The organism is Kitasatospora sp. NPDC057940 (assembly GCF_042887425.1).
GTDB lineage: Bacteria > Actinomycetota > Actinomycetes > Streptomycetales > Streptomycetaceae > Kitasatospora.
In genome coordinates, this window is sequence record NZ_JBHVPH010000034.1 from 1 (window position 1) to 57,212 (window position 57,212).

The 57,212-nt window shown below is 71.1% G+C and carries 54 protein-coding genes and 1 pseudogene (1 of these 55 running past the window's edge); 22 read left to right on the forward strand and 33 right to left on the reverse strand.

All coding sequences use genetic code 11. The features are described 5' to 3' along the window. Window positions 1–140 precede the first annotated feature (140 nt). From ACFVTF_RS33730 to ACFVTF_RS33785, 12 genes are all read right to left on the reverse strand, one after another. Window positions 141–1,070: a proline dehydrogenase family protein gene (locus ACFVTF_RS33730; protein ID WP_371519317.1), complete on the reverse strand. Its 930-nt coding sequence runs from the start codon at window positions 1,068–1,070 to the stop codon at window positions 141–143. 1,470 nt (window positions 1,071–2,540) lie between these two features. After that, entirely contained in the window at window positions 2,541–2,759 is a 219-nt protein-coding gene (locus ACFVTF_RS33735) for a hypothetical protein (protein ID WP_387817915.1), read from the reverse strand. A 37-nt stretch (window positions 2,760–2,796) separates the two neighbouring features. Beyond that, complete coding sequence (locus ACFVTF_RS33740) at window positions 2,797–3,840, reverse strand: UDP-N-acetylmuramate dehydrogenase (RefSeq protein WP_387817854.1); 1,044 nt, start codon at window positions 3,838–3,840, stop codon at window positions 2,797–2,799. 13 nt (window positions 3,841–3,853) lie between these two features. Next, window positions 3,854–4,888: a serine hydrolase domain-containing protein gene (locus tag ACFVTF_RS33745; RefSeq protein WP_387817855.1), complete on the reverse strand. Its 1,035-nt coding sequence runs from the start codon at window positions 4,886–4,888 to the stop codon at window positions 3,854–3,856. Then, window positions 4,885–6,189, reverse strand: a complete 1,305-nt coding sequence (locus tag ACFVTF_RS33750) for a UDP-N-acetylglucosamine 1-carboxyvinyltransferase (RefSeq protein ID WP_387817856.1) — start codon at window positions 6,187–6,189, stop codon at window positions 4,885–4,887. Before ACFVTF_RS33750 ends, ACFVTF_RS33745 begins: the two co-directional genes overlap by 4 nt. A gap of 2 nt (window positions 6,190–6,191) precedes the next feature. Then, window positions 6,192–6,932: a hypothetical protein gene (locus tag ACFVTF_RS33755; protein ID WP_387817857.1), complete on the reverse strand. Its 741-nt coding sequence runs from the start codon at window positions 6,930–6,932 to the stop codon at window positions 6,192–6,194. A gap of 64 nt (window positions 6,933–6,996) precedes the next feature. After that, window positions 6,997–7,203, reverse strand: coding sequence for a hypothetical protein (locus ACFVTF_RS33760; protein WP_387817858.1), 207 nt, complete (start codon window positions 7,201–7,203; stop codon window positions 6,997–6,999). 102 nt (window positions 7,204–7,305) lie between these two features. Beyond that, a complete protein-coding gene (locus tag ACFVTF_RS33765) occupies window positions 7,306–8,622 on the reverse strand; it encodes a helix-turn-helix domain-containing protein (RefSeq protein ID WP_387817859.1) in 1,317 nt (438 codons plus the stop codon). A 25-nt stretch (window positions 8,623–8,647) separates the two neighbouring features. After that, entirely contained in the window at window positions 8,648–9,094 is a 447-nt protein-coding gene (locus ACFVTF_RS33770; protein ID WP_387817860.1) for a hypothetical protein, read from the reverse strand. After that, window positions 9,087–9,581 carry a hypothetical protein gene (locus ACFVTF_RS33775; protein WP_387817861.1) on the reverse strand — a complete coding sequence of 165 codons (495 nt, stop codon included), beginning with the start codon at window positions 9,579–9,581 and terminating at the stop codon, window positions 9,087–9,089. The genes ACFVTF_RS33770 and ACFVTF_RS33775 overlap by 8 nt, the downstream gene beginning before the upstream one ends. Next, window positions 9,578–10,207 (reverse strand): hypothetical protein, encoded by a 630-nt coding sequence (locus ACFVTF_RS33780; protein ID WP_387817862.1) that lies wholly within the window; start codon window positions 10,205–10,207, stop codon window positions 9,578–9,580. The genes ACFVTF_RS33775 and ACFVTF_RS33780 overlap by 4 nt, the downstream gene beginning before the upstream one ends. Before the next feature lie 91 nt (window positions 10,208–10,298). Beyond that, window positions 10,299–11,483 carry a helix-turn-helix domain-containing protein gene (locus tag ACFVTF_RS33785; RefSeq protein ID WP_387817863.1) on the reverse strand — a complete coding sequence of 395 codons (1,185 nt, stop codon included), beginning with the start codon at window positions 11,481–11,483 and terminating at the stop codon, window positions 10,299–10,301. Window positions 11,484–11,598: 115 nt separating this feature from the next. Here ACFVTF_RS33785 and ACFVTF_RS33790 point away from each other — a divergent pair, with 115 nt between their 5' ends. Both ACFVTF_RS33790 and ACFVTF_RS33795 read left to right on the forward strand, forming a co-directional pair. Further along, window positions 11,599–12,147: a flavoprotein gene (locus ACFVTF_RS33790; protein WP_387817864.1), complete on the forward strand. Its 549-nt coding sequence runs from the start codon at window positions 11,599–11,601 to the stop codon at window positions 12,145–12,147. Window positions 12,148–12,259: 112 nt separating this feature from the next. Continuing rightward, window positions 12,260–12,451: a hypothetical protein gene (locus ACFVTF_RS33795; protein WP_387817865.1), complete on the forward strand. Its 192-nt coding sequence runs from the start codon at window positions 12,260–12,262 to the stop codon at window positions 12,449–12,451. 407 nt (window positions 12,452–12,858) lie between these two features. Here the strand turns inward: ACFVTF_RS33795 and ACFVTF_RS33800 are convergent, their stop codons facing one another. The 3 genes from ACFVTF_RS33800 to ACFVTF_RS33810 form a co-directional block, all read right to left on the reverse strand. Continuing rightward, window positions 12,859–14,142: an Ig-like domain repeat protein gene (locus tag ACFVTF_RS33800; RefSeq protein WP_387817866.1), complete on the reverse strand. Its 1,284-nt coding sequence runs from the start codon at window positions 14,140–14,142 to the stop codon at window positions 12,859–12,861. Window positions 14,143–14,588: 446 nt separating this feature from the next. After that, entirely contained in the window at window positions 14,589–14,729 is a 141-nt protein-coding gene (locus ACFVTF_RS33805; RefSeq protein ID WP_387817867.1) for a hypothetical protein, read from the reverse strand. A gap of 88 nt (window positions 14,730–14,817) precedes the next feature. Next, complete coding sequence (locus tag ACFVTF_RS33810; RefSeq protein ID WP_387817868.1) at window positions 14,818–16,008, reverse strand: alpha/beta hydrolase family protein; 1,191 nt, start codon at window positions 16,006–16,008, stop codon at window positions 14,818–14,820. Window positions 16,009–16,175: 167 nt separating this feature from the next. On the opposite strand from ACFVTF_RS33810, the gene ACFVTF_RS33815 reads away from it, so the two are divergent. Together ACFVTF_RS33815 and ACFVTF_RS33820 are read left to right on the forward strand one after the other, a co-directional pair. Further along, window positions 16,176–17,327 (forward strand): sensor histidine kinase, encoded by a 1,152-nt coding sequence (locus ACFVTF_RS33815; RefSeq protein WP_387817869.1) that lies wholly within the window; start codon window positions 16,176–16,178, stop codon window positions 17,325–17,327. Next, a complete protein-coding gene (locus ACFVTF_RS33820) occupies window positions 17,324–18,013 on the forward strand; it encodes a response regulator (RefSeq protein ID WP_387817870.1) in 690 nt (229 codons plus the stop codon). Before ACFVTF_RS33815 ends, ACFVTF_RS33820 begins: the two co-directional genes overlap by 4 nt. 344 nt (window positions 18,014–18,357) lie before the next feature. On the opposite strand, the gene ACFVTF_RS33825 is transcribed toward ACFVTF_RS33820, so the two are convergent. Then, a complete protein-coding gene (locus ACFVTF_RS33825) occupies window positions 18,358–18,630 on the reverse strand; it encodes a hypothetical protein (RefSeq protein ID WP_387817871.1) in 273 nt (90 codons plus the stop codon). Window positions 18,631–19,264: 634 nt separating this feature from the next. Between ACFVTF_RS33825 and nhaC the strand changes: the two genes are divergently transcribed. The 6 genes and pseudogenes from nhaC (at window position 19,265) to ACFVTF_RS33855 (ending at window position 25,788) form a co-directional block, all read left to right on the forward strand. Then, complete coding sequence (gene nhaC / locus ACFVTF_RS33830; protein ID WP_387817872.1) at window positions 19,265–20,779, forward strand: Na+/H+ antiporter NhaC; 1,515 nt, start codon at window positions 19,265–19,267, stop codon at window positions 20,777–20,779. A gap of 1 nt (window position 20,780) precedes the next feature. Further along, the gene (locus ACFVTF_RS33835) at window positions 20,781–22,238 is read left to right on the forward strand and encodes a basic amino acid/polyamine antiporter (protein ID WP_387817873.1); all 1,458 of its coding nucleotides are present in this window, start codon (window positions 20,781–20,783) and stop codon (window positions 22,236–22,238) included. Window positions 22,239–22,306: 68 nt separating this feature from the next. Continuing rightward, on the forward strand, window positions 22,307–23,569 hold the full coding sequence (locus ACFVTF_RS33840; protein WP_387817874.1) for an arginine deiminase: 1,263 nt from the start codon (window positions 22,307–22,309) through the stop codon (window positions 23,567–23,569). Between the two features lie 437 nt (window positions 23,570–24,006). After that, window positions 24,007–24,219 (forward strand): annotated as a pseudogene (locus ACFVTF_RS33845) (IS5/IS1182 family transposase); the annotation flags it as partial. Window positions 24,220–24,296: 77 nt separating this feature from the next. Continuing rightward, complete coding sequence (locus tag ACFVTF_RS33850; protein WP_387817875.1) at window positions 24,297–25,034, forward strand: transposase; 738 nt, start codon at window positions 24,297–24,299, stop codon at window positions 25,032–25,034. 124 nt (window positions 25,035–25,158) lie between these two features. Beyond that, on the forward strand, window positions 25,159–25,788 hold the full coding sequence (locus ACFVTF_RS33855; RefSeq protein WP_387817876.1) for a hypothetical protein: 630 nt from the start codon (window positions 25,159–25,161) through the stop codon (window positions 25,786–25,788). On the opposite strand, the gene ACFVTF_RS33860 is transcribed toward ACFVTF_RS33855, so the two are convergent. From ACFVTF_RS33860 to ACFVTF_RS33875, 4 genes are all read right to left on the reverse strand, one after another. Then, a complete protein-coding gene (locus tag ACFVTF_RS33860) occupies window positions 25,766–27,595 on the reverse strand; it encodes a prolyl oligopeptidase family serine peptidase (protein ID WP_387817877.1) in 1,830 nt (609 codons plus the stop codon). The genes ACFVTF_RS33855 and ACFVTF_RS33860 overlap by 23 nt on opposite strands. A gap of 142 nt (window positions 27,596–27,737) precedes the next feature. Continuing rightward, window positions 27,738–27,884, reverse strand: a complete 147-nt coding sequence (locus ACFVTF_RS33865; protein WP_387817878.1) for a hypothetical protein — start codon at window positions 27,882–27,884, stop codon at window positions 27,738–27,740. Between the two features lie 93 nt (window positions 27,885–27,977). Then, entirely contained in the window at window positions 27,978–28,154 is a 177-nt protein-coding gene (locus tag ACFVTF_RS33870) for a hypothetical protein (RefSeq protein ID WP_387817879.1), read from the reverse strand. 58 nt (window positions 28,155–28,212) lie between these two features. Further along, window positions 28,213–29,244, reverse strand: a complete 1,032-nt coding sequence (locus ACFVTF_RS33875) for a ferritin-like protein (protein ID WP_387817880.1) — start codon at window positions 29,242–29,244, stop codon at window positions 28,213–28,215. Between the two features lie 81 nt (window positions 29,245–29,325). Here ACFVTF_RS33875 and ACFVTF_RS33880 point away from each other — a divergent pair, with 81 nt between their 5' ends. Continuing rightward, entirely contained in the window at window positions 29,326–29,817 is a 492-nt protein-coding gene (locus tag ACFVTF_RS33880) for a hypothetical protein (RefSeq protein ID WP_387817881.1), read from the forward strand. Window positions 29,818–29,851: 34 nt separating this feature from the next. Here ACFVTF_RS33880 and ACFVTF_RS33885 read toward each other — a convergent pair whose 3' ends face one another. Next, a complete protein-coding gene (locus tag ACFVTF_RS33885; protein WP_387817916.1) occupies window positions 29,852–30,739 on the reverse strand; it encodes a serine hydrolase in 888 nt (295 codons plus the stop codon). A 101-nt stretch (window positions 30,740–30,840) separates the two neighbouring features. After that, window positions 30,841–31,788, reverse strand: coding sequence for a LysR family transcriptional regulator (locus ACFVTF_RS33890; RefSeq protein ID WP_387817882.1), 948 nt, complete (start codon window positions 31,786–31,788; stop codon window positions 30,841–30,843). Window positions 31,789–31,903: 115 nt separating this feature from the next. Between ACFVTF_RS33890 and bla the strand changes: the two genes are divergently transcribed. Together bla and ACFVTF_RS33900 are read left to right on the forward strand one after the other, a co-directional pair. After that, entirely contained in the window at window positions 31,904–32,839 is a 936-nt protein-coding gene (gene bla, locus ACFVTF_RS33895) for a class A beta-lactamase (RefSeq protein WP_387817883.1), read from the forward strand. A gap of 62 nt (window positions 32,840–32,901) precedes the next feature. Then, entirely contained in the window at window positions 32,902–34,008 is a 1,107-nt protein-coding gene (locus ACFVTF_RS33900) for an MBL fold metallo-hydrolase (protein WP_387817884.1), read from the forward strand. A gap of 9 nt (window positions 34,009–34,017) precedes the next feature. Here ACFVTF_RS33900 and ACFVTF_RS33905 read toward each other — a convergent pair whose 3' ends face one another. Beyond that, the gene (locus tag ACFVTF_RS33905; protein ID WP_387817885.1) at window positions 34,018–34,563 is read right to left on the reverse strand and encodes a MarR family winged helix-turn-helix transcriptional regulator; all 546 of its coding nucleotides are present in this window, start codon (window positions 34,561–34,563) and stop codon (window positions 34,018–34,020) included. A gap of 115 nt (window positions 34,564–34,678) precedes the next feature. On the opposite strand from ACFVTF_RS33905, the gene ACFVTF_RS33910 reads away from it, so the two are divergent. Then, a complete protein-coding gene (locus ACFVTF_RS33910; RefSeq protein WP_387817886.1) occupies window positions 34,679–36,187 on the forward strand; it encodes an MFS transporter in 1,509 nt (502 codons plus the stop codon). 39 nt (window positions 36,188–36,226) lie between these two features. Here the strand turns inward: ACFVTF_RS33910 and ACFVTF_RS33915 are convergent, their stop codons facing one another. After that, window positions 36,227–37,687: a DUF2079 domain-containing protein gene (locus ACFVTF_RS33915; protein WP_387817887.1), complete on the reverse strand. Its 1,461-nt coding sequence runs from the start codon at window positions 37,685–37,687 to the stop codon at window positions 36,227–36,229. Window positions 37,688–37,818: 131 nt separating this feature from the next. On the opposite strand from ACFVTF_RS33915, the gene ACFVTF_RS33920 reads away from it, so the two are divergent. The 3 genes from ACFVTF_RS33920 to ACFVTF_RS33930 all read left to right on the forward strand — a co-directional run bounded on the left by ACFVTF_RS33920 (window position 37,819) and on the right by ACFVTF_RS33930 (window position 40,948). After that, window positions 37,819–38,493, forward strand: a complete 675-nt coding sequence (locus tag ACFVTF_RS33920; protein ID WP_387817888.1) for a response regulator transcription factor — start codon at window positions 37,819–37,821, stop codon at window positions 38,491–38,493. Beyond that, on the forward strand, window positions 38,486–39,976 hold the full coding sequence (locus ACFVTF_RS33925) for an ATP-binding protein (protein ID WP_387817889.1): 1,491 nt from the start codon (window positions 38,486–38,488) through the stop codon (window positions 39,974–39,976). Before ACFVTF_RS33920 ends, ACFVTF_RS33925 begins: the two co-directional genes overlap by 8 nt. A gap of 180 nt (window positions 39,977–40,156) precedes the next feature. Then, entirely contained in the window at window positions 40,157–40,948 is a 792-nt protein-coding gene (locus ACFVTF_RS33930; protein ID WP_387817890.1) for a hypothetical protein, read from the forward strand. Between the two features lie 13 nt (window positions 40,949–40,961). Here ACFVTF_RS33930 and ACFVTF_RS33935 read toward each other — a convergent pair whose 3' ends face one another. Further along, window positions 40,962–43,838: a BTAD domain-containing putative transcriptional regulator gene (locus ACFVTF_RS33935; protein WP_387817891.1), complete on the reverse strand. Its 2,877-nt coding sequence runs from the start codon at window positions 43,836–43,838 to the stop codon at window positions 40,962–40,964. A gap of 226 nt (window positions 43,839–44,064) precedes the next feature. Between ACFVTF_RS33935 and ACFVTF_RS33940 the strand changes: the two genes are divergently transcribed. Both ACFVTF_RS33940 and ACFVTF_RS33945 read left to right on the forward strand, forming a co-directional pair. Beyond that, the gene (locus ACFVTF_RS33940) at window positions 44,065–44,637 is read left to right on the forward strand and encodes a hypothetical protein (RefSeq protein ID WP_387817892.1); all 573 of its coding nucleotides are present in this window, start codon (window positions 44,065–44,067) and stop codon (window positions 44,635–44,637) included. 470 nt (window positions 44,638–45,107) lie between these two features. Then, window positions 45,108–46,919, forward strand: a complete 1,812-nt coding sequence (locus ACFVTF_RS33945; protein ID WP_387817893.1) for a hypothetical protein — start codon at window positions 45,108–45,110, stop codon at window positions 46,917–46,919. 342 nt (window positions 46,920–47,261) lie between these two features. Here the strand turns inward: ACFVTF_RS33945 and ACFVTF_RS33950 are convergent, their stop codons facing one another. Both ACFVTF_RS33950 and ACFVTF_RS33955 read right to left on the reverse strand, forming a co-directional pair. Next, window positions 47,262–48,599, reverse strand: a complete 1,338-nt coding sequence (locus ACFVTF_RS33950) for an NHL repeat-containing protein (RefSeq protein WP_387817894.1) — start codon at window positions 48,597–48,599, stop codon at window positions 47,262–47,264. A gap of 412 nt (window positions 48,600–49,011) precedes the next feature. Then, window positions 49,012–49,845, reverse strand: a complete 834-nt coding sequence (locus tag ACFVTF_RS33955; RefSeq protein ID WP_387817895.1) for a helix-turn-helix transcriptional regulator — start codon at window positions 49,843–49,845, stop codon at window positions 49,012–49,014. Between the two features lie 117 nt (window positions 49,846–49,962). Here ACFVTF_RS33955 and ACFVTF_RS33960 point away from each other — a divergent pair, with 117 nt between their 5' ends. Then, window positions 49,963–51,027, forward strand: coding sequence for an aldo/keto reductase (locus ACFVTF_RS33960; protein WP_387817896.1), 1,065 nt, complete (start codon window positions 49,963–49,965; stop codon window positions 51,025–51,027). A 337-nt stretch (window positions 51,028–51,364) separates the two neighbouring features. On the opposite strand, the gene ACFVTF_RS33965 is transcribed toward ACFVTF_RS33960, so the two are convergent. After that, window positions 51,365–51,991, reverse strand: a complete 627-nt coding sequence (locus ACFVTF_RS33965; protein WP_387817897.1) for a CGNR zinc finger domain-containing protein — start codon at window positions 51,989–51,991, stop codon at window positions 51,365–51,367. Window positions 51,992–52,122: 131 nt separating this feature from the next. On the opposite strand from ACFVTF_RS33965, the gene ACFVTF_RS33970 reads away from it, so the two are divergent. Together ACFVTF_RS33970 and ACFVTF_RS33975 are read left to right on the forward strand one after the other, a co-directional pair. After that, window positions 52,123–52,860, forward strand: coding sequence for a metallophosphoesterase (locus ACFVTF_RS33970; protein WP_387817898.1), 738 nt, complete (start codon window positions 52,123–52,125; stop codon window positions 52,858–52,860). Window positions 52,861–52,883: 23 nt separating this feature from the next. Then, a complete protein-coding gene (locus ACFVTF_RS33975) occupies window positions 52,884–53,504 on the forward strand; it encodes a LysE family translocator (RefSeq protein WP_387817899.1) in 621 nt (206 codons plus the stop codon). A gap of 50 nt (window positions 53,505–53,554) precedes the next feature. Here the strand turns inward: ACFVTF_RS33975 and ACFVTF_RS33980 are convergent, their stop codons facing one another. The 5 genes from ACFVTF_RS33980 to ACFVTF_RS34000 all read right to left on the reverse strand — a co-directional run. Continuing rightward, window positions 53,555–54,268, reverse strand: coding sequence for a hypothetical protein (locus ACFVTF_RS33980; protein WP_387817900.1), 714 nt, complete (start codon window positions 54,266–54,268; stop codon window positions 53,555–53,557). 266 nt (window positions 54,269–54,534) lie between these two features. Continuing rightward, window positions 54,535–55,791, reverse strand: coding sequence for an MFS transporter (locus ACFVTF_RS33985; RefSeq protein ID WP_387817901.1), 1,257 nt, complete (start codon window positions 55,789–55,791; stop codon window positions 54,535–54,537). A gap of 91 nt (window positions 55,792–55,882) precedes the next feature. Beyond that, on the reverse strand, window positions 55,883–56,644 hold the full coding sequence (locus tag ACFVTF_RS33990; protein WP_387817903.1) for an SDR family NAD(P)-dependent oxidoreductase: 762 nt from the start codon (window positions 56,642–56,644) through the stop codon (window positions 55,883–55,885). A gap of 52 nt (window positions 56,645–56,696) precedes the next feature. Continuing rightward, entirely contained in the window at window positions 56,697–56,939 is a 243-nt protein-coding gene (locus ACFVTF_RS33995; protein WP_387817905.1) for an acyl carrier protein, read from the reverse strand. Between the two features lie 80 nt (window positions 56,940–57,019). Beyond that, on the reverse strand, window positions 57,020–57,212 hold the final stretch of the coding sequence (locus tag ACFVTF_RS34000) for an aminotransferase class I/II-fold pyridoxal phosphate-dependent enzyme (protein WP_387817906.1). 1,055 nt of this gene lie beyond the right edge of the window; only the last 193 of its 1,248 coding nucleotides appear in the window; its start codon lies off the right edge, out of view — the gene reads right to left on this strand; the stop codon is at window positions 57,020–57,022.

A 57,212-nucleotide genomic window follows, 5' to 3' on the forward strand; every position in this document is an offset into this window, starting at 1 on the left:
GCTCCCGCAACTCAGCAAGATCATCACGCCTAACGCCCACGGTCCTCGCAACTCCCACAGATCGCGGGTGTTGCGAGGACCGTTAGAACCCAAGCCCTTCCACCGGGGGTGCGGGCCGTCGTCGTGCGGGTGCGCGCGGGTCAGCCGCGGGTGGCCATGGCGCGCAGGAAGAAGGTGAGGTTGGCCGGGCGCTCGGCGAGGCGGCGCATGAAGTAGCCGTACCACTCCTGGCCGTAGGGCAGGTACACGCGCATGGTGTTGCCCTCGCCGGCGAGGCGCAGCTGCTCCTCGGGGCGGATGCCGAACAGCATCTGGTACTCGAAGGAGTCGCGCTTGCGGCCGTTCCACTGGGCGAGCTGGCCGGCGATCTTGATCATGTTGGGGTCGTGCGAGGCGATCATCGGGTAGCCCTCGCCGGCCATCAGGACCTTGAGCGCGCGGACGTACGCGAGGTCGACCTCGTGCTTGCCCTGGAAGGCGACCGACTCGGGCTCCTTGTAGGCGCCCTTGCACAGGCGCACACGCGAGCCGGGGCCGGAGAACTCGCGGCAGTCGGCCTCGGTGCGGCGCAGGTAGGCCTGGAGCACGACGCCCAGCCAGGGGAAGTCGGCCCGCAGCTCGCGCGCGATGGCGAGGGTGGAGTCGGTGGTGGTGTGGTCCTCCATGTCGAGGGTCACCGTGGTGCCGGCGTCGGCGGCGGCCTCGCAGATGCGGCGGGCGTTCTCCAGCGCGATCTTCTCGCCGTCCACCGGGAGGAACTGGCCGACGGCCGACAGCTTGACCGACACCTCGGCGCCGGCCGCGAGGCCGGTCTCCTTGAGCGCCGTGAGCAGGTGCTCGTAGGCCTCGGCGGTGCCGGCGGCCTGGGCGGCGTCCTGGGTGTCCTCGCCGAGGTGGTCCAGGGTGACCTTGCGGCCGGTGGCGATCAGGTCGTCGGTGGCGGTGACGGCGTCGTCGAGGACGTCACCGGCGACGAAGCGCTCGACTATCGCGTGGGTCGGCGGGAACTTCTCGACCACGGTGCGGACCTGCGGCGACCGGGAGGCCGCGAGAAGGGCGGAACGGAGCATCGTGACTCCTGGAGCTGGTGCTTCTAAGGGTGGCAGAAGGGGGCCGGGGCGGCGGGTGTGTGGCACCGCCGCCCCGGCGGGGGGCCCCCCCCCCCCGGGGGGCCCCACGGCCCCAGTGGCACCCACTCCGCACCCTGGTGGCTCCTGCGATGAGGTGCTCGCCGACGAGATGAAGGACGAGCTCCAGTATTGGTTGGCCCTGCCTCCACCCGGTCGGTTGGTCACCACGCCGTCTGGGGGCTGCAACTCCCTCACGGCTCTGCGGCACGTCGGCCTACATTTCCGATCCGAGGACCGCCCGGGACCATCACACCTGGGCCATCGCCCCGAGAAGCGGCACGCCCGCCTGACGGCGCGACAAACGAGCAAGATCGACTCGCTGTCACCCATACTCACCGTGCAAAGCCTCCTCCGCCGGGTCATTCCGCCCGTACGGCCGCCGGATCAAGTGAACATCCGCATACCAACCACGGCTTTGAGGTAATGGCCACCGCCACTGCTCGTGTCCGTTGCCCGCAGGTCCGGCCTGCCGCCTGAGCGTCGAAGACATCGACGGCCTCCGTCCGTCGCGACGTTCACTCGCGGGACCCTGTGGCGCACGGTCTGCCAGACGTGCGCCCGCTCCGAGGAGGTGCTGGATGTCAACACCGAGGAGCCGGACCTGGCCGGCCGTCATTGCCCGGTGAAGTCCAAGGGCGCCCAGCCCAAGGTCCGCCGTCGCGGTGCACCAGGTCGCCACTCTTAAAACGCATAAACTGAGTTGTAGCTGCGAATGTCGCTCCCCTGATCACGGCCTCTTTGAAGCTTGGAAACTCGATCTCGGCCTTGTTGCCGTCAGTGGAAATCGGAGAGTCGGCCATGAAAGGCTCCTTCGAATTCGGCCGTAGCCGCCAGACCTGCTGCCGGGCTGCTACGGAGCGGTTGCAGGCCATCAGGACTGCGCGCCAGGCCTGCATCGATCGTGACGGCTTCATGCGCGCTCGTAGACAGATCTACCCGGACGAGTGAAGCGACCGGCCGCCGCAGCCAATGCCCGCCAGCCACCTGTCAGGCCTTGTGAGGCCGGTGCAAGATGTGAGTCACCGTCACAGCCACGGCTCGGCCCAGGGCGCCGCTTCCCGCAGGGGTGAGCGCGGTGGCCGACCGGCTGTCGCTACCGGCGGCATGCCGCGCAGCGTGCTGCGGCGCCGGGAGGACGGCGAGTCCGTCGAGCAGGTCCGCTCCGACCTGATCGTCCCCACGCGCAAGCGCAAGGGTCAAAACCTCGGCTTGGTCGGTATCTACCGGGTGCTTGTCGAGCAGGGGACGCGCCAGACGTACCCCGAAGCCGCAGAAGTGTCGACCCACGCCGACTTCGCCGCGCTCCGGAACGGCTGGCCCTGGCCAATCTCGGCCAGGGCGAGGGCTTCGAGATCGTCTCACCGGCTGTGTGAGGCGGCCTCTGGTTGAGCTCGGATTGCCGGGCGGGCGCTACGCGGCCAACGTGAAGGCGGAGCCGGCGGAGATGAGCGAGATGCTGCTGAGGCCCGAGACCGGGTCGGTGAGCGCGGTGCGGTTGGTGGTGGTGCCGTCGCCGAGCTGGCCGCTGCTGTTCAGGCCCCAGGCCATGACCGTCCCGTCGGCCAGCCGGGCGAGGCTGTGCGAGGCGCCGGCTGACCGGGGTGATGAGGGCGAGCTCTGAGGTGCCAGTACCCTCTGGCGGCGACTGTCGAATGCGCTGGGCCTGTCATGGGCTGCGCGTACACAAGCCCATGTGCGTCGGCTCGGGGTGAAGCGTGATGCTGGTCGCGGTTTCTACCCGGGCGGCGAGGTCAGCAAGCGCCCGGGCGAATCCCGTGGCTGTCGCGTTGCCGTGAGCGGTGACTGTGAGGGTTCGGCGTTCCGAGCAGCGCACGCCTTCGGTGATCGTCTGGCCGGGGCGGCAGCCGACGAACTCCAGCAGCCATCCGGCGCTGGCGCGGAGTTGGCCGTCGCTGTCCCGGTGGACGGGGCAGCCGAGGCCTGACCAGTGTGTGGCCTGGGCGTTGGTGACTCGTGGGTTGAGGAAGACCGAACCGACCTGGCGGGCGTCCGGGCCGCTCGGGTCGAGGAGGAGGCCGCGACGGCGTCGGTTGGCGAGTACGGCTGCGGTGACCTCCGGCACGGTCGGTCGGGTGCCGACGGGGACGTCGAGTTCGTCGGCGAGCGGGCGGTAGGTGATCGGCGCCGCCGGGGCGTGGGTCAGGTGGAGGGTGGCGGTGAGGATGGTCCAGCGCCCGGGGTTCTCCTTGAAGCGGCTGTTGCGGTAGCGCAGGCGGCAGGCCTGGATCGGGAAGGACCGCAGGCAGCTCATGTTCCAGTCCCAGACCGAGACGCTGTGGAGCGTGTCGGAGATCTGCTGGCCGTAGGCGCCGGCGTTCTGGACCGGTGCGGCGCCGACGGTGCCGGGGATTCCGGCGAGGCATTCGATGCCGGCCAGTCGCTCGGCGGCGGCCCACTGGACGAGGTCGGTGAGCGGGTGGCCGGCCTGGACGGTGACGGACACCGTGGTGTCGTCGAGCTTCAGTGCGGTGATGCCGCGGGTGTTCATGACCATGACGGTGCCGGGGTGGCCGGCGTCCGCCGCGATCACGTTGCTGCCGTGCCCCAGGACGACAGGGTCGTTCTCCTCGCTGTGGCCGACCACGCGGGTGGCGTCGGGCCAGTGGGCGGGGTCGGAGACGGTCAGGACGGTCCCAGCTGGTCCGCCGAGCCGGAGGGTGGTCAGCGACGCGAGCGAGTCCTGGGGCACGGCGGTGGTCCTCTCAGTCGGCGGTCACGGCCTTGAGTGCGAGGTTGCGGAGCGGGGCGAGGCGGGTGCGGTTGTCCTGGTGGTGGTAGACGGCGTTGGTGCAGAGGGCGAGGTAGCGGCCGGTGCCGGGGGAGAGGTAGAGACTGGTGCCGGTGAAGCCGTGGTGGTAGGCGACCCGGGCGTCGTCGGCGAGGATCCAGGCCAGGCCGCGGTGGAGACCGGGTTCGATCTCGGCCTGGGGTTCCATGCTGGTGCGGAGCCAGGAGCCCAGTCCGCTTCCGTGGACGTGTGCGTCGAGCAGCCGGTCCGCGAAGGCCGCGAGGTCGGCCGGGGTGGTGAACACCCCGGCGTGGCCGGCGACGCCGCCGAGCAGGGCGGCGTTGTCGTCGTGCGGGATGCCCCACAGGCGCGGGCCGCCGGGGAGGCGTTGCTCAGTCGGGGCGACCTCGGAGGACCGGCTGACGGGCCCGTAGATGGTGCGGGTCATGCCGAGGGACTGCCAGAGGTCGACGGCAAGTTCATCCAGGCGGCGGCCGTGGACGTGGGCGAGCGCGAGGCCGAGGAGGATGAAGCCGCGGTTGATGTACCGGTGGCCGGCGCCGGGTTCGGCGATCAGCGGCTCGCCGCAGATCAGCGAGGCCAGGGGCTCGGTTCGGTTCCGGTACTGGTCGAGACGTGTGTCGGCCCGCAGGCCGGAGGTGTGCGCGAGGATCTGCCCGACCGTCACCTTCCCGCCGGGCGCCTGGTCCGGAAGGTCGGGAAGCAGGTCGCGTACCGGGGTGTCCGCGGAGATGCCGTCGGCCAGGCCGATCAGCGGCCAGGTGGACAGGACCTTGGTCAGCGACGCGGCGTCGTAGACCGTGTCCGGGCCGGGCCGCTCACTCCCGCACTCGGGCGCGACGATGCCGGAGGCGGCGAACTCGGGCTCGCTGTCGCGCGTGCCGTACGCGATGACGCCGCCGGGCAGGGCGCCGTCGTCGACCAACAGGTCGAGACACTGCTGCAGTTCGGTGACGGTGTCCGACGTCCACGGTCGGGTGCTGCTCACGGAAGCTCCTGGTTGATCGTCAGGTCGGCTCCCAGCGCGGACAGTTTGGCCAGCAGGTCGCCGTAGCCGCGCCGGAGGTGGTACATGCCCCGGATCGTAGAGGTTCCCTCGGCCGCCAGGGCGGCGAGCACGAGCGCGGTCACCGCCCGGATGTCCTCGCCCGCCACGTCAGCGGCGAGGAGCCTAGACGGGCCCTCGACAGTGATCACCGGGCCGTCGGCGTTGACGACGGCGCCGAACTGCCGCAGCGCCGCGAGGTGGCTGTCGCGTCGGCTGTAGATCCGCTCGTCGATCCGGGACGTTCCGGCGGCGCGGGTGAGGGCGGCGGTCAGCTGGGGCTGGACGTCGGTCGGGTAGCCCGGGTGCGGGCCGGTCGCCGCCTCCACCGCGCGCAGTCCCCTCGGCACGCTGACGGTCGTCCCGGCGTGCTCGGCGGTCAGGAGGATCCCGACGTCGGCGAAGACCGACACCAGGCCCGTCGGGAAGCCGCTGGGCGGAAAGGCGTCGAGGTGGACGTCCCCACCCGTGATCGCGGCGGCGAGTGCCAGGGTGGCGGCCTCCAAGCGGTCGAACGGAACCGGGAAGACGCCACCGGCGATGCGGTCGGTGCCGGTGACGTGCAGCGCTTCGGTGCCCTGCCACGTGATGCCGACGCCGGAGCGGGCGAGCAGTTCCGCGGTGACGGTGACCTCGGGCTCGATGTTCGGCCCGAGGATCGACGAGGTGCCGGGGGTGCGAGCGGCCAGCAGCATCGCGGTGACTGTCGCGCCCAGGCTCGGACCCCACTTCCTGGTGCTGACCGTGGTGATGAACGGCAACCGCTTCGAACTGGGGAAACGGGCACGTACGCGCCCCCGGTTCACTTCGACGTCGGCGCCGGCGGCCTCCATGGCGGCCAGGTGCAGGTCGATGTGGCGGGCGCAGAAGGCGTCACCGCCGGGCAACGGAAAGGTGACCTTGCCGCAGCGGGTCAGCAGGGCAGCGGCCATGACCGCGGTGGTGCGGATGCGACGGCCGAGGTCGTCCGGGATGACCGGGAAGTAGGAGTCGGCAGGCCGGGTCTCGAACTCGCCGTCGATGACGCTGGCGTGGGTGCCGGTGCGGTGGAGGATCTCCGCGCACACTCCGGTGTCGAGGATCGCGGGGGCGCCGGTGAGGGTGAGCGGCTGGTCGGCGAGGATCGCGGCCGCGTACAGGTGCAGGGCGATGTTCTTGCTGCCCTGAACGGTCGTGCTGCCGTGCAGGGGGCGGCCGCCGGTGATCCGCAGGGTGAGCCGGTCGGAGGTCGTGGTGGAGGTCATGGTCACCTTCCCTGGCTTCCGGCGGGGAAGAACCCGCCGATCTGGGTGCGGGGGTAGAGGGTGGTGTGGGCGCCGATGAGCGTGGCGGGCTGGAGCACGGTGCCGGCGGGGACGATCACGCCGTCGCCGATCACGGCGCCGAACTTGGTCTGGCCGGTGGGCACGCGGTGCCCGTCGAGGCGCGCGCAGACCTCGTCGGTGGCCGGTTCCGTGACCGGTCCACTGGTGACGCGCAGGCCGGTCGTGGACACGAACGCGCCGATGTTGACGCCGATGCCGAGGACGGAGTCGCCGACGAAGCTGGTGTGTTTCATGAAGACCCCGCCGGTCAGCAAGGAGCGGGTGATCTCGGCTCCCCAGCCGATCCGGCAGCCGGGGCCGATGACGGTGTGGTCCCGGACCCGGGCGCCGGCGTCGATCACGGCACCGGGGCAGACCAGCACCGGGCCGGTGACGACCGCCCCCTCGGCGATGACGGCCCCGGCGGCCACGGTCACCGTGCCTCGGACGACGGCACCGGGCTCGATGGTCCCGCTGGTCTCGGGCATCTCGATGTCCAACTGCCCGGTCAGCAGGTCGGCGATGGCCTTCTTGAGCCCGAAGACGGTCGGGCAGCGGCCGAACAGGTGCGCGACGACGGGGTCGGTGACCTGCTCGGTGTCGAAGTAGTACTCAGAGGTGGTGCGGTAGTCGATGCGGTCCAGTTCGGTGTTCAGCGGGGACGCGACGGACAGCCGGTGCATGGCCGGTTCTCCTCTCGGACGAGCGAGTGGAAGAAGGGGGTGGAGCCGATGAGAACGCCGACGCCTACGGGGCGGCGGTCAGGTCCGGGGCGGTGTCCGCGGCCACCGGACGGGCGTCGACCTGGTGCTGTACAGCGACGCCCAACAGGACGAGCACGGGCACGTGCAGGGTGGCCCAGGAGGCCGTCAGGAAGACACCGAACCGGTCGCGGTTCGACGGCGCGGCGTGCCGGGGGCCGGTGGAGAGCGGGGAGGTGCTGGGTGTCGGCATGGCGGGAGCCTCCGCAGCCTGGGACGGGTTGACTGTCCCAGTGAACTACCGGTTCGCTGCCGCGATCCGTAGTCGGACTACGGCCCGTAGTCCGACTACGGGTCAGATCAGCTGCACACCTGCCCGAGCGGCGAAGTCGCGCACTCCCGGAAGCTGGCGGTCGTACCGCAGCAGACCGACGGCGAGGTCACGGACGGCACCCCGGCGAACCTCCTGCGGGGCCGTCTCCTCGGCGGCGAGCAGGGCCCGGTAGCACTGCTCGTACTTGCCCCACTGGTCGAAGGCACGGGCCACGTCCGTGAAGAACCTGGCCTGCCGTTCGGCGGTCGGCAGCGCGGCCGGGTCGATCGTCCTGACGAGCTCGATCGCCCGGCCGGCGTCGCCGAGTTCGTAATGCACCGACAGCTCGTGGAGGGCGACACCCTGGACACCGTCCGCGCGGCCGGACGTCCGGCCGGCCGCAGTGGCGCTGTCGTTGGCCTCCCTGATGAGGGCGTGAGCGTACGACCGGTCGCCGGACTTGGCCGCGGTGTAGGCGGCGGTGGCGTACAGGTCACCGCGCGCGGCCAGGCGGGCGGCCTCGCCTACCGAGGCGTCGGTGAGCAGATCCTCGGCGGCGAGCACCACGATGTCGGTCGCCCGGGCCAGGCTGCCCTGGCGGCGCCAGGAACTGGAGACCATCCGCTGGGCCTCGGCGGTGATCAGCGGGTCGCCACCCAGCCGTGCGGCGGTCAGGGCTCGATCCGACGTCACCGCCACCAGGTTGTTGTCACCGACCTTGATGCTCAACCTGGCGGCGACGTTGTAGAAGCGGGCGACGTTCCGGGCTCGTTCCTCCGCCGTACCGGCCATGCCGGCGGCCACGATCCGGCCGGGCAGCGCCTGCGCGAGGACGTCGTACCGGGCCGACCTGAACTCCTGGCGGGAGGAGGTGAGCGAAGCGTCGACGGACCCCAGGGTCGGCTCGATGGGAGGAGCCGGGATCCTGCCCGGCCCGTACACCAGCAGGTCCTCCAGGCCGGACAGCGGTGAGGGCGCCTCGGCACGGGCGACTTGCAGGCCGGCGACCGGGGCGGCGAGGGCGGCCACCGCCAGGGTCAGGAACGGGCGGCGACGCACATCGTCCTCCTCGGCACCGGAAGTCGTCGCCAGCGTAGCCGAGCTGACACGCCGGCGCGGTGATCTCGGCCGCTTCGCGGCCGGTTGTGGCAGCGCCAGGAGCTGGTCGATCCCGACGCCCAGGGCCGAGGCCATCCGTCGTAAGAGTTGCAGGTCGTGGACCTGCTGGACATCCCGCTCGACCTGCGACATCCAGTCCTCGCTGCGGTCGAGCTCCGCCGCCAGGCGGAGCTGTGTCCAGCCGAGCACCGAACGACGCAGCGAGACGAACCTGCCGAACGTGGCGTCGCCGTCGGTCACTGTTCCCCCTGGCCCTGTCCCGTGATCACGGTTCACCTGCCGGCGCGGAGACACCGGCCTGGCCGTCCACGGTCTCCGGCTCCGCCCAGACCAGCGGGTGGCCTCCGGCATACCGGTCGAAGACGTTCTTGCCCTGGTGCAGCACTAGCAGGAGGCGGCAGATCGGCGCCATGGCGACGATGTCGAGCACGCCGAGGCGCAGCGGCCGTGCGACCAGGTTGCCGCCGAGTCGCAGGGCGTCGCGGACGAGGACCCGCATCGGGGTCCGGGGCGCCGAGTGCCGGTACTTCTCCTCGGTCGCGGCGAGCAGGAGCGCGAGATGGGCGGTCAGCTCCTCGTACAACGCGTAGAGGAGGTCCAATTGGGGTCCGGTGAGTTCCTCGCCGGCCAGGGCTCGTTCCGAGAGGGCGTCCGCCTGGCTCACCGCGCGCAGAACTCCGGCCACGTCGATGTCGAGCAGGGGCTCAGCCACAGGTGGCTCCCCGGCGTCGGCCGGCCAGGATGAGGTGGGCGACGAGGTCGGGCTGGCACAGCAGGGCGGGGGAGTCCATCTGGACGGACCAGAAGGCGCGGGTGCCGTCCTCGCGGGTCAGGCCTGGCCGCGGCACGGCGACGGCCTGTCCCCGGCCCAGGCAGGGCACGTCCGAGAGGTTCCAGTGCCGCGCCGTGCCGGCCGGGACCAGCGCGAAGTAGGCGTCGTACGAGTCGTAGCAGAACACCGGGCCGCCCAGCACGCGGCTGAGGTAGCGGTCCACCTGCCAACGTTGGTCGGTACGAGCAGCCGCGTGGACCTCGGCGGCCGGAACGGGCACCACGGCGAACAGCACGCCGGCGGGCAGCAGCGCCAGACCGTCTTTCTTCCAGTCGTTGAAGGCGAGGCGGGGCACCGGGGCCGCGCAGGCGAGCCAGTGCGCGACTGCGCGCTGCCGCTCGGTCGCGGTGGTGAGGTGCGGGATCACTCGACCCCCTCCTTCGACGTCGGCCCGCTTTCCAGGTGGGTCGCGCAGAAAACCGGGTCGAAGTCGCGCTCGGCGCCGGCCTCGTCCACGACGCTGCTCCTACCCGCCGGACGCGGCGGCGCTTCGGTGCTGTTGCACCTGAGGCACGCCTTGCCCTCCACCTGGGCCTCACCGGCCAGCACCTGGAACTGCCGACCGCTGCTCACGCGGACGGTGACCCAACGGGATGCGACCGCGCGCCTGAGGGCGGAGGCGAGCAGCACCGGGCCGACGAGCCGGTCCGGATGGCCGGGATCCGGCGGTACGAGCCAGTGGGGACCGGGCGGTCCGATGACCAGGACACCCGGAACCGCGACGTAGCCGCCGAAGCTGAGCAGACGATCCCCGGGCAAGTCGGCCTCGATGCCGCTTCGCGGGGGCACCAGGAAGTAGATCCGGGGCTCACGGCGGCTGTCCCAGATCACCGGCCCGGGGCGGCGCACGGTGACGCCTTCGAGGATCGAGAGGGCTTCCAGACCGAGCTTCTGGCCGACGGCGACCGCGTCCCAGCACGTGCCGTCCTCGACGGCGACGACCGTGTCGCCGGGAGGGGCCCACGTACTGGCGGGTCCGAACGAGCGGGGCATGCGGTAACTCCTGTCATGTCGGTGAATCCGTCACGAACAAGGTCGAGCCGCTGGAAGTCGAGAACTCACACAACCGTGTGTTAGTCCACGGTCACATTCCGATCCACGAGGCATAGTTCGCCATCGACTCGGGGAGCCGACGCTGTGCCCGGAGCAGACCGGCCACCGTTTCGCGGACGGTGGAGCTGTGCCGGGACTGCTGCGGGGCGAGGCGGCGGGCGTCGAGGAGACGGCGGAAGGCGGCGTCGCCCTTGCCGGTCCAGAGCAGAGCCCGGGCGATCTCTGCGTGATGGTGCGCGGCACGGCTGGCGGGCCAGGAGTCGGGGATCTCGATGGCCCGCGCGACTATCAGGGCCTCGTGGTAGAGCATCTGGTCGATCAGGCAACTCACCCGGTGGGCAGCGACGTTGGTCGGACCGAAGGCCAGCCAGAGGAGCTCCGGGACCTCACCGGTTCGCACCGAGATGGACTCGGCCTCGGCGAGGTTGCCGGTGATCGCCTCGGCGTCCCCGTTCCGGGCGGCGAGGACCGCGATGCCGAGGTGCACCTGACCGGTCACGGCTTCCCGCTCGATACCCGGATCGGCCTGTGCGGCCGTCTGCCGGGCGAGTTCCGCGATGCGGATGCCGGTCCGGTACTGGCCGGCTCGTAGGTAGGCCAGTGCCCGGTTGTACTGCCTGATCGCTCCGGTCACGGCGTCGGAGGCCCGCTCGGCCGCCCAGCCCATGCGATCGAGGGAGATCGACGCGAGGTCCTGGAACCCGAGCTTGCTGGCGAGGTCGTAGCCGGAGCGGTACTGCATGGCGAGGGCCTGCCAGGCGCGCCGGTCACCGGTGCTGTGTGCCGCGGTCGTGGTCTCGGTGATCAAGCCGGGCAGTTCTGCGGCCGCGCTCCGCAGGTCCGACGCGCGGATCAGGCGGCACACTCGGTCGGTGTGCGCGACGAGGTCCTCGATCGGGCGCGGGGCGACGTCCGGGTCCGCGCCCAGGTCGAAGACGTCCAGCGACTCGCGGATGGGCTGGATCAGCCCGTCGAGCTGGTCGCGCCGCAACTCCTCGATGTACGGGCGTCCTTCGAGATCGGCGACGGGCACGGACAGCGCTCGGGCGATGGACGCGACGACTGCCGGGCTGGCCTGTCGCTTGCCCTGCTCGATCTGAGCCATGTGGGATGCCGAGATCGCCGCTTTCAGGGCGAGTTCGGTCTGGGTCATGTGCCGGAGCTTGCGGGTCTGCTTGATCCGTTTGCCGATGGTGTCGGGCGCGAAGTCGGTCATGGTGCGTCCCTTGGGAGTCGGGCCCGGTGATCCGACGGTAGCGCCAAGTAGCCGTAGACCTCAGGCAATTCGGCCGGGTTGCCGAAGCCTGTTCCCGCAGGGTTCGATGACCTTCATGTCCGCCACGCACCCGGTCCTGTACCTCTTCGGCTCCGCCGCCCCGCCCGTCCTGGACGTCGCGCACGTCGTGCGCCAGGCGCAGGACAGGGGGTGGGACGTGGCACTCGGGCTCACGCCGACAGCGGCGAGCTGGCTCCAGGCCGAACTGCCCGAGCTGGAGCGCCTGACCGGTTACCCGGTGAAGTCCGCCTACCGTCGGCCAGGCGACCCGGACGTGCTTCCGCCCGCCGACGCCGTCCTCTTCGCTCCCGGAACGATGAACAGCATCAACAGCCTCGCGCTCGGCATCACGACCTCCTGGGTCATCGGGTACGCGGCTGAGGCGATCGGCAAGGGCATCCCGCTGACGGTGATGCCGTGCACGAACACGGCGCTCACTGGGCATCCCCAGTTCTCGCGCAGCGTCACGACGTTGCGCGACGCCGGGGTCCGGGTGCTGCTCGGGGAAGGGGGCTTCGTCCCGAACATCCCGGGGCAGGGGAGGCCGGAAGCCTACCCGTGGGAGGCCGCGCTCGTGGCGGCCGGAGAATCCGTCCGGCGTTGATCTTCTGAGGCGCGGGGCCTGGCCAGGCGGCGCGCTGGAGGCGTCTGCGGTCGACCGGCTCGAAGCTGACCCGGGTGGTCATCTCTACCCGAGCACCACGAACGGAGAGCCCGTGACCAGAACCACCGAGCACACCAACAGCGCCCCGGCCCCGACCACCACCCCGGCCCCGACCACCACCCCGGTCCCGGCCGGCTCCGACCCGCTCCTGCATCTGGAGTACGAGACCCAGACCCCAGCGGCCCGGAGGCAGTCCGCGGCCTGCTGCACCCAGCCGAACTCGCGCTGCTCGGCATGCCGGTGACGTGCTCCGACTGCCGGGCCCGCCGCGACTGGCTGCTGCTCAACCGCCGCCGCAACGTCTGGGTGCGGTGCCGCTGCGGGAACGAGTGGCTGGAGCCGGAGATCACCCGAAGGACTTCGACGCGATGATCGCCAACCCGACCTGGACCCACCACCCCGACACCGACACCGACCCCGCGCGGGTGGCCCTCGGCTTCGACGGCACCTTCGCCGGTAGCTACCTGGATCAGGGCGGTCCTTCTCGTTCTGGTGTGACTGAGCACTTCATTCGGCGGTTGAGCAGCCCAGTCGCGGAACTCAAGGCCCGGCTCGGACGGCACCTGGGACTGTTCGGATCGTTGTCGCCTGGGCGCGATACCGCAGTGCGTGGCCCCGCCCCGCAGCGGGGCCGACGCTTCTGCGGTGTTCTCAGCCCGTCACCGTCACTGTGGTGGTCTCGGGGCTGGCGCTGTTGCCCTGGTAGACGGTGTCGCCGCTGTAGACGGCGGTGATGACGTGCGCACCAGCGGTCCGGAAGAAGACGACGCGCCCTGCGGCGGCGCAGTTTCGGAGATTGAGGATCAGGCGTGCCGTGCCCAGGGTCGTGCCGGTCGTGGTGTCGGTGAACGTCACGGTTCCGGTGGGCGGGGTCGTGGCGCCCGTACCGGCCGGGCAGACCAGGTCGTCGAGCACTACCGGCAGGCCGAGCCGGACCTGCGGGGGCAACGCGATCAGGCGCGTGTTCACGGGCTTGCCCGGGGTGGTGTAGCTGATGGTGATGCTCGGGGTGGCGCTGGTGGCGGTGGGGCCGGTGCCGCCGGCGGGGACGAGCGACGAGCCTCCGCCGCCGCCGCCCCCGCCGCCGCTCGGACTGATGAAGGGGTTGATGTTGCCGCCGCCGCCTCCGCCGTAGTAGCCGCCGCCGCCGGCACCGCCGGTCAGGGAGGCGCCCGGGCCGCCTCCGGTGCCGCCGGTACCGAGCGTGCCGGTCCCACCGCCGAACACCCCGCCCCCGCCGGTGCCGCCGGCCCCGCCCTGGGTGGACGTCCCCGCCCCGCCGCCGTTTCCTCCGTTGCAGGTCGCGTTCGTGCCCGGCTGGCCGGCGTCTCCGCCCGGGCTTCCGGTGCACTGGCCGGCCCAGCCGGCTCCGCCGCCGCCCGCGGCCACGATGAGACGGGAGTCGGTGGTGGTGAGGGGGGTGGTGCCGGGCTGGGTGCGGACGTCGGAGGCGCCGCCGCCGCCTCCGCCGAAGTGGGTGCTGCCACCGCCGTTGAACCCGCCGGTGCACTGCGCGCTACCGGCGCACGGGGCGCCGCCGGTGGCGGCGCCGCCGACTTCGACGTAGAGGGTCTGCCCCCCGGAGAGCCCGGTGAGGGTGCCGGACACCTGGGCGCCCCGGCCGCCGCCGACGCCGTTGTCCTCCACGCCGCCGGCCCCGCCGATCGCCGTGACGTCGACCTGCGTGACACCGCCGGGCACGGTGAACGTCTGCTCGGCGCCGGTGGAGGCGAACGTACAGGTGGTGGTGGGGCCGGACACCGTGCAGGTGCCCTGTGCGTGGGCGGGCGCGGGCAGCGCCAGCGGGGCGACGGCCGTAGCGCAGAACACGGCGGCCGCCACGGCTGACACCCGGCTCCGCCGCCCGGACGAACCGGCGTGGTGCCCGTGCGTCGAGCTCGGCCGGTCGGCGACCTCCGACAGTGGGTATGTCACGATCAACTCCAGAAAAGGGAAGAGGGTCTCTCGGCGAGGGATCGCCTTCCGTCACTGTCGGTCACACGGGCGGGGTCGCGGTTGCCCACCGAGCTGACACACCGCCGGTTCACACCGGCGGCCCCTGGCCGGGTGTTCGGCAGCACCCGAGTCCGAAAGTGCGATCACAGCCCCGAAGGAAGCGCGCGGGTGCCGGGCCCTGACTTGTCACCAAGCGCTCAGCCTCGCCAACCGGGGCACTCGGTTACATCCGGTCACCATCCCAAATCGGGCGGGGCTGTCGGGGGGAGCTGGCGGGCGGTGGCCAGCTGGTGAAGGCCGAGCCGGACGGCGGCCGGGCGCAGGCCGAGGTCGGCGGCGGGCCTCTCAGGCGTGAGATCGGGTTCGCGCCGCAGGCGTTCGAGGACGGCTTGGTCGGCCCGGTTCTCGGTGGAGCGCACGGTGCGTTAGGCGGCCAGTGCGCCGCCGCCGAGGGCGAACAGCCCTGCGGCGCACACCGCGTACGTGCCGGTCACCGCAGCGCCGGTCGCGGTGGCGGCGCCGATCGCAGCGACGGAGCACGATCCTCCCTGCGAAGCCGAGGACACCGACGACCCTCCCTCGCCGGACTCCGCCCGGTGAACGCCCCGGCGTGGTACCTCGGAGCCCTGCCGGGCGGGACCGGCGCCAAGGCGTTCACCGGGCGTAGTCGACCTCGGGGAAGTCGGGGGAGGGACCGTCGAGCAGCCGCCCCTGGTCGCGGAGGTGGAGGTCGAAGAAGGCGCGCGGGTAGGCGCGTTGGAACGCCTGTGCCCGGTGCCCGGGAATCGTCCCGACCTCGTCCTCCAGATCGGGCGGTGACATGCCCAGGAGAGGGGCGATCAGCGGCAGGAGCAGCACATCGTCGCCGAACGACTGGTGCGCGGCTCCCCGTACGGTCAGGTGCAGGCGCCAGCCGCGTAGATGCGACCAGAACGCGCGCAGGGCGGGGTTGCTCTCCATGCCGCCCTTGCCGGGGGTGTCCACGACCAGGAACGGACGGTCGAGCCCGGCGTCCACCACCGGGCCCGCCGCGCCCCCGTCCAGGCTCATTCCCGCCGTGATCCGCCCGTCGGTGAGCATCGTCGCGGCGGTGGTGGCGCCGCCCAGGGAGTGGCCGAGCATTCCGACGCGCCGCGGGTCGAGCGCCCCGCGGATGCCTGTGGGCAGCGGGGTGCGGCAGACGCCGGGGTGGCCACCCGCGCGGAGGACGGCGAGCCGGTCCAGGACGAAGCGGATGTCGTCGGTACGGACCGCGAGGGCCTTGGCGTAGTCGCTGATCCCGCCCAGCGGATTCGTCTCGACGCGTCCACCGGGGAAGGCGACCGCCGCCGCGTCGTAGGTGTGGTCGACGGTGACCACCACGAAGCCGTGACTGGCGAGGTCTTCCGCGATGCCGGTGCCGAACGACCGTGACGCGTCGGCGCCGGGAGAGTAGAGCACGACGGGCAGGGGGCCGGGTGGGCCGCCGACGGGAGCGCCCTCGTGGCCGTGGGTGCCTCCCAGTCGTACCCGGCCGGGAGGCAGGCCGAGGAGGCTCAGGTACCGGTCGGCCGCCGCCGGAGGCATCCAGGGAACGGTGGGGCGGTCCGCGCAGCCGCGGGCGGGGTACCAGATGCTGATCATCAGCTCACGGCAGGGGCGGGAGGGCACCCAGGGGTCCGGCCGCGTGGTGTCGGCCAGGTGCAGCGCGATCGTACCCAGCGGGTACGGTCCGTTCGGGGCGGGCAGTTGGAACCGCACAGGTTCCGCCTGCCTCGGTCGTGCGACGGCCACCGGCGCGAGCGGACCCGGGATCAGGGCGGCGGCCAGTGCCGCGGACGAGGACAGCAGTGTTCTCCGATTCATGGTTCCACTGTTCCGCCCGGTGAGCTCGGCGGCTTCGCCCCCGGGGAGGAACCCGGTGTCAGCCCAGGAGGGTATGACGGGCATCGGCCGCGCGGATGACTCAGCCCAGGAGATGACGTCCTCCGGGCTGACGGGCCCCGGGCACCTGTGTGGATAGCGTGGCCGGCATGGGCGACGGGGAGTCACGGCCGCTGGTGGCCAGACGTCTGCGGGACGGACAGTGGCACGGCGTGGACACGGTCGCGGCCGTGTTCCTCGCCCTGGGGTTCGGCGCGAGCGAGACGCGCAGCGGTGGCTGGGGCGCGGGAGCCGTGGCGGCGGTGGTCTGGCTGCCGGTCGCGGTACGGCGTAGACGGCCCGTCCGGGTTCTGTACACGGTCCTGGCCGGAGCGGTCTTCGCCATGGCGTTCACCGGATGGGAGGAGTCCTGGGTCCCCGTCGGGGTCGCCCTGTACTCGGTGGCGGTGCGGGAACCGCCACGCCGGTCCGCGGCGGCGCTCGGCTGCTCGCTGGGCGCCGTCGCGGCGGCCATGGCCCTCGTACCGCGACCGGTCCCGGCCTCCGGGGTCGCGTGGGGCGTCGTCTTCGCGTCCTTGATGATGACCCTGCCCTGGCTGGTGGGCACCGCGCTGAGAGAGCAGCGTTCGTACGCGGAACTCGCCGCCCGGCAGGCCGTGACGGACGAGCGCCTGCGGATCGCCCGCGAGCTCCACGACGTGGTGGCCCACCATCTGACGGTCATCGCGGTACGGGCCGAGGTGGCCTGTGCGGTGGCCTCCACCAACCCGCAGGAGGCCGAGCGGACCCTCGCACTGGTCGGGACAGCGGGCCGGACGGCGCTCACCGAGATGCGCCGGATGCTCGGCGTTCTGCGATCACCCGGTGACGGAGCCGAGTTGGGGTCCGCCCCCGGTCTGGCGGACCTGCCCGCGCTCGCGGACGGCGCGGGCCCGCGCGTGGAGCTGTCCGTCGACCCGGATCCACCGCTCCCCCCGGGTGTGGAACTGGCGGTCTACCGGATCGTTCAGGAAGCCCTCACCAATGTCGTCAGGCACGCGGGATCGGCGGACTGCCGGGTGAACCTGTCCCGGGTGGGTCCCGAGGCGGTCGAGATCGAGGTCGTCAACGACGCGCCGTCCCGGCTCCCGTCCCGGCTCCCGTCCCGGCTCCCGTCCCGGCGTCCTGGCGGCGGGCACGGACTCATCGGGATGCGGGAGCGGGCGGCCATGTGCGGCGGGACCCTCTCCGCCGGCCCCCTGCCGACGGGCGGATTCCGGGTGCACGCGCGGCTGCCCTGCGGATCGGAGACAGCACGGTGAACCGGCCGGTCCGGGTCCTGATCGCCGATGACCAGGCGCTGTTGCGGGCGGGCTTCCGCCTGCTCATCGAGAGCGTGCCGGACCTCGCCGTCGCGGGCGAGGCCGTCAGCGGCGAGCAGGCCGTCGAACTCGCCCTGCGGCTACGGCCCGACGTCGTGCTGATGGACATCCGGATGCCGGGCATGGACGGTCTGGAGGCCACCCGGCGCATCTGCGCGGACCCGGACGCCGTCGGCACCCGTGTGCTGGTCCTGACCACGTTCGACCTGGACGAGTACGTGTACGCGGCACTCCGCGGCGGAGCCAGCGGATTCCTCCTGAAGGACATCCTCCCCGCCGACCTGCTGACAGCCTTGCGGGTGGTCGCCTCCGGCGACGCCCTGCTCGCGCCCTCGGTCACCCGCCGTCTGATCCGCGAGTTCGCCGGACGCCACGAGCCGCGCCCGCGGCTTGCCCGGGAGCTGGCGGGCCTGACCCCACGGGAACGGGAAGTTCTCCGACTGGTGGCCCGGGGACTGCCCAACCGCGTGATCGCCGAGCATCTGGGGCTGAGCATCGCGACCGTCAAGACACACGTCCGGCGGCTGCTGGCCAAGCTCCACGCCCATGACCGGGCCCAGCTGGTCGTCATCGCCTATGAGACCGGCGTGGTCACCGCAGGTGGGAGCCTCCCGTCCACGGGCTGACGCCTCCCCGACTGGGACGGTGGACCCGAATCGAGGTGGCGCTGGTGGGTGGCGGTGGTGGGGGGCAACGCACCGGACAGTGTCGGCGGCTCTTTCCACAGGCTCGTTGGCATCTCACATGATCTGCAACGACGCCTATCACGCTTCGTTGCCACCGATTACGGGATAGGGCCCGGTGAGTGAGCCGGCGGCTGTGGGCACGATCGCCCGACGCGCAGGTCGGTGGGCGTTCAAGGCCGAGCGCAACCGCAAGTACGGTGCGATGAATTTCGGGACATACACCGAGGAGTGGAAGGCCGGCCAGTGCGCGCTCGCCCCGGCGTCGCTGCGGCACCTCGACTCGCTCAGACTTCCTCGACCAGTCCGCAGGCGAAGGGGAACGCCTCCATGAACTCACGCCGACCGGGATCGGTCTCGGCTTCGGTCAGATTCCCGATCACCAACAGGAACCGGTCGAGCTGCTCGGGCGGCAGTCCCTTGAGTGCCGAGGCGGCGCTCTCCAGTACCCTCACCGCAGAGTCGGAATCCACCTCGTCCTCATCACAGCTGTCGAGGAACCAGAGGTTGTCAATGAGAAGTCCGGCGAGGGCGGGAACCAGCGGGTCGATATCGGTCACCCGGAGAATCTAGCCTGAGCCGAGCCGTACGTTCCTCGCACCGGCCGCACCTCGGTGCGGCCGGACAGCCATGTCCTGGGACCGTCAACGATGTCCTGGCGCCAATCTGTCCAAGATCACCTGGGACCTCACACCCCGGGGAGATCCCACTGTCCCTGGACATGGGTGCGCGCTTCCAGCTCTGGCACTCAGGAGATCCTCGCCCAGGGCAGGTCTACCGCCCAGACTGCCCGGGTCCGGGAGATGTCCTACGTTCCCGTGCGGGGCGCTGAACACCACGTCATGGCCCGGAAAGCGATAGAAGATATCTACAAGCTGTCATCAGATCTGTCGTCAGGCAGTTGCCCGCGCGCAGCGCTCCGGCGTGGCGCGCAGAAAACCATCTGCAATAGACGAGGATCCGTATCGATCGTGCCATGGTCGCGAATGAGTTCCTGCCGCTGCACGGAGCCTTGTCCCCGAGGTCTTCGCCGAGGCTTCCGTGACTGCCCACGCGGACTGGGGATGTTCGGGGCTGCTCGGCCTTCAGGTCAACACGTCAAAAAGGTAGATGCGCACGATAAAGCACATTTCATTGCTAGCGTTTAGCGCCACCGTGCGGGCGGCGTAGGAGGTAGGTCCTGGTGGGCACACCATGAGTGAGACTCCGGGTGCAGAGGACAAGGAGCCTGAGCAGGCTTCCCCTCGTGAGCCGTCGCTGGTGGATGCGATTGCCCCGCTGGTCCTGCTCGCCGTACTGATCGCCGGTTCGCTGGCGCTGTTCGGACTGGATGCCCTGGACGGTCCGGTCCAGGTCGCCCTGGTGCTGTGTGTCATGGCGGCGGCGTTGATCGCCATGAAGAACCGGCACGACTGGCATGGGGTTGAGCGCGCCGCGCAGGGGGCGTTGACCTCGATCACCGGTGCGTTGTTCATCCTGCTCGCTGTCGGTGCGCTGATCGGGGTGTGGAACCTATCGGGGACCATTCCCACCCTGGTGTACTACGGCATCCAGATCCTGTCGCCGAGCTGGTACTACGCTGCCACCGCGCTGATCTGCGGAGTGATCGCGCTCAGTATCGGCAGTTCGTGGACCACGGCCGGGACCGTCGGCGTCGGCCTGGTCGGCGTCGCGACGATGCTCGGCGTCTCGCCCGCGATCACTGCGGGCGCGGTCATCTCCGGCGCCTACCTCGGGGACAAGCTCTCGCCGCTGTCCGAGACCACGGTGCTGACCGCGCAGTTGGTCGGGGTCGACCTCTATCAGCATGTCAAACGCCAGGCGTGGACATCGATTCCGGCGTTCGTCGCCGCCTTCGTCGCCTTCCTCGTGATCGGCCTGGTGCGGGGGCCTGAGGTGCACAACCCGGTGGGCAAGGATATTGAGCTCAGCAGTCTCGGGCACATCTACCACATCACACCGTTGAATCTGCTGCCGCTGTTGCTGCTGGGCTTCTTGTCGATCCGTAAGACGCCGGCCCCTCTGGCGCTGACAGCCTCCACGCTGTTCGCCGGGATTCTGGGAGCCTTTCTCCAGCCCTCAGTCATGAAGGACTTCGTCGGGGGCTCGTCGCACAACCCGTTCCTGGGCTCGATCAAGGGCATCTGGCGGGCCATGGCCAACGGCTTCTCCATCCACTCGGGGATCGGGGACATCGACCGGCTGCTGTCCCGCGGCGGCATGGACAGCATGCTGCCCACTATCTGGCTGATCATCGGGGCTGTCACGTTCGGCGCCCTGCTGGAGGAGTTCGGCCTGATCAATCGGCTGGTGCACCCGCTGATCCGCGCGGCCAAGAGCCGGGGACGGCTATACCTGACCGTGTTCGCCTGCGCCTTCGGACTCAATGTCGTGGCCGGTGACCAGTACATCGCCCTCGTACTGCCGGCCCGTGTCTTCCGCCTCGAGTTCGCCCGGCGCGGACTCGCGCCCACCAACCTGTCCCGCCTGGCCGCTGACAGCGGCACGGTCACCTCCGCCCTGGTGCCCTGGAACTCCTGCGGGGCGTTCATGGGCGCCGTCCTCGGTGTGGCCACCCTGTCCTACGCGCCCTTCGCCATCTTCAACTGGGCGAGCCCTGCCCTCAGCGTGCTCTACGGGATCACGGGCTTCCGCATTGAAAAGACCACCGCGCCCGACCCGGGCCGGAGCAGTACTGAGGAAGGATGACGTGAGCACAACTGACGCGGCCCCCGCCGCAGCCGAAGGAGCGCAACCTGCGGCGAAGTTGACGATGACGACGATGACCGCGATGGTCGTCGGCTCGATGGTGGGCGCCGGGGTCTTCTCGCTGCCCAGTCGTTTCGCCCAGGAGACCGGGGTGGCCGGGGCGCTGGTCGCCTGGGCGATCGCCGGCACCGGCATACTGATGCTCGCCTTCGTCTTCCAGACCTTGGCGGTCCGCAAGCCCGCTCTGGACTCCGGGGTGTACGCGTACGCCAAGGCCGGATTCGGCGAGTATCTCGGCTTCTTCGCCGCCGTCGGCTACTGGGCCAGCGCCTGTGTGGGCAATGTGACCTACTGGGTGCTGATCATGTCGACCATCGGCGCGATCTGGCCCGCGCTGGGGGAGGGCAACACCCTGTTGGCGACGGCGCTGTCGACCGTGGGGCTGTGGGCCTTCTTCCTGCTGATCCGGCGGGGCGTCAAGGAGGCCGCGGCGATCAACCGGGTCGTCACCGTAGCAAAGGTGGTGCCGATCCTGGTCTTCGTCGTCCTGGCGCTGTTCTACCTCAAGCCGCACGTCTTCGCGGAGAACTTCGCCGGGGCCGACTACGCCGGCTCACTCTTCCACCAGGTGCGGGGCACGATGCTGGTCACGGTCTTCACCTTTCTCGGCGTGGAGGGGGCCAGTGTCTACTCCCGACACGCCAAGCGGCGTGAGGACGTCGGCAGGGCGACCGTGCTGGGCTTCCTCAGTGTCTTCGCCGTCTTCGCCTCGGTGACCATCGTTTCCTACGGCCTGCTGCCGATGGCTCAGATCTCCGAGCTGCGGCAGCCGTCCATGGCCGGGGTTCTGGAGAGCGCCGTGGGCACCTGGGGCAAGGTCTTCGTCAGCGTCGGGCTGATCGTCTCCGTGCTGGGCGCCTATCTGGCCTGGACGCTGATGGCGGCCGAGGTGCTCTTCGTGGCGGCCAAGGACGACGACATGCCGCGTTTTCTGCGCCGCGCCACGAAGGCGGACGTCCCGGTGCCGGCGCTGTTGATGACGACGCTGCTGTCCCAGCTGGTGCTGATCGTCACCCTCTTCTCCGACGACGCCTTCAACTTTGCCCTTGAGCTGACCAGCGCGCTCAGCCTGATCCCGTTCTTGCTCGCGGCGGCCTACGCGGTCCGCATCGCCTGGGCCCCGGGCTCCGAGGCGGTGCGCGGCGGTATCCGGGTGCGGGAGCTGGCCATCGCAGCGCTGGCCACTCTCTACACCGCGTTCCTGATCTACTCGGCGGGTCTGAAGTACGTCCTCGTGTCCTTCATCATCTACGCCCCGGCCACCGTCTTGTTCGTGATGGCTCGGCGGGAGCAGGGGCGCCGTTTGTTCTCCGGACGCGAGCTGGTGATCCTCGCGGTCGCGGTAGCTGGCGCGGTCATGGGTGTCATCGCCCTGTCGCTGGGCTGGATCAGCATCTGACCGGCCCTGAGCACGCCACCTGTAGTCGCCCAGCCCTTCTGGACCATCAGCATGGAAAGGGAAGCACCATGACAAACCCGAGCGTTCCTGCCTCTCCGAGCCACGGTGTGCACTCGGAGGTGGGCCGGCTCCGCAAGGTGCTGGTCTGCCGTCCCGGGCTGGCCCACCGCAGGCTCACCCCGAGCAACGCCGACGACCTGCTCTTCGACGATGTGCTGTGGGTGGAGAACGCCCAGCGCGACCACGCCGATTTCGTCAACAAGCTGCGTACCCGCGGCGTCGAAGTGGTCGAGCTGCATGACCTGCTCGCCGAGACCATGGCGAACGGCGAAGCCAGGGACTGGCTGCTCGACCGCAAGATCGTGCCGAACGAGGTCGGCCTCGGTCTGGTCGATCCCACCCGCACCTTCCTGGAGTCGCTCGAACCCTCCGCGCTGGCCGAGTTTCTGATCGGCGGACTGGCTACCGCCGACCTGCCCGAAGAGCTGCGGCCCGGCTATGTCGCGCTGGCCCGGGAGTCCACCGGGGTGCGCGAATACCTCATGCCTCCGCTGCCCAACACCCTGTACACCCGGGACACCACCTGCTGGCTGTACGGCGGTCTCACCCTCAACCCGCTGTACTGGCCCGCGCGGCACGACGAGACCCTGCTGATGAAGGCGATCTACACCTTCCACCCGGACTTCGCCGGCTCCACGGTGTGGTGGGGGGACCCGGAGCAGGACTGGGGGCAGGCCACCCTCGAAGGCGGCGACATCATGCCGGTAGGAGGGGGAGTGGTTCTGATGGGCATGAGCGAACGCACCTCCCGGCAGGCCATCACCCAGGTCGCCGCCGCGCTCTTCGCCCAAGGGGCGGCCGAGCACGTGGTGGTCGCCGGCATGCCCAAACTTCGCGCCGCGATGCATCTGGACACCGTCTTCACCTTCGCGGACCGCGACATCGTCACCCTCTACCCGACCATCATGAACTCGGTGCACACCTTCTCCCTGCGCCCCAGCGACAAGGCGCCCGGGGTCGAGGTCACCGACGAGGGCTCGCGCGCCTTCACCGACGTGGTGGCCGAGGCTCTGGGCCTGCCCGGACTGCGTGTGATCGAGACCGGCGGGGATGTCTACGCTTCCGAGCGCCAGCAGTGGGACAGCGGCAACAACGCGGTCGCCCTGGAGCCGGGGGTGGTCTTCACCTATGACCGCAACACCCAGACCAACACGCTACTGCGCAAGGCCGGCGTCGAGGTGATCACCATCGTCGGCGCGGAGCTGGGTCGCGGACGGGGCGGGGGCCACTGCATGACCTGCCCCATCGTCCGCGACCCCGTCGCCTTCTGACCCCCGCGGACCCACACCGCGCCACCGACCACGACAGGCGGACCGGGACAAGGGCGAGGACGAGGAGTGTGACGACTCAGCGCACCGGCCGGTCCCGACGCGATCGCCGCGTAGGTCCGGACCGGGCCCAGCCCGGGATGCTGCACCGGATGCGTCGCCTGCTGTGGACTCCGCCGGCCGAGCGACCGGCCGCCGAGAACCGACGCCGCGAGCCGAGCACGTCGCAGATGTGCTGGATCTGGTGCCGGACACCGGGGAACTACTGCTCAGCAGCGGTCAGGGCGCCGCTGCCCGGTTGAGAGGTCGTCCACCAGGGCGTACAGCTCGGTCAGGCGCGTGTAGTCCGAGGCACGGCGCCGCAGTGGACTGGGGCGGGCGGGCATCGCGACCGCGCACCTGATGTTCTGCCGGGACCTGGGGCGGAGCCTGGGAGCTGCCGTCCTGAGAAGGACAGCCGGGGCGGCCGGCCCGTCAGCCACGACGTCGACCTCTACAAGGAGCGCAACACCGTCGAGCGCCTGATCAACAAGCTGAAGGCCTGGCGAGGCATCGCCACCCGCTATGACAAGACGCCCGACAGCTACCTTGCCGGCCTCCACCTCCGCGCCTCGATCATCCGGATCAAAGCCCTCACCCGGACCACCACTTGATCACAACCAAATACGAGCCCTAGTAGTGCTTTGTTAGGAGGCTTGTCGCATCGTGTGGTCGGTAGTTCTCCGGTCGTATGAGGGCTGGGGAGTTGGCGTTGTGGCGGGGTCGGTTGGAGGAGTTCGCGGCTGAGGTGTTCGCGCCCTTGGCCCGGTGTGACCAGCGGGTCAAGGGCTGGCTGTATCTGCGGGGGCTGTTGCTGGAGGGCCGGCGCAAGTCGATGCAGCCGATGGCCGAGCGGCTCGGGGTCGACCATCAGGGGTTGCAGCAGTTCATGACGTCCTCGACCTGGCCGGTCGAGGACGCTGAACCTCACCGGCCGCCCTACGGCGGTCTGGGGCCGCGGCTGTTGCCGCGCTACCGCACCCGCCCGGTCTCCTTGCGCGAGCACGTGCTGGCCGCCGGACGCGGGGCCGGGCGGAGCGTGACCTGGCGCAAGGGCTCGAAAGCGGCGATGAGCTCGCACTTCGTGCTCCTGCGGGTCCGCCTCGCCGGACGCCGCCCCAAACCGGCCGCCGACGGCACGATCCCGCTCACCTGGCTGATCGCCCAGTGGCCGGAGAACGAGGCAGAGCCGGTCAAGTACTGGATATCGAACCTGCCCGCCGACATCCCCGCCAAGGACCTCATCCGGCTGGCGAAGTCACGCTGGCGGATCGAACACGACTACCGCGAGCTGAAGACCCGCCTGGGCCTGGACCACTTCGAGGGCCGCTCCTACACCGGCTGGCACCGCCACGTCACCCTCGCCAGCGCCGCCCACCTGTTCCTCACCGAACAGCGGGCCCTCCCAAAAGCCCAGGCCAGGGCCTGACCTTCGGCCAGGCCCTGGACCTCCTCCAACACCTCATCGCCACCTGGACCGGCCACTGCCCCACATGCCGACAACCCACCCCATGGCAGCCCTATGACATCACCTAACAAAGCACTACTACCTCGTGGCGGTGAACCTCGGGCACCTCGCGCTGCACTGCGGCGAGCCGGAGACCGCCCTGCGCTGGGCGGCCTCGGCCCAGGTAGCGATCGGAACCGCCGCGAGCCCGGCAATCCGGGCTGCCATCACCGCCGTCGTGGCTCGCGCGAATGCCAGGATGCGCCGGGAGTCCGAGGCGACCAAGCTGATCATCCAGGCTGAGAAGCTGCTCGACACCGCTTACCACGAGGACGAACCCGCCTGGATCCGCTACTTCAATCACGCCTACCTCGCGGACGAGGTCGCCCACTGCCTTCACGATCTCGGTCGCGCCCCGGCCGCGAGGAGCCAACTCGCCGAGGCCCTCGCCGGGGTGGGTGAGGACCGGGTCCGCCGGCGCGCGATCGATGCCGCCCTGCTCGCCGCCACCTGGCTACGCACCGGGGACCTCGACCGGGCGTGCGCGGCCGGCCGGGACGCCGTCGCCTACGCTGCCAGGACGGGGTCAGGCCGGTGCATCGAGCGGGTGGCCGGTGTCTTGGTCGACTTGAAGGCGCACGCCGGCTGCGCCCCGGCCCGGGAACTCCGCGAGTTCGCCCGGGTCGTGCTACCCGAAGCCGACGGCATGGCTGTCACGCTTTCGGGTGGTTCATGAGGCGGTGGTAGAAGGCGAGTTCGGCGCGGAGGGCTTGTTCGCGGGCGGCGGGCGCCGACAGGTAGTGGTCGCCGTCGTCCAGCAGTAGGCTGTCGTGGCCATCGCCGAGGGCGGCCAGGTTCTGGGCGAACTGCATGGCCTCCTTGGCGGACGTGATCGTGTCAGCGGTTCCGTGGATCACCAGCACGGGGCAGCGGATCCGATCCGGCACCACTGCGCCGGCAGGCCCCCGCAGCACGGCTGCGTGGGGACGTTGGAACTCCGGGACGGACAGCTCCCACTGTGCGGGGTCGATGATGGCCGAGGTGGCCGTCGCGCCGGCGAACGGCCCGGAATGACTTGCCGCCTGGAGCGCCGTGTACCCGCCGGCGCTCGCGCCGCTGATGAACATCGCCCCGGGCACTGCCACGCCGGTCGAGCGCAGGTGCTCGGCCACCGCGGCGCAGTCGTCGACGTCGTACTCGCCCCAGTGGCCGTGCAGCACTTGCCGGAACGTACGGCCTCGGCCGGTGCTGCCCCGGTAGAGGACTTCGGCGACGGCGAATCCGTGGCTGACGAAGTACTGGGTCGTCCAGTCCAGCCGCAGGGGCACATCGTCCGTCGGACCGGGGTGCGCGCGCACCACGAGCGGCGCGGGGGCCACCGTCCCTGCCGGTCGGTGGAGCAGGAAGTACACACGGCTGTCCCCACTCCGGGCGGTGTCGATCGAGGGCGGGATGGGCGTCCAGGGCGGGGCGGACTCGGACCCAGTGACCATCGGGACGGCCGGGGCGTCGGCGTGTGCCGTGAGGTCGAGCGACCACGGACCCGGGGCGGACGACGGGGTGGAGCCGATTACGGCGAGTCGGTTGTCGTCGACCGCGATGTACGGCTTCACCGAGGTGAGGTTCGGGCCGAGCCGACGTCGGCCTCCTGCGGGACCGACGGTGACGAGCTCGGTGGAGAACCCGTCCAGTACGGTCAGCACGACGGTGCCGTCAGAGGCGAATCCGTACGACTGGTAGCCCGCTTCCCAGGGCGCCGGCGCGCAGTCCGCATCGGTGGGCAGGACCGCCGTCACCATGTCGTCGCGAAGCCGGTAGAGGTTCCACCAGCCCGTTCGGTCGGACATGAAGTACAGCGACCCGTCCGGCCCCCAGGACGGCTGGACCACAGACTCCGAGGAACTGCCCGCCACGACCCGGCCCGCTCCGGGGCGGCCGGACCGGATGCCGGCCAGCAGGAGGTGGCAGCTGTCCCATGGCATCTGGTCTCGGTTCCACTCCAGGTACGCCAGGGTGTCTTCTGCGAGCCGAGGGCAGGAGAGGAACTCGGAGGAGCGAACCAGGACCTGAACGTCTCCGACCGGTGACACGGCGACGATCTCGTCCGCAGCGCTGTCGCCACGAACCGTGAAGACACTGCCGTTCGGGCCCGGAGCGAGGTCCCCGAAATGCTCAGAGCCACGGACGGGCACGATCCTGTCCGGTGCGCGGCCGAGCGATTGGCGGAAGAGGGAGCCGTCGTCACCGACGCACCACACCCCGCCCTCCACCACAGCGAAGCTGCCACCACCGTAAGCATGGAGCTGACTCCCGACGGAGAAGTCGGATGGCGTCACCGCGAAGGCCTTGCCAGTGAGCTCCGAACACATCACGCGCCGGACCCCGCCGTGGTCGGGGTCGGACTGCAGCCACCACAGCGAGCCTGCCACAGACTGGAGTTCGTCGTACGCGACAACTTTCCGCGCAATCCACGCGGGTGACAGCCCTGTGTCCTGAGACCTCATGGAAGGGATCCTGCCGAATCGCGCCGGTAAGTGTGCCACCGCCGCAAAGTGACCGGTACACGACGTTCGGACGCCCGGTCCGAACTCGGCGAGAGACTGGGAGGCTTGCCGGAAACCTCAGCGCTGCCGCCCGCTTCCATTCACAGGCGGCAGCGCTGGGCCGGCTCCGCAGCCTTCGGGGCTACATGGCGGCCGCGATCGGGCTCGCGGTCAGCTCGCTGATGCTCTCGGCCGCCTTGCGGGTGTGGTAGATCAACGGGCGCAGGTCGGTGGGCATTTCGTCGTCGTGCAACAACCGCCGGGACGCCATCACCGTGGTGACTCTCAACAACGGCCACCCCGTCGTCGGCAGCTTCACTATCGCCGTCCTGTAGTACGCCTTCACCGGAGCCGTGAGGACGGCGAGATCGTGCCCGAGCCGTCATTTCTGCGACGGGAAGAGGGTCTCCTGGGTGGCCTGGTAGCGGTAGGACTCGGTGCCGGTTTGAATGAGGTTGCAGCGGAAGGCGATCCGGTCGGCGATGGCCGGGCAGAGGCGGGCGTCCTGGAGCGCTGCCTTGAGGGCGGGGACGGGCGCTAAGCGTCGTGGGCGAACCACGACGAGTGCGCCCGCCAACCGAGCCGCACCCTGGCGGTGTGCGGCGGCATCGTCTGGGTCAGCCGTGCTTGGGGTGATCGGGGTGGATGAGGAACTCGGGCCCGTACACGTGTGCGCTGTCATCCGGCAGGGGCTCGGCCATCAGCGCCTGCGCAGCCGGTTTCAGTGCGAACATCGCACCGATCGACTGGTTCAGCGCGTTGCTGTCTCCCTCCCGCCATGCCTTCTCCAGGAGGCCGAGCATCTCGGTGTACTTGTCGTTGAAGGCGGTGAGGAGTCCCTGGACCTTCTCCGTGGGGTTGGGCCAGCGCTCCGCCGTGAGCCTGCCCATGGGGTACGTCTCGGGGAAGGGGACCGGATCGCCGACCCAGTCGTACGCTGTAGGACCGCTGGAGGTGGGCACCAGCCTGCGCCCCTTCCAGATCTCGCCGAAGCCGTAGTAGTGGGCCAGCCGTCCGCCGGCGGTGGGGTCGTCGGGGAGGTGACTGGTGCCCTCTCCCTGCTCCTTGATCACGTCGATCGCCTTTGTGATCTGGTCGACCGAGGTGAACTTCTCCAGCGTGTTCCTGCCGATCCGCGTCTCCATCTGATGGCCCGACCCGATGGGCGGTTTGACGTCGTTGAACGCGTCCCGCACCGCGTCGTAGAACTTGCCGATCGTGACCCACTCCTCGTACAGGGGCGCGAGCGGATTCTCGGGCATCTCGATCTCCATGAAGACCTCCCGGACGTACGTCTGGGTCAGCCCCTGGAGGTACACGTCGATCGTCGGCCGCACGTTGCCCGGCAGCTTGCCGGGATATGTCGGGGCCGCGGCGAGGACCTGCGGCGTCCCACCGATCGCGGACAGCATGTTGCACGCCATCCCCATGTGGTACATCTCGTCGTGGACGACGCTCTTGATCACCGCCTCGGCTTCGGAGTTCCCGGTCTTGATGGACCACATGCCGCACAGGTAGGGCGGCAGGGTCGACAACTCCAGGGCGATGGCGGACTGCAAACTGTCCTTGATCCACTTCAGGTCGTGATCGGCCTTGGGGATCCCCATCAGCTCGGCGATCGGCATCGGCTTGGTGGCGAAGGTGGTCACGGTGATTCCCGTTCGTTCGGTGGAATCGGCGGGCAGGCCCGGTCAACGCAGGCGAAGTCCGAGAAGAAGCTCCGAGGCCGGTTGAGGCAACTCAGCGCGCCTCTGCACGCCGTCGAGTGCGCCTGCGATCGTTCCCAGGTCGAGATCGCGGCAAGCGGACAGACGAGTGAAGAAACCCTTCGGCGTAGAGTCCCAAGACAGCCCCGCAGAGAGTTCACCAACGGCCTCCTGCTCGACCCCGACGCGCTCCGCGAGCAGCCCGACGAGCTGGAGGAGACCGTCGCCGACTACGGCGACGACGCACCCGACCTCGCCGACATCGAGCTGCGCCTGGGCTGGTCCTGTGGCCGGCTTCCCGCCCTGCAAAACGGCAGGTCAGCGCGTGCGTCCGCGCGGCTTCAGGGGAAGGCCGGGGAGTTCGGGGGCGGGGAGGCGGTCGCCCGGGTAGCCCTGGATCTCGGCGGCACCGGCGCCTACCGGACCATCAGCGGCGACGGCACCCTGGAGTACACCACCGCCGATGACACCACCATCATCCTGAACTACAGCGTTCAGCAGGGCGCCGGGAGTTGAACCACCAGCTGAGCTTGTTGCGCGTCCTCGCAGGTCACCGGACCTGTTGAGCTGCTGACGGGCCGTCGCCCCGCCCTGCAGCCATCGCGCGCAGGGCGTCGACGGCGAGGCGGGCGGTGGTGCCGATGGCGGCGTCGGCGGCGGGGAGGGTGATGGTGGTGGCGGCGGCACGGGTGAAGATGGCGAGGGCGTAGCGGCCGCCGTCGGGGTATTCGACGACGCCGACCTCGTGGCGCAGCGTCGGGAGGGTGCCGGTCTTCCCGTGGACGCGGACGTCGTCGTAGGGGAAGCCGGAGGCGAGGCGGTGCGGCCAGACCTGGAGGCCGAGCAGGCGGCGGAGGGCGGCGCCGTGTTCGCCGGGGCAGGCGTCGCCGTGCCAGAGGGCGGCGAGCAGGGTGGTCATGTCGCGGGCGGTGCTGCGGTTGGTGAAGGTGGGGTCGAGGACTCTGAGGCGGGCGACGACGGCGGGGTCGACGGGGGAGTCGCGGCCGGTGTCCTCGGCGAGGGCGGCGATGAGGTCGCGGAGCTTGTGGACGGCGACGGTGCGGGTCAGGCCGAGGTCGGCCATGGTGCGGTTGACGGTGTCGAGGCCGATCTCGTCCCAGAGGATGTCCGCGGCGGCGTTGTCGCTGACGGCGACGGTCAGGTAGGCGAGGTCGCGCAGGGAGAGCCGGGCGGCGTCGAGCATGGCGGCCAGGCCGGTGCCGCCGGAGGTGCGGCCGGTGGCGGGGATCTCCATCTGTCGGGTGAGGTCGATCCGGCCGGCGGCGGCCTCGCGGAAGAGCGTGACCAGGAGGCAGAGCTTGTGGACGCTGGAGGTGCTGACCGGGGTGTCGGCGTCGAGGGCGATCTCGGTGCCGGTGTCGAGGTCGCGGACGTGCAGCCGGCCGCTGACGCCGGCGTCGGCGAAGGCGGCGGCGATGCGGGCGCGTGCGGTGCGGACGCCGGCGGGGCGGTTGCCGGCGGTGCGGACGTCGGCGGGGCGGTCGCCGGATGCGCGGTTGCCGTGGGCGCGGTCGCTGGTCACAGCGGGAACTCCATTGCGGGCCGGGGGAAGAGCGGGGGGTTGGGCGGCTGGGGCAGCAGGCCGCCGTGTTCGGTCAGCGCCTGGTGGGCGGCCTCGGCGAACAGCCGGACGGCGGGGCCGCCGCTCCCGGTCGGCCAGGCCGTGGAGGTGCGCCAGGCCAGCGGGGTGCCGGTCAGCGGACGCCAGACTGTACCCGGTGGCGGCGTGGTGCGTGGCACCAGGGCGACGGCGCTGCCGGTGAGCACGAGTGCGCCCGCGACGTCCGGGCCGGGCGGGTCGACGACGGCCTCGGGCGTGCAGCCGTGCCGGGTCAGGGTGGTGAGCATCTCGTCGTAGAGCGCGGGGGCGGTGGCGCGGGGGAAGAACACCAGGCGCCGGCCGGTCAGTTCGGCCACGGCCAGCTCCGGGCGGTCGGCGTCCGGGCTCCCGGCGGCGAGCAGGACGCCGAGCGGCTGGTGCAGGACCGGCCCGAACGCCAGCCCGGCGGCCGGGCACGGGTGGCGGACGACGGCGACGTCCACGGTGTGCTGGGCGAGTTCGCGGGCCATGACCGCGACCGGCAGTTCCCGCAGTTCGAGCCGGGTGCCGGGGGAGGCGCTCTCGAAGCCGGTGAGCAGCGCGGCAAGGACGGCCGGCCCCAGTTCGGGCGGCACGGCCGCGCGCAGGGTGCCCACCCGGCCGGTGCGCAGGTCGGCGGCGGTGGCGAGGAGGCGGGCGGTGCTCTCCAGCACCTCCTTCGCCTCCGCGAGCAGCAGCAGGCCCGCCGGGGTGAGCTCGACTCCGCGCGGGCCGCGGTCGAACAGGGTCACGCCGAGCTCGTGCTCCAGACGTTTGATCCGCTGGGAGAGCGAGGGCTGGGCGATCCGCAGGCGCTCGGCGGCGCGGCCGAAGTGCCGGTCCTCGGCGACGGCGCGGAAGTGGCGTAGGTGCCCCAACAGGTCCATGGCCAGCAATCATAGGCATTCTCTTATCGATCTCTTCACCATAGTGGTCTTGGACTGATGGCCCGACGGCCTGTTTAGCTGAGGGTGATCAACCGAACCACCTGGGAGACCACCGATGACGCCTGCCCTTCGCCGCCCCCGTACCGCGCTGCCCGCCGTGGCCCTGCTCGCGGCCGCCCTGCTGAGCGGGTGCGGCTCTGCGGGACCCAGTAGCCATGCGGCTGCCGGCGCGCCCGCTCCGGTATCCAGCGCGATGCCTGCGGCGGATACGACGAGCGCTTCCTTCAAGGGACTTGAGCAGCAGTTCGGCGCCCGCCTCGGTGTGTTCGCGGTGGACACCGGCAGCGGCCGGGAGATCTCCTACCGGGCCGACGAGCGGTTCGCGTACGCGTCCACGATCAAGTCGCTCGCCGCCGGCGCCCTCCTGCGCAAGGCCTCCGACGCGGAGCTGGACAAGGTGGTCTCGTACCGCCAGGAGGACGTCCTGTCATGGGCGCCGATCACCTCGAAGCACGTCGCCACCGGGATGAAGGTGCGTGATCTGGCCGCCGCCGCGATCCAGTACAGCGACAACACCGCCGCCAACCTCGTCATGGCCGAGCTCGGCGGCCCGGCGGCCGTCCAGCAGTCGCTGCGCGACCTCGGGGACCCGACCACCAGCGTCGACCGCACCGAGCCCACCCTCAACGAGGCGACCCCGGGCGACACCCGCGACACCAGCACCCCCAGCGCCTTCGCCGCCGACCTGCGCCGCTACGTCCTGGGCGACGTCCTCGCGGAGGACCGGCGCGGACTGCTGACCGACTGGCTCGTCGGCAACACCACGGGTGCCCCGTACATCCGCGCGGGCGTGCCCGCCGACTGGAAGGTCGGCGACAAGACCGGCAACGGCGGCTACGGCACCCGCAACGACGTCGCCGTCGCGTGGCCCTCCGGCGGCCGGAGCCCGGTCGTGATCGTCGTCCTGTCCGACCGCGGCAAGGCCGACGCCACCTCCGACGACGCGCTGATCGCCCAGGCGACGAAGACCGTCGTCGGCGCCCTCGGCTGAACACCCCCGACCACCAAGAGCCCTGACCAGCAAGAGCCCGACGACCAGGAGCCCCGACCGCCGTGATCCACCCCACCCGCCGGACCGCCACGGACGCCGACTTCACCAGACGGCGCTTCGCCCAGCTCGCCGTCCTGGGCATCGCCGCCGGAGCCGCGCCGATCGCCGCCTCGGCCCCGGCCTCCGCCTCCGCCCCGGCCTCCGCCTCCGCCCCGGCCTCGGCTCCGGCTCCGGCCTCCGCCTCCGTGAGTACGCCGTCGGCCTCCGCCGCCGCGGGTCCGCCGTCCGCCTCCCGCCCGCACTACGACCGCGCCCGCCGCCTCGCCGGCGACGACCCCGTGCTGCGCGCCCTGGTGACGGCGCTGACCCCCGGCTCCGACCTTCCCGACCTGCCCGCGCCGGCGCCCGTCAAGCTGTTCGACAACCTCGTGCTCCTGAGCGCGGGCTGGGTCTCCGCGATGGCGGTGCTGACGGACGACGGCATCGTGCTGATCGACGCACTCACCTCCCCGGCCGACGCCGACGGCATCATCGTCCCCGGGCTGCGCGCGGTCGGAGCCGATCCGGCGGCGATCAAGCACGTCGTCCTCACCCACGGCCACTCGGACCACTTCGGCGGCGCGCAGACCCTCGCCGACCGCTACGGCGCTCGCGTGCACATGTCCCCGGCCGACTGGGACCTCCTCGCCCGCACCCGCCCGGCCGACGCCCCCGCCCGGGACCTCGACATCGCGGACGGCGAGCAGCTGACGCTCGGCGGCACGACGATCGAGCTGCACCACACCCCGGGCCACACCTCCGGCACCGTCTCCCCGGTCATCCCCGTCCGGGCCGGCCGTCGGCACCACAGCGCGATGCTGTGGGGCGGCCTCAACCCGCCCTCGACGGTGGAGGAGCTGCGCACCTTCCTCGCCTCCGTCCAGGCCTTCCGGGCCGTGATGCGCCGGTCGAACGTGGAGGTCGAGCTCTCCAACCACCCGAACGATTACGGCCTCGAACGCGTCGAACAAATGCGCCGGCAGCCGCCCGGTGCCGCGAACCCCTTCCTCCTCGGCGGCCCCCGGACGCAGCGGTACATGGCGGTGATGGACGCGATGCTGCGTGGCCGGATCGCCGACGTCGAGGTGCCGACGGCCCGGGCCGTCGCGGCGCCGCGCACCTGCTGCTGACCGTCCGGATCATGCCCGCCCGGGGGCGGAGGGGCTGGGGGAGTGCGGCGACTTCGTGTCCTGTTCCCCGAGGTGGGTGTCCAAGGCGGTGTTCAGGTCGGCCATGAGCGCTTCGAACTGCTCCAGGAGCCGGGGCGGGTAGTTCGACATCGCGGCGTCGAGGCGGTGGGCGACCGGGTCGAAGAACTCCTCCGCCCGTTCCCGGATGTGCCCTCCGCCGCGCAGGGTGATGATGCGCCGGTCGGTGTGTTCACGGGCGCGGGTGATGTGTCCCGCGGCTTCGAGGCGGTTGAGGAGTGCGGTGGTCGCGCCCGTGGACAGGGAGATCCGCTCGCTGAGCCGTGCCGGTGAGAGGGGGGTTCCGCGCTCCTCGGCGGCGGTGATCTGGAGCAGCGCGACGGCGTCGGTGGAGTGCAGGCCGAGCCAGGCGGCGAAGCGTCGGCCGAGCTCCGTGTAGTGGGTGCCGTAGATCCTCAGCGCCTCGGTCAGCCGCTCGCGCTGTTCCGCGACCTTGTCGCGCTGTTCCGCGAGCTCGTCGCGCTTGGCCTCTTCCACGGGACCCTCCACCCTTGTCGTCCGCCGCGCGGTCACACCGGCATTCCAGGTTGACAACCTACCTCCACCATTTTACCTTCACTGTGAAATTACTTCACCATGGAGGTATCTGCTCGTGTCCGCCCCTGCCCCCACCCTCGGCACCGCCACCGAGCCCTACCGATGGCGGTGGCTGATCCTGGCGGTCATGATCACGGCCGAGATCATGGACCTCCTGGACGCTTCGATCGTCAACGTCGCCGGCCCTGGCCTGGAGGAATCCCTCGGCTCCGGCCCCGTCGGGCTGCAATGGGTCATCGGCGGCTACGCCCTCACCCTGGGCGCCGGCCTGGTCCTCGGCGGCCGCCTCGGCGACCGGTACGGCCGGCGCCGGATGTTCCTGGTCGGCCTGGCCGCCTTCACCGTGAGCTCGCTGCTGTGCGCGCTCGCGCCGAACATCGAGTCGTTGATCGTCTTCCGTCTGTTGCAGGGCACCGCCGGGGCGCTGCTGCTGCCCCAGGGCCTGGGCCTGCTGCGGGAGAACTTCTCCGGCCCCGAGCTCACCAAGGTCTTCGCGGTCTTCGGGCCCGTCCTCGGTCTGGGCGGCATCATCGGCCCGGTCCTGGGCGGCTTCCTCATCGAGGGCGACTTCTTCGGCCTCGGCTGGCGATCGGTGTTCCTGATCAACCTGCCCATCGGACTCGCGGCCCTGATCGTCGCCGCGAAGTTCGTCCCCGACAAGGCGGGCAGTCGCACGGTACGGGTCGACATCACCGGCGCGGCCCTGATCGTGGCCGCGTGCGCCCTGCTCGTGCTGCCGCTGAACCAGGGCCAGGAGGACGGCTGGCCGCTGTGGACCTGGCTGAGCATGGCCGCCTCCGTGATCGGCTTCGCCCTGTTCGCCCTTCAGCAGCGCCGAACGGCCGCCGCGGGCCGCGAACCGCTGGTGACCCCCGCCCTGCTCCGCAAGCCCGCCTTCACCGTCGGGCTCGGCGGCATCGCCCTGTTCTTCGGCGGGATGATCGGCACCCAGCTCGTCCTGACCCTCTACCTCCAGATCGGCAGGCACTTCACCGCGGGTGAGGCGGGACTGGGCAACCTGCCCCTCGCGGTGGGCACCGCGATCGGCGGCGCCGTCAGCGGCGCCTTCCTCGTGAACAGGATCGGCCGCGGCGTGCTCCAGATCGGACCGCTGGTCCAGCTCGCCGGTGCCGCCGCGCTGTGGTTCGAACTCGACGGCCTCGACGCCGCCACCTTCTCCATCTGGGACATCGTTCCCGGCACCGTCGTGGCGGGCATCGGCGCCGGCATGGTGATCGCCGCCCTGTTCAGCTTCATCCTCGCCGCCGTCGACGACCACGAGATCGGCTCCGCGTCCGGAGTCCTGACCGCGGTCCAGGCCGTCGGCGGCTCCATCGGCGTCGCCGTCTTCGGCTCGGTCTTCTTCGACCAGGTCAAGGCCGGCGACTTCACCACCGGCTTCCACCACGCGCTGATCGCCCAGGCGTGCCTGCTGGTGGCGTTCCTCGCCATCACCTTCCTCCTGCCCAAGGAGGCCCGCCCCGACGAGGAGCAGCACGGCGCCACCCCCGAGACCGCCACCGGGGCCGCCACCGACCCCGGCGCCAGGCACCTCGCCGTCTGACGCCGGGGAGCCGCGCCGCGACGGGCGGGTCCGAAGCCGTCACGCCCGCGTGTCGAGGCGGTAGACGGTGACGCCGCCGGCGCTCGCGACGGGACGGTAGCCGGCGGCGGGGAGCGCGCGAAGGGCGTCGGCCTCCTGACCGGCGGGGAAGAGGCCGTCCTTCGGGTGGTCGGGGGCCGCGACCCAGTCGGGCTTCGCGCCCGGGCCTCCGGGGTAGTACGGGAAGAGGAAAACCCGGGTGCGGTCGGTGAGTTGGGGCGCGAGAGCGTTGGCGGCAGCCACCTGCGCACCGTCCGGGATCACCCGCAGCACCCCGCGCACGGCCTCGGCCGTCGCGTCGCGCTGCCAGGTGGCCGGCCGGGCCAGCTCGGCGAGGGGGCGGAAGGGCAGGGCGGCAACCGTCGCTGCGAGCCCGACGGCCACGAGGCCGCAGGCCGTCCACCGCCGCAGGCCGTGCCGTGCGCGGAGCCGGGCCAGGGCGTCGGCGAAGGCGACGAAGACGATCGGCATCAGGACGGCGCCGTAGTGGAAGCCCGTCCCCCAGTAGGCGGGGTTGGTGGACCAGAACCGCCAGCCCAGGGTGGGGAGCGCGAGCAGGATCAGCGGGGAACGCAGCGCCAGGAACGCAGTGGGAGCCAGCAGCACGGCGACGGTCCCCCACTTCTGCGCGGGCAGGAGCAGCCTGGTCACGGGGTCGCCGGCCGGGCCGCCCACGTTGGAGAGGTAGGTGTAGGCGCCGTCGGGATTGAGGGCCGGGATGACGACCAGCACCACCAGCGCCACGGTGGCGGTGGCGAGCACGACGACGCCCGCGCCGAGCCGGCGGCGACCGTGCCAGAACAGGTAGCAGCCGACCGCCACGACCGTCGCCGCCAGATCCTCCTTCACGAGCAGCAACGGCAGCGCGCACCACGCGGCCGCGCGCCACCTCCGCAGCGTCAGCAGCTCCAGGGAGAAGGCCAACAGCGGTACGGCGAAGGCGACTTCGTGGAAGTCGAAGGCCACCGTCTGCTGCAGGCCGACCGACAGCCCGTACCCCACGCCGATGCCCGCGCCCGCCCACGGACCGACCGCCCGCGCCGCCACCCTGGCCACCGGGACGGCGGACACGGCGAGCAGCGCCGCCTGGGCGACCAGCAGGGTCAGCGGGGAGGGGAACGCCCGGTAGAGCGGTGCGAGGCTGGCCAGGATCGGGTGGAAGTGGTCCCCGAGCAGGTGGAAGCCCGGCCCCTTCAGCTCGGAGACCGGCGCGCGGCCCTCGGCGTAACCGCGGATGGCCTGCTCGAAGATCCCCAGGTCGAAACCGGACGTCCGCAGGTGCAGATGGCGGGAGACGGACAGCGCGCTGTAGGCGGCGAACAGCACGGCGGCGAGCGCCCAGGGCAGCAGGGCGGTCCGGCCCGGCCGAGGCAGCTCGGGCAGTGGCCCGGATCCGGGCCTGGTCCGCAGGGACTGGGGTGCGACCGTGGCACGGGGTGCGCGGGTCAGGGTCAGAGTCACGGGGGCTCACCTCGCGGTAGGGCGGACGTGGGGCGACCCCCGAAGCGTCCGCCCCGCCCTCTGAAGATCCGCTGAAGGAGCCTGAAAGCACCTTCAGGAACCGCGACACCCCCCGTGACATGCTGAGACGCATGCGCGTACTGGTGGTGGAGGACGAGACCCGGATGGCCGACGCCCTCCGGGACGGGCTCGAAGCGGAGGGCTACACCGTGGACGTCGTCCACGACGGCCGCTCCGGTCTCTGGTACGCGCGCACCGGCGACTACCGGGCGATCCTGCTCGACGTCATGCTCCCCGGCCTCAACGGGTACCGGGTCTGCGCCCAGCTGCGCCAGGAAGGCGTCACCACCCCGATCCTGATGCTCACCGCCAAGGACGGCGAGTACGACGAGATCGAGTCCCTGGACACCGGCGCCGACGACTACCTCGCCAAGCCCTTCTCCTACCCGGTCCTGGTCGCCCGGCTGCGCGCCCTGGTCCGCCGCGGCGGCGCCGAACGCCCGCCCGCGCTGACCGTCGGCGACCTGCTCCTCGACCCCGCCGACCGCTCCTGCCACCGCGCCGGCACCCCGGTCGCCCTCACACCCCGCGAGTACGCCGTCCTGGAGTGCCTGGCCGAACGCCCCGGCGAGGTCGTCGCCAAGACCACCATCCTCGACCAGGTCTGGGAGAGCGGCTACGAGGGCGACCCGAACATCGTCGAGGTGTACGTCAGCGCGCTGCGCCGCAAGATCGACGTCCCGTTCGGCCGGAACTCCATCGTCACCGTGCGCGGCACCGGCTACCGGCTGGACTCCCGTGGTTAGGCCGCCGAGGCCGCCGCGGCTGCTGCGCTCACTGCGCTCACTGCGCTCACTGCGGGCCCGCTCCGCCGCAGCGGCCGGCCTGGCCGCGGCCGCCGCCTTCACCACGGGCGCGTTCTGGCTCAGCCACAGCCTCTACGACTCCCAGTTGGACGACGCGAAGGCCGCCGCGCAGGCCCGCCTCGACGTGGCGGTCGCGGACATGCGCACCGGCCACGTCCCGGCGAGCGGCCTGCTGCTCGGCGACCGCGTCTACGCCCTCGTCCTGGACTCCGGCCGACTCCTGGAGGTCAGCCCCGACCTCGAACCCTTCAGTGCCCAGGTCGCCGCCCAGCTCACGCCGCTGCCCGAAGGCGAGCAGGTCTCCCGCACCCTCACGCTCGACGCCCCCGCCACCGCCACCGGCGCTGCGAACCGTCTGGCCCACCGCACCCTCCCCCTGTACGGGCAGAGCGCCGGCGGCATCGACGGCCGCGCCCTGCTGTCCGGCTTCGGCGAACCCGACCGGGGCGAGCGCACCGTCACCGCCTACCTGGTCGTACCGCCCTGGGACGCCGAACGCGTCCAGGAATCCGTCCAACGGCTGCTGCTGGTCGCCGGGCCCTTCGCCGTCCTGCTGGTGGCCGCCATCGCCTGGGCGGTCACCGCCCAGGCGATGCGCCGGGTCGAGGCGATCCGCGCCCAGATGGCCTCCATCACCGCCCAGTACCTCGACCGGCGCGTCCCCGTTGCGCCCACCGCCGACGAGATCGCCCACCTCGCCACCACCACCAACCAGACCCTGGAGAAGCTCGACCACGCCGTCACCGCCCAGCGCCGCTTCGTCGCCGACGCCTCCCACGAACTGCGCAGCCCACTCGCCGGACTGCGCACCTCCCTGGAGGTCGCCCTCACCCACCCCGACCGCACCGACTGGCCCACCGTCGTCCGCGCCGCCCGCGCCGACACCGTCCGCCTCCAGCACCTCGCCGACGACCTGCTCCTGCTCGCCCGCCCACCCGTCGCCGCACCGGCCCACCACACCCTGGTCGAACTCACCGACCTCGCCCGCGACGTCGCGGCCGAACTCCCGCACGGCACCAGCCGGATCACCGTCCACGCCGACCGCCCGCTGGAGGTCCCCGGCAACGCCGCCCAACTCCACCGCCTGCTCCGCAACCTGCTGGAGAACGCGCTGCGCCACGCCGCCGACCGGGTCACCGTCACCCTCGCCGAGGACCACGGCCCCGACGGCCACTGGGTCGTTCTCGAAGTCCTGGACGACGGCCCCGGCATCCCCGCCCCCGACCGCGAGCGCGTCTTCGCCCCCTTCACCCGCCTCGACGAGGCCCGCACCCGCGACACCGGCGGCGCCGGGCTCGGCCTCGCCATCGCCCGCGACCTGGCAACCCGCCACCACGGCACCCTCACCCTCGCCGACTCTCCCGCCGGCGCCCGCTTCCTCCTGCGCCTCCCCCTGCCGGCCCACCCAGCCCGCACTCCGTGAGCCCCGCCCGGCCCAGCGCTTGACCGGGCCGTCAGCCGACTGCTGCGGCTGAGTGACAAAAGGAGGGCTCCCCAGGGAGGCTCACGATGTGACGAGTCGACTCCTCTTAACTTCTCCTGAGACTCGGACGCGTCGCCCAGCGGGCGGTCCAGCGTGTTCGACACCCATGGAGGTCGTTGGATGAATCGCCGTCCCCGGGTCGCAGCGTCGCTGGCGGGCGCGGCCATCGCCCTCGCGTCTCCGTCGGCGGACGTCGCCGCGCAGGCGTCCGCACGTCATGCGTTCGGCTCCCCGTGGATCCAGGACGGGGACGGCGTGGGGGAGGGGCGACACGATGACCGCAATCCCCCGCGTGACTGCCACAGCGCCCGCCGTGTCGTCCTCATCGACCAAAGCTTCAGAGTCATCCTGAAGAACGGCCGGCACGGGCCGGAGGCTCTCGTCCTCCAGGGGTCCACGTCGGCCTCGCCCTCGTCGCCGGCAGCACCATGGGACAACTTCGCCCCGTCAACGTATCTGGACGTGAACTACCCCACCCAGACCAGCAACCAGTACGAGTGGCAGATTCGCGACTTCTTCAGGGAGCACCCGCTCTTCGTGGTGAAGGCGTTCGACCGCCACGAACGGGTCTTCTCCTTCCCGGCCACCCACTGCATCGACAGGCACGACGGTGACCACGGTGACCGCGACCGCGGTGACGGCGCCCTCCTGTACCGGGGCGGAGCCGCCGACGGGAGCGACCCGTCCGGCTCCCCGTCGCCCCAGGCGACGGACAGTCCCCAGGACGGCCAGTCCGAGTCGGCAAGCCCCGGCTCCGGGGCCACCGTCCCCCCTCCTCCGCGCTCCGCGGCGGCCGAAGGCAGGCACAACCGCCTGCTGAGCGCGAAGCACATCGGGATCGCGATCGGCGGTTTGCTGATGGTCCTGGGAGTACTGGCCACGACGCGGCTCCGACGTCGTTCCGACACGTGACAGTCGGCCGGGGCTAGCGCCGCCGGTCGGTCGCGGCGGGCGGAGTGAAACCCAGTGCGGCCAGGATCGGCAGGTTCGAGGTCAGCTGGTGCGCCGGCAGCTCCGCGTAGATCTCGTGCGCGGCGTCCGAAGCCTGACGGGAGCGCTGCTCGCACCCCAGCGCCTGGTGGGCGGCGGCCAGTCCCGCGAAGGCGTGGGCCCGCTGGGCGGGATAGCCCGTCAGGCGGCTGCTCACGGCGAGGGACCGTTCGTAGTGCCCGACCGCCTCCTCCGGCCGCCCGAGGGCGTGCTGCGCCGCCGCCAGGGTGTTGAGCAGAGAGCAGTCCATCGGCCCGTTCCGCTGGGCCCTGGGCCGGGCGAGCACGCGGCTCGCGTGGTCCGATGCTTCCTGGTAGCGGCCCAGGAGCAGGTAGGTCGGGGCCAGGCTGGTACGGCAGAGGTCGGCCGTCCAGTCGTCGGTCTCCGGGCCGTCGGCCGTCAGCAGGTCGAGGGCCCGCTCGTAGTACTCCCCGGCGTCGGCGTAGCGGCCCGTGAAGTAGTGGTAGGCGCCGAGGTAGGCCAGCGCCCGGCCCTCGGTGCACCGGTCGCCGGCGTCGTGGGCGAGGACCCTGGCCCGCTGGAACGTCCGCCGGGACAGGGTGAGTTCGCCCAGGTTGCCCCAGACGTGGCCCAGGTCGTTGAGGCCGTGCGCCTGGGCGCTCGGGTCGCCCAGGCGGCGGGCGGCGGCCACGGCCGTCCGGCCCAGGGCCACCCCCTCGGTCTGCGGCGAAGTGCGGTGGAGGTAGCTCCACAGCAGCGCGGGCAGTTTCCAGGCCGTTTCGTCGTCCCCGCGTTCGTAGGCGTGGTGGACGGTGGCGAGCAGGTTCGCCCGCTGGTCGTCGCACCAGCGGGTGGCCTGCTCGGGGCCGGTGAAGTCGGCCACCCGCAGGCCCTCGGGCGGCGGGCCGAGGGGGACCTGCCGCCGACCGGGGGTCAGCACCCGGCCAGCGGCGTGCGCGTGGTGCAGGCACCACGCGTACCAGCGTTCGTACAGCTCCCGCCGTTCCTCCGGGCTCTCCTCGCGGGTGCCCTGCTCGGCCGCGAAGAGCTTCAGCAGGTCGTGGAAGCGGTAGCGGCCCCGTGACGGCTCGGTGAGCAGGTGGGCGGTGGTCAGGCGGCCGAGGAGCCGTTCGCACTCGTCGACGGCGGCCGCGGACAGGGTGGCGGCGACGGGGGCGCTGATGTCCACCCCCGGGAACAGGCCGAGGCGGCGGAACAGGCGCCGGGCGGCGGGGTCGAGCGCCCGGTAGGACAGGCCGAAGGCCGACCGCAGGGAGGAGCGGTCGTCACCGTCGGCCTCCAGGGCGCCCAGGCGGTCGGTGGAGGAGGCCAGTTCGTCGGCGAAGGCGACGAGGTCACGCTGTGGCCGGTCGCGCAGCTGGGCCGCGGCGATGCCGAGCGCCAGGGGGAGGTGCCCGCAGGCGTCGAGCAGCCGGGCACCGGCCTGCTGCAGCTGCGCCTGGGCGGTGTCGGCGCCCAGGACGCGGGCGAGCAGGGCCTGTCCCTCGGTGGGGGTGAAGGTGTCGATTCCGATCCGGTGGGCGCCCTCGCGGGCGACGAGTCCGGTGAGCCGGTCCCGGCTGGTGATCACGGCGGCGCAGCCGCTGCCGCCTGGTAGCAGTGGTCTGACGTGCTCCGGGTCGGCGGCGTCGTCGAGGACGACGAGCATCCGCCGTTCCGCCAGCAGTGACCGGTAGAGCGCGGACGCCTCGTCCAGCTGGGTCGGTATGGACTCGGTCGGCACGCCGAGCGCGCGCAGGAATGCCGCCAGTACCCCGTGCGGGGAGCGGGGGCCGGCGGCGGACCAGCCCCGCAGGTCCGCGAAGAGCCGTCCGTCGGGGAACCGCTCCCGGGTGAGGTGGGCCCAGTGCAGCGCCAGCACGGACTTCCCGACTCCGGCGGCACCGGTGATCACGGCGCACGGTGCCGCCGTCGGGCGGGCGCCGGGCTCCCCGGTGGTCAGCACCCGGTCCAGTACGAGCAGTTCGGGGGCGCGGCCGACGAACGCCGAGAGACCGGAAGGGAGTTGCTCGGGTCGAGGGTCCGCCGGGGGCGCGGCTGGGGCGACACCGGCGGTCGAGGCGGTCCGGTCCGGGCGGGCGGCAGTTTCCGGACGGGCGGTCGGTGTTGGACACGGGAGGAGGAGGGCCCGTTGGAGGGCCTGGGCCTCAGGTGTCGGGTCCAGCCCCAGGTCCTCGGAGAGCCGGGAGGCATGGCGCCGGTAGGCCTCCAGCCCGTCGCTGTGTCGGCCGGAGCGGTGCAGGGCGGTCAGCAGCTGCCGCACCAGGCGGTCACGGAGCGGGAAATCGGCGACCAGGCCGGTCAGTTCAGCGGCGACCTCGCGGTGCCGCCCCGCCTCCAGCTCCAGTTCGTAGAGCCGCTCCAACGTGGCCATCCGCTGCTCCTCCAGGCCGGCCGCGAGGGCGGCGAAGGCCAGGCCGGGCAACCCGTCCAGCGCGGGGCCGCGCCACAGCTCCAGGGCTTCGCGCAGCCGGGGGACGGCCTGCGCCGCGTCCAGCTCCTCGGCCGCCGCGACCCGGGAGGCGAACAGGCGGTGGTCCACCCGGGCGTCGTCCGCCACCAGCCGGTAGCCCGCGCCGTCGGTCACGATGGGGGAGGCCGGCTCCGTGCCGAGCGCGCGGCGCAGCAGGCCGACCATGTTGCGGATCTGGCGGTCCGCCGTGGCCGGAGGGTCCTGGTCCCAGACCGCGTCGACCAGCCGGGGGACCGGGACGGTCCGGTTCGAGTGCGCCACGAGCATCGCCAGCAGACTCCGCTGACGGCGTCCGCCCAGCCGTACGGGGGCGGTTCCGGCCCGCACCTCCAGGGACCCCAGGATCCTGAACTCCATGTCCCCCCATCGGCGATACCAAGCCAATTACCTGGATATGTACGGATGTTGACGAAGCGTCACTTCATGTCCCGAGCGTTTCACCTGAACTTTCACGTGTCGGCACGCGGCAGCGCGCGTCACGATAGGGCAGTGATCAGATCATGCCAGAACCGTGCAGCAGATTGAGAGTGTTGCCGTGCACCGGCCGAAAGGCGCCGGTCCTCGACCCAGGAGTTGATCAACCATGGCACGCTCGCCCAAGCGCATCGGAGCCGTCCTCGCGGCGTCGGCGGTCGCACTGTCCCTGTCCGGCGCGGCCACGGCCGTCGCTCGACCCGCGACGGCCGGAGACTCGAACCGGCACTGCGTGGTGAACGCGCAGGGCGGCCAGGCGCAGTGCTTCGGCACCTACCGGGAGGCCATCAACTACGCCACCGGCGGGCGGGTCGCCGACGCTCCGCCGACCGCCGCCGAGGCCGCCCGCGACAGCGCGTTCGCCGAGGAACTGAACAGCCCGGCGGGCCTCTCCGACCTGGTGGTCCTGGGGACGATCTACCAGGACTTCTTCTTCGGCGGACAATCGGTGACCTTCACCGGCCCGCACGCGTGCTACAACGGGAACGCCGCCGACTACTCCTTCGACATCCCCGCCCCGCTCCAGGACCACGTCTACTCGGTGCGCCCGTACGCCAACTGCTGGTTCAACCTGTTCACCGGATTCCAGGCCACCGGCTACGAGAGCCCCAGCTACAAGGGCGACACCGTCTCGGTGGACGAGGCCTGGCGGACCCACGCCAAGTCGTTGACGCTCGGCTGAGCCACGCTCCCGGCACCCTCACGCCGCCCCACCCGGCGGGCCCCTCCCCGGCAACCTCGGTAGCCGCGGGGGCGCGGCCGAGGCAGGGGCGCATGACCCGCCATCGGCACCTGTCCCGCCTCGCCACCGGCGATGGCGGGACAGTGCCGTTGGTGCGGGCGCCGGGTACGGGGGTCTGGTGGATCGACGGGTCCCGGTAGGGACGTGTTCGTGAATGGTCGCCAGGTGATCAGGCCGGAGCCGTCACCCCCGCGGGCCTCGGAGGAGTCCCGGGCGTCGGCGCCAGCGGCGCAGGAACTGCCGTCGGGGCCGGGCGGGTTCCGGCCGCCGTCGCCGGCGAGGTGGGGCCGTTGCCCGGGGCCGGAGTCCGGCGAAGGAGAGCGCCGGAACACCCGGGCAGGCCGGAACGGGCCTGGCCGGTTCCGGCCTGTCCAAGGGCCTTTCGAGGCTCCTGACCTGCGGTGAGACTGGTGACCGCCGCCAGGGAGCACCTGCCCGGGGCAGCACACCGGACCAGGTGTCACCGACCGCCGCTCCTGGAGGGCAGCCGTCACGGCCCGGTGTGTGCCGAGCACCACGCACGGCCGATCCCACCCCTCTCTCCCCGCTGGAGCACCGTCATGCCTTCGAAGACGTCCAAGCTGCTGCGCGTCACGCTCGCCGCCGCCATCGCCGCCTCCGGTGCCGTGGTCGTCACGGCCGTCACCGCCGGAAGCTCGTACGCGGCGACGACCTCCTCGGTCGGCGGCCAGATCACCCGCTCGGAGATCCTCGCCCGCGCCCAGTTCTGGTACGGCAAGAACATCAACTACGACCAGGGCGGCTCGTACCCGGACTCCTCCGGCCGCGGCTACCGCACGGACTGCTCGGGCTACGTCTCGATGGCCTGGCACCTCGGCACCAGCGCCAACACACAGGGCCTCGCGGACAGTTTCACCTACCAGATCAGCCGCAGTGACCTGATGCCTGGCGACATCCTGAACTCGTACTACGACCACGTCATTCTCTTCGAGAAGTGGGACGACGCCGCCCACACCACCTTCTCGTACTACTCCTTCGGCAGCACACCGGTGAAGCACCGGACCGGTATCTCGATCAACGCCGCGACCCTCGACTCGCACCCGAACGGCGACTACAAGGCGCTGCGCTACAAGAACGTCGTCAACGACCCGGCGCCGGGTTCGGCGTGGGTGCCGGCGTTGGGTGACGGTAGTTCGGTGAGTGGTGTCGATGGTACGGCTTACACCTTCACCCGTAGCGTTGACGGTCATCTTCAGGGGACTGCCAGGTATCCGACTGACAAGTGGGCGACGGTCGACCTCACCAATGTCGTCGGCACCCCGATTTCGGCGGGTGGGGCGCCGAGTGCGTTCGCGATGAAGAACGGTGTCACCGGTGTGGCCAGTGCCAACGCGGCCAACGGCCATCTGCAGATCACGTATCGCGATGCCAATGACAAGTGGGCGACCAGTGACCTCACCAATCAGGTCGGTACTCCGGTTACCGGGGGTGCGGTTCGTGCCACGACGGACCCTGATGGCACTCTCGCGATCTATTCCCGTGGTTCGACGGACGGCGGGCATCTGAGTCTCACTGCTCTTCAGCCGAACGGGAGTTGGGCGACTGTCGACTTGACGAACGTCGTGGGTACCCCGGTCTCGGCGGGTGGGGCGCCCGCGACGTTCACCCAGAAGAACGGGACCGTCGGTGTGGCCAGTGCGAATGCCGGCAACGGCCATTTGCAGATCACCTACAAGGACGCCGTCGGCCAGTGGGCGACCTCCGATCTCACCAACCTGGCCGGCACACCTGCCACCGACGGCGCGGTCAGTGCCACGACCGACTCCGACGGCACCCTCATGATCTACTCCCGGAGCACGGACGGGCATCTCCAGGGGACGGCCAGGTATGCGAACGGCACCTGGGCGACGGTCGACCTCACCAACGTCGTCGGCACCCCGAACTCCGCGGGCGGCGCGCCCAGTGCTTTCACCATGAAGAACGGTGTCACCGGTGTGGTCAGCGCGAATGCGGCCAACGGTCACTTGCAGATCACCTACAAGGACACCGCTGACAAGTGGGCGACCACCGACCTCACCACCAAGGTCGGCACTCCGGTGACGGACGGGGCCGTCAGTGCCACCACCGACTCCGACGGCACCCTCGCTCTCTATTCCCGCGGTTCGACCGACGGCGGCCACATCAACCTCACCGCCCTCCAGCCGAACGGCCAGTGGGCCACCGTCGACCTCACCAACATCGTCGGCACCCCCACCAGCTGACCCACCAGCCAGACCGACGCGCGAATGCCGCGCCGGCTCAGGTGCAGGCGGATGGCGCGGGAAGAGCAGGCCCGGTCGGCGACTACGACATCGGGTCGGGGTGGCGGTGCTCGGCAGCGGCCGTGTCCGGACCCAAGCAGGTCCGGACGCGGCCGTGCGGGTTACGACAGGGTGCCGGTCGGGAGGTCGCAGGACCCGGGCCGAGGCCTGCCTCGTCTCCTGTGCCCGATCAGTCGACCGTGGCGGTCAGTGGCAGGACGAGCAGGCCCCCGATGGCGATCGTCCCGTCGTCGTAGGTGCCGGGCTGTGCATCGGGCAGGGCGCGGATGCCGATGGTGTAGATCAGCACGTGCCGGTCCGTGGTCCCGGTGTTGACGTGGGGGTTGGACAGGACGACGAGGGTCTTGCCGTCGTCTTCGAGTCGTGTGTCGAGGGTTCCGGCGGCGGCGGGCCGGATGTAGTGGTAGCCGTAGGAGGCGCTGCCGGTGAAGGCGAAGCCGGTGGGGCGGTGAAGCGCTGCTCGATGGTGCCGGGGTTGACCGGCTGGTTGCTCAGGGAGTGGATCTCCAGGTTGAAGACGGTGGGCTGGTCGGGGAAGGCCCGGGGCACGTTCGTCTGGGTGACGCGCAGGGGGGTGTCCTGCCACGCGGAGCCGGTGGTGGCGGCGGACGTCACCCCGCGGATGCGAGCGTTGCCGGTATCCGCGATGTAGAGGTTGCCCGTCCTGTCCAGGACGACCCCGCCCGGCGAGTAGAGCCGGGCCGCCGTCGCGGGCCCGCCGTCGCCCGCGTACCCGGCGATGCCGTCGCCCGCGACGGTGGTGATGACGCCGTCCGGGGCGACCTTGCGGATCCGGTGGTTGGCGGAGTCGGCGATGTAGACGTTGCCGGCGTCGTCGACCGCCACGCCCTTGGGCGTGTTGAGCGGGGTGGCCGTGGCCGGACCGCCGTCGGAGACGTACCCGGGGGTGCCGGTGCCGGCGACGGTGGTGATGACGCCTCCGGCATCGACCTTGCGGACACGGTGTCCGGCGTACTCCGCGATGTACACGTTTCCGCCGCCGTCCACGGCCACACCGATGGGACTGTTGATCCTTGCGGCGGTGGCGGGTCCGCCGTCGCCCGCGAACCCAGCCTGCCCGTTGCCCGCGATGGTGGTGACGACGCCCTTGGCATCGACTTTGCTGATGCGGTGGCCGCCGTACTCGGCGATGTAGAGACTGCCGTCGGCGTCCACCGCCACGTCGGCCGGCACCCTGATCTGGGGGGCGTCGACCCTGGAGATGACACCCGCCGTACTCACCTTGCGCACCATGTGGTTGAGCTGATCGGCGATGTAGACGTTGCCGGCGTCGTCAACCGCCACGCCTGCGGGAAAGTTGAGCTTCGCGGCGGCGGCGGGGCCACCGTCGGGCGTGTACCCGGCGGCGCCGGTGCCGGCGACCGTGGTGACGGAGCCCTGGGGGGTCACCTTGCAGACCCAGTGCCGAAGCTGGTCGGGGTAGTACAGGTTCCCGTCCTTGTCGACCGCAGGGCGCGACGCATGGCCGAGCATGACCTGGGCGGCGAGCCTGTCGGCCGGGATGTCCACGTGATTCCCGCCGCCCACCACCGTGGCGATGACGCCCTGCGCGAGGCCCACGGGCTGCGGACCGGTTCCGGAAGTGCTCGCGTTTGCCATGGCTGCTGCTCCTTGTCGTGATGGGAGACCGGAGGTCACAGGACTGGCCGCTCCGCGGAGGCGGCCGGTGGACGGGTGGGCGCGCGGATTCACCGTCCAATGCGACGGTATACGCCAAACCCGTTGACGGGCAGGGCAATTGGCGAACCCTGAGCGAGCCGGTGCTTGTCGGCCGGGGCCGTGCGGCGCGGCCCCGCGTGCGGCGCCTTCGGGCGGGCGGCTGCGGAGGCTACCCGGAGCACGACGGTCCGCACCGGACGCAGCTGCCGCCGGGCCGGTCAGGCGCCGACCGCAGGGCCCCGAGAGCCGGGCCCTGTTGCGGTGCGGGGTGGCCGGCGCGTTGGCGTTCGATCTCCAGGTGCTGGGCGGCGAGCCGGGACAGAGCGAGCTGCCGGAACACGAGGGTTCGACGTCACCGTGAGCACAACCGGTTCAATGCCGACCGGCTCTCATCGTCCGCGGCGCGGCAGATCATCAACCGCTGGTCCGGGTCTTGGAGTGGCACAAGCACTTCGAAGTTCACGGCGATCACACCTGCGTCCGGGTGCCGCAGCACCTTGGCTCCGCGGCCGTTGACCTTCACGTCCCGCTCGGCCCACAAGCGCGCGAATTCCTCGTTACGGGTGGTGCATTCGGTGATGAGGTCGATCAACGCCCGGTCCTCCGGGTGCGCGGCCCACGCTGCGCGCAAGTGGGCGATTCCCTCCCGCACGACGCGCTCGCGGTCGACGTAGAACGCGCGTATGTCCGGGTGTACCAGGCACAGCCACATGGCATTGCGTTGCGACGGCGGCAGGGTGTCGAAATCCAGCAGCAGTCTCGCCATTTCGCCGTTCCAGGCCAGGATGTCGTAGCGGTGGTTCATCAGCATGGCCGGCAGCGGCGACAGGTCGGCGACCAGCCGGGCCAGTGGTGGCGCTGCAGTGGTGGCGGGCTTGTCGGCGTTGCGGGGGCGCTGCTGGGCCAGGTTGAAGAGGTAGGCGCGTTCGTCGGGGGCCAGGCGCAGCGCCCGGGCCAACGCCTCCACCACGTTCGCCGAGGGCCGCAGTCCCCGGGCCTGTTCCAGCCGCACGATGTAGTCGATGCTGACCCCGGCCAGTTCGGCGACCTCTTCACGACGCAGTCCCGGGGTCCGCCGGGCCTGCTGACGCGACGGCAGGCCGAAGTCCTTCGGGTCCAGGCGCTCGCGCCGGGTCCGGAGGAACGCGGCCAGCTCCTTCGTCGTGTCCACGGTGCGGGTCGTCATGGTCGGTCCAACAGCCAGGGTAGGACTGGTGTTCCCAGGAAACTCTTTCCCTTATCCCCGGCTCGCGGCGGTCACAGACTTGTTCTCGACAACGGATGACAAGCACAGGAGGACACGATGTCGCTCTCCCTCGACAGCTACCGGCTGCTGGGCCGCTCCGGGCTGCGGGTCTCACCGCTGGCGTTGGGCGCGGCGACCTTCGGCACCGAGTGGGGCTGGGGTACCGAGCAGGACGAGGCGCGTAAGCTGTTCGACCTCTACGTCGAGCGCGGCGGCAACTTCGTCGACACCGCCAACACCTACACCAATGGCAGCTCCGAGCGCCTGCTGGGTGAATTCACCCGCGACAACCGCGAAAGCCTGGTGCTGGCAACGAAATACACCACGCTGCGCCGGCCCGGCGACCCGAATTCCGGGGGTCCTCACCGCAAGAGCCTGTTCGCGTCGGTGGAATCCAGTCTGCGACGGCTGAACACGGACTACATCGATCTGCTCTACCTGCACGTGTGGGACTTCACGACACCGGTCGAGGAGATCCTGCGCGGCATGGACGATCTGGTCCGGCAGGGCAAGGTCTTGTACGTGGCGATCTCCAACGCCCCGGCCTGGCAGGTGTCGCGCATGCAGGCGATCGCCGACCTGCGCGGCTGGTCGCCGCTGGTCGCCCTGCAGATCGAGTACAACCTGATCGAGCGTACCGGGGAACGTGACCTGATCCCGATGGCACGCGAGATGGGGTTGGGCGTGGTGCCGTACTCGCCACTTGCCGGCGGGGTGCTCACCGGCAAGTACAGCCGCGACGACCTGACCACGACGAACACCGCGGTCGACGACGGCACCCGTAAGGGTTTCAATATCGCCAACGGCGGGCTCACCGAACGCAACCTGGACATCGCTGATGTCGTGAAGGAGGTCGCCGCGGAGCTGGGCCGCACAACCGCCCAGGTCGGGCTGGCCTGGACCCTGCAGAACCCGGATGTGACGGCATCGCTCATCGGTGCCCGCACCCTCGCGCAGCTGGAGGACAATCTGGGTGCCCTGGAGGTCGACTTCACGGCCGCCCAACTGGCCCGCCTCGACGAGGCCAGCGCGATCGAACCCGGCTTCCCGCACGACCTGCTCGCCAGCGACAGGATGCGCGCGGTGACCCACGGCGACCTGAAGGTCGAGACCCGCCGCTGATCCTCGATCGAGCCCCGGGGCGGCACTACCGCCGTGCTCGGGGAGAAGGTCCTCGTCGACAACCAGCGGTATCCCCCCGGGTATCGCCGGCCTGAACTCCAGGGCCCATGTCTCCCACCCCGCGGACGAGAAGATCGCTTGTGCCATGGGGTGGGGACGCTATCCAGCCGACTTGGCTCACTGCAACGCGCAAGCAGGTCGCTCAGGTTCGCCGAGAGACCTTGAAGAGACACTGCAACCAAGCAGGGACAACGGGAACTGCGTCCGATCCTTGGCTGCCGGGCTTATGACGTCGCCGGCTGTGAGTAGTGCGGAGCAGCGGGCCAGAGCCCCTGGCTCAGGGGCTGCTCGGTGGTCGGTGGCGCTGATAGTGGCGGGCAGCGCGGGCACGGTTGCTGCAGGAGGGCTTGCAGAACTCCTGCCGGGCATGTCCCTTGAGGAAGTAGCGGACGCATCGAGGGGCTGTGCAGGCGCGGAGCTGCTTGCACTGGGGCCCTGTCAGGAAGTCGATGGCGGAGCGGGCGAGGGCCGCGCACAATGCCAGCTGCGGGTCCGGGGGTGCGTGGGGCGAGACCGTCTGCAGGAACGGCAGAGCCTCGGTGGGCCAAGCCAGTTGCGGACTTGTCGGTACTCGTCGGGCGGCCGTGTTGATCCGTTCCAGCGCGTCATCGCAGGAAATCAGCCGATGGGCGTCGGCCTTGCTCGGCAGGGTGGGGCTGACGGCGCGTGCGAACAGGGCGCGAACCGCCTCGCGCACGGACACGACCGCCGACACGGCCTGCTCGTCGGCGGTGAACCCCCGCGCATCGACGACTCCGTCGAACAAACCCGCACGGCCTCGAACCCATGCTGTCAGCCCCTGGGGGCCGGACAGGTCGTCAGCCACGCCGCCATTGCCGTCATGGCGGATGGTGCCCGCGAGTTCGAGCGCGAGACACCGCTCTGCTGTCTCCCCGACGTCCATGGGTCCCATCCGATCGTTGCCGCCGTGCCGTCTGCCCACTTGATCAAGGGGCGATGCATACCCTACCGTCACTAACGCATCTAGGCTCATTAGGCGTTAGGCATCGACTCTCTGCCCAGCAAAGGTGACCCATGGTCCTCCTGGCACACATCAGCGATCTCCACCTCGACGGCACCGACCGCGCAGCCGAACGGGCCACCCGCGTCATGGACCACCTCCGGGCGCTGCCCCGGCCTCCCGACGCGCTCCTCGTCACCGGGGACATCGCCGACCACGCCGATCCCGCCGAGTACGAGCAGGCCGCAGAGATCCTCACCGCGCCCTTTCCGGTACTGACCTGCCCCGGCAACCACGACGTACGAGCGGTCTACCGCAAGGCCCTGCTGCGCCAGCCCGCCGCCGACGGGCCGGTCAACAGCCTCCACCACATCGCCGGCACGGCGATCCTCATGGCCGACTCGACCATCCCCGACCGTCACGACGGGCTGCTCGCCCCTGAGACCCTCGCCTGGATCTCCGCCGCCCTCGACGACCTGGACGCTTCCACCCCCGCAGTACTCGCCTTCCACCACCCGCCCGTGGCCCTGCACCACCCGCTGCCCGATTCGATCCGTCTCGGACGGCCCGACGAGTTGGCCGAGGTGTTGAACGCATATCCCCAGGTCCTCGCGGTATTCACCGGCCACGCCCACACGGCCGCCACCGCCGAGTTCGCAGGTCGCCCGCTGCTGATGGCCCCCGCCACGATCTGGACGCTCGGACTGCCCTGGCAGGGAGACCAGCTCGCCGACCTGGACGCTCCGCCGGGACTGGCCTTCCACGTCATCGAGGACCGACGGGTCGTCACCCATTTCCGCGTCGTGGCCTGAACCGGAAACGGTCGGACACAGCCGTGGACCTCTACGCCGTGGCCGGATTCCTGGCCGCAGTCCTGCCCCTCGTCGCAACCCCCGGGGCAAGCCTGACCCTGCTGATCCAGCGAGTCACGACCAGCGGCCGACGAGAGGGCCTGCCGGTCGCCCTCGGTACCGCAACCGGCCTCTACGTCCATGCAACGCTGGCGGCACTCGGCCTGTCCGCGCTGGTCATGAGTTCGGGCCAGGCGTTCACCGCCGTCAGGCTCGCAGGAGCTGCCTACCTGTTGACCCTCGGCATCTCAACCTGGCGCACCGCCTCACCCCGAGCGACCGCCCGCCGCGCCCTCGGCCGGGCGCCGCGGGCGCGGAGCTCGGCCTATACGCAAGCCCTGCTCGGCAATGTGCTGAACCCCAAGGCGGCATCCATCTACCTCACTCTCGCTCCCCAGTTCATCAATCCCCATCGATCCCCCATCCGGCAGATCCTGCTCCTCGCCACCGCCCACACCGCTCTCGTCAGCCTCTGGCTCCTGATCTGGACGCTCCTCCTCGGCAGAGCCACACGAGCCGCCGCATCCCCGCGCTTCAAAGCAGTCCTCAGCAGGATCACCGCCACGGTCCTGGTCGCGCTGGCCCTCCGAACCGCCGTAACCTGACGCCCGACCAGCACGGTGAGACATGTCGCTCAGTAGAAGGAGCTGCTGCTTCAGACGGAGGGGCTGGGCTCCGCCGAGGGGCTGAGCTCGCCCGGAGCGTTGGGTGCGGCCGGGGAATCGGGGGTGGCCGGGAGACTGGGCGCGGCCGAGGGGCTGAGCTCGTCCGAGCGGCTGGGTGCGGCCGACGGGCTGGGTACGGCCGGGGAAGCGGGTGTGGCCGAGGGGCTCAGCTCGTCCGAGCGGTTCGGCGTGGCGGAGGGGCTGAGCTCGTCGGAGCGGCTCGGGGATGGCTGAGGGGCCGGCAGTGGCCGAGCGCTGCTGGGCGTGGCGGAGGGGCTGGGTGAGGCTGAGGAGCTGGGCTTGGCCGAGGGGCTGGGCTTGGCCGAGGCGCTCGGTGTGGCGGAGGGACTGGCCGCGGCCGACGGGCTCGGGCGGGGGTCGTGGGGGCAGAGCACGTCAGGGTCCTTGAAGCCGTAGCTCAGGCCCCAGTCCCAGTCGCAGCCGCCCCAGTAGGCTCTCACCCAGCCGCAGTAGGGGCCGCCGTAGCTGAAGCAACGGGGCACCGAATCGTCCGAGTCCGGACCGGTGGAGGGTGACCAGGACGATTCGGCTTCGCTCTGCGAGGCGCCGAGGGCGTTGACCGTGCGGACCTGCGTGGCATCGGACCTCTGGGACGTCCCGCCCGTGAAGAGGAGGGCCAGGCCGAAGGCCGAGACGGAGGCCGCCGCGATGGAAGCGGCGAGAGCGCGGCGGGTGGTGCGCATGGCTGTTCCTCTTGGCTTCGTGGTCTGTGGCACGTGGGAATTGCACTCCGGGCACGAGCACCGCCGCTGTGAGCGCCGAAATTAAACATATGGTCGGAAGACCGTTCAATAGTCGGCGAAGCGCCGCTCAGGCGGCCCTGCTCCGGTTTTTCACTCGAAGAGTCCCGCCTCGACCCAGGTGCCGCGACCGCGCGCAGATCTTCACCGGGCCCGACGGGGGCCTCGGCCGGGCCCGGTGACCGGCGGACGACCGGCGATCGTCACGGTCAGCTCAGGGAGCGGATCGCCGGGCTCGTGGCGACCAGGCCGGCGCACGCCAGGACGGCGCTGCCGCAGACCAGGAACAGCGTCGTCGTGCCGAAGGGGAGCAGGGCGCCGGCGATCACGTAGGAGAACGGGTCGAACGCGACCGTGGCCAGCACGACGAGGCTGAGCACCCGGCCCAGCAGCTGTTCGGGCACCCGCTCCTGCAGAGTGGCCACGACCACCACTCCGAGGAACCCGGATCCGAGGCCGATCAGCGAGACGACCGCCGTCGCGGTGACGACATGGGTGACGGCGGCGAGTCCGGCCATGCCGGCGCCGATCGCCGCGACACCGCCGACCACGGTCCGGCCGCGCCGGGCGGGCGGCCGCCAGCCGGCCATCAGGGAGCCGGCCAGTGAGCCGGCACCGAAGCCGGAGAGCACGACGCCCAGGGATCCCGCGCCGCCGAGGCGTTGATCGGCGAGCACCGCGCCGCCCACGAGCACGGGGCCCACGACCGCGATGTTGATCAGAGCGATGGCCGCGAGCATCCCTCGCACCAGGGGTTCGTGCCAGGTGTACCGCAAGCCCACGCCGAGGGCACGCGCACTGCTGAACTGCTCGCCGTCGACGGCGGCCGGTCCGGCGTCGTCCCCGGTACCTTCGCCGCGTCGTACCACGCGGATAAGCGTGCTGAGGACGACGGCGGCCACCGCGGCCATCGCCGCGATCCCGCCGAGCGTCGCGGCGAAGCCGACCGCGGCGATGCATCCGGCGGCCACCGCCGGGCCGACCAGGTCGCCCCCCGACTCCGCGCCCTGCACCAGCCCGTTGACCCGGGAGAGCTTGTCGGTCGGCACGACGGCGGGGAGCAGCGCCAGGGCCGCCGGGAAGTACGCGGCGTCGGCGGCGCCGAGCAGCCCGCCGAGCAGCGCGACCGTCGTCAACGACGGCGAGGTGAAGGTGACCAGGACGCCGAGGGTCAGCAGGACGGCGACCCGCAGCCAGGCGGCACCGGCCACGACACGGGCGGGGCCAAGGCGGTCGACCAGTACCCCCGCAGGAGGCAGCAGCACCGCACGCGGCAGCGCCACGGCCACGAGGACCAGGCCCGTGGCGATTCCGGGTTCCGACAGGTCGAGCACGAAGAGCGTGAGCCAGACGATGAACAGCGCATCGACCACGGCCGCCAGCCCTTGACCCACGATCAGGCGGCGCAGGTGCGAATCGCCGAGCGGTTCGCGCGGAAGGGGCGGGGCGGTCGGCTCCGTCGTCATCGGTGGCTCTCCGGGGCTCGGGTGCGGGGCGTCGGCCATGGCGTGGCGGCGGCCCACCGGCAGCGCCGACGGGTCCGGGCGCTGGGTGTCACTATGCGATGTGGGTGCCCCCGTCGACCGTCAGGGTGGTGCCGGTGATGTAGGACGCCGCGTCGGAGACGAGGAAGACCAGAGCCGCGGCGAGCTCCTCGGGCCGCCCGATGCGGCCTGAGAGCACCCGCGGCATCACCGCCTCCAGGTAGCCCTCGGCGTAGCCGTCGGTCATCGGGGAGGTGAAGAGGCCCGGTGCGAGGGCGTTCACGCGGATGCCCCTGCCGGGGGTCCACTGCTGGGCGAGATCGCGGGTGAGCCCGAGGATCCCGGCCTTCGACGCCGAGTAGGCGGCCTGCGGCAGCCCGCCCGTGACCAGGGCGAGGATGCTCGAGACGTTGACGATGGAGCTGCCGGGCAGCATCACCGCGCCCGCGGCCTGGGCCGTCCAGTAGGCGCCGTTGAGATTGGTGTCGATGACCTCGCGGAACTGCTCCGGGGTCTCCTCCGCCGCGGGTCGCTCACTGCTGATCCCGGCGTTGTTGACGAGGATGTCCACCCGCCCGAACGCCTGCACGGCCGCGTCGACCAGCCTGCGGCAGTCATGCGGCTCGGTGACGTCGGTGCGTACGGCGACGGCCCGGCGGCCGAGCTTCTCGACGGCCGCGCGCACGGTCTCCAGCCGCTCGGTGCGCCGCGCCCCGAGGACGACGTCGGCGCCGGCCTCCGCCACCGCGGTGGCGAAGGCGACGCCCAGTCCGGAGGAGGCGCCGGTGATCACGGCGACGCGACCGTCGAGCCGGAAGCGGTCGAGGACGCTCATCGCCGCCCGACCTCCGGGGGAGCCGCGTGGGGAGGAGCCGTCCCGGCGGCGGTCACCGGTGCGCGGCGACGTAGTTCACCGCGTCGCCGACGGTCCTCAACCCCGTGACCCGGTCGTCCGGGATCTTCACCTCGAACCTGTCCTCGACCGCCACGGCGATCTCCATCATGGCCAGGGAGTCGACGTCGAGGTCGTCGGTGAACGACGTCTCGGCGCTCACCTCGGCGGAGTCGATGCCGAGGACCTCCTCGACGATCTCGGCAATGGCGTTGAGGATGTCGTTGTTGTCCACCACGGGTTCCTCCCTCTGGGGATGGGGATGGGGATGAAGTCGGCGTTGATCACCGGTCGGTGGGGCGAGCGCGGATGGGGACGTCAGAGCCCGAGGCGTCGCCGGTAGGCGACGAGGGTGCGCAGGAAGCCGTCCATCTGCTCCTCGGTGTGGCCCGCGTGCGGGAACAGGCGCAGGAGCGCCTGGTTGCGTGAGACGGCCGGGTAGGAGAAGACGGGGACGAGATAGCCGTCCTCGACGAACCACTCCCGCATCTGCAGGGCGGCGGCGTCGCTC

Coding starts and splice junctions, on each gene's coding strand:
- ACFVTF_RS33785 (WP_387817863.1), bottom strand. CDS start 11,483: ATGACCGACTTCGCGCCCGACACCATCGGCAAACGGATCAAGCAGACC.
- ACFVTF_RS33990 (WP_387817903.1), bottom strand. CDS start 56,644: ATGAGCGTCCTCGACCGCTTCCGGCTCGACGGTCGCGTCGCCGTGATC.
- ACFVTF_RS33985 (WP_387817901.1), bottom strand. CDS start 55,791: ATGACGACGGAGCCGACCGCCCCGCCCCTTCCGCGCGAACCGCTCGGC.
- ACFVTF_RS33755 (WP_387817857.1), bottom strand. CDS start 6,932: ATGCACCGGCTGTCCGTCGCGTCCCCGCTGAACACCGAACTGGACCGC.
- ACFVTF_RS33760 (WP_387817858.1), bottom strand. CDS start 7,203: ATGCCGACACCCAGCACCTCCCCGCTCTCCACCGGCCCCCGGCACGCC.
- ACFVTF_RS33780 (WP_387817862.1), bottom strand. CDS start 10,207: ATGCCCCGCTCGTTCGGACCCGCCAGTACGTGGGCCCCTCCCGGCGAC.
- bla (WP_387817883.1), top strand. CDS start 31,904: ATGACGCCTGCCCTTCGCCGCCCCCGTACCGCGCTGCCCGCCGTGGCC.
- ACFVTF_RS33970 (WP_387817898.1), top strand. CDS start 52,123: ATGGTCCTCCTGGCACACATCAGCGATCTCCACCTCGACGGCACCGAC.
- ACFVTF_RS33955 (WP_387817895.1), bottom strand. CDS start 49,845: ATGACGACCCGCACCGTGGACACGACGAAGGAGCTGGCCGCGTTCCTC.
- ACFVTF_RS33750 (WP_387817856.1), bottom strand. CDS start 6,189: ATGACCTCCACCACGACCTCCGACCGGCTCACCCTGCGGATCACCGGC.
- ACFVTF_RS33940 (WP_387817892.1), top strand. CDS start 44,065: ATGGCACGCTCGCCCAAGCGCATCGGAGCCGTCCTCGCGGCGTCGGCG.
- nhaC (WP_387817872.1), top strand. CDS start 19,265: ATGAGTGAGACTCCGGGTGCAGAGGACAAGGAGCCTGAGCAGGCTTCC.
- ACFVTF_RS33890 (WP_387817882.1), bottom strand. CDS start 31,788: ATGGACCTGTTGGGGCACCTACGCCACTTCCGCGCCGTCGCCGAGGAC.
- ACFVTF_RS33960 (WP_387817896.1), top strand. CDS start 49,963: ATGTCGCTCTCCCTCGACAGCTACCGGCTGCTGGGCCGCTCCGGGCTG.
- ACFVTF_RS33810 (WP_387817868.1), bottom strand. CDS start 16,008: ATGAATCGGAGAACACTGCTGTCCTCGTCCGCGGCACTGGCCGCCGCC.
- ACFVTF_RS33815 (WP_387817869.1), top strand. CDS start 16,176: ATGGGCGACGGGGAGTCACGGCCGCTGGTGGCCAGACGTCTGCGGGAC.
- ACFVTF_RS33935 (WP_387817891.1), bottom strand. CDS start 43,838: ATGGAGTTCAGGATCCTGGGGTCCCTGGAGGTGCGGGCCGGAACCGCC.
- ACFVTF_RS33950 (WP_387817894.1), bottom strand. CDS start 48,599: ATGGCAAACGCGAGCACTTCCGGAACCGGTCCGCAGCCCGTGGGCCTC.
- ACFVTF_RS33790 (WP_387817864.1), top strand. CDS start 11,599: ATGTCCGCCACGCACCCGGTCCTGTACCTCTTCGGCTCCGCCGCCCCG.
- ACFVTF_RS33920 (WP_387817888.1), top strand. CDS start 37,819: ATGCGCGTACTGGTGGTGGAGGACGAGACCCGGATGGCCGACGCCCTC.
- ACFVTF_RS33850 (WP_387817875.1), top strand. CDS start 24,297: ATGAGGGCTGGGGAGTTGGCGTTGTGGCGGGGTCGGTTGGAGGAGTTC.
- ACFVTF_RS33965 (WP_387817897.1), bottom strand. CDS start 51,991: ATGGACGTCGGGGAGACAGCAGAGCGGTGTCTCGCGCTCGAACTCGCG.
- ACFVTF_RS33840 (WP_387817874.1), top strand. CDS start 22,307: ATGACAAACCCGAGCGTTCCTGCCTCTCCGAGCCACGGTGTGCACTCG.
- ACFVTF_RS33730 (WP_371519317.1), bottom strand. CDS start 1,070: ATGCTCCGTTCCGCCCTTCTCGCGGCCTCCCGGTCGCCGCAGGTCCGC.
- ACFVTF_RS33980 (WP_387817900.1), bottom strand. CDS start 54,268: ATGCGCACCACCCGCCGCGCTCTCGCCGCTTCCATCGCGGCGGCCTCC.
- ACFVTF_RS33930 (WP_387817890.1), top strand. CDS start 40,157: ATGAATCGCCGTCCCCGGGTCGCAGCGTCGCTGGCGGGCGCGGCCATC.